Origin of the sequence: Cellulomonas humilata, assembly GCF_030814415.1 — a bacterium.
Taxonomy (GTDB): domain Bacteria; phylum Actinomycetota; class Actinomycetes; order Actinomycetales; family Cellulomonadaceae; genus Cellulomonas; species Cellulomonas humilata_A.
On the sequence record NZ_JAUSVB010000005.1, the window covers coordinates 282862 to 338381 of the forward strand.

59 protein-coding genes (2 of these 59 only partly in view) are annotated in these 55520 nt (G+C 71.8%); 41 read left to right on the plus strand and 18 right to left on the minus strand.

Annotated features, from left to right (window positions below; all coding sequences use genetic code 11):
* Positions 1-2158, minus strand: partial view of a glycosyl hydrolase gene (locus J2X26_RS17615; RefSeq protein ID WP_307494006.1) — the 5' portion only. Its footprint begins 788 nt before the window's first position; only the first 2158 of its 2946 coding nucleotides appear in the window; the start codon lies at positions 2156-2158; its stop codon lies beyond the left edge, outside the window.
* Positions 2159-2452: 294 nt separating this feature from the next.
* On the opposite strand from J2X26_RS17615, the gene J2X26_RS17620 reads away from it, so the two are divergent.
* The 7 genes from J2X26_RS17620 to J2X26_RS17650 all read left to right on the plus strand — a co-directional run bounded on the left by J2X26_RS17620 (position 2453) and on the right by J2X26_RS17650 (position 10297).
* A complete protein-coding gene (locus J2X26_RS17620) occupies positions 2453-3607 on the plus strand; it encodes an efflux RND transporter periplasmic adaptor subunit (RefSeq protein ID WP_307494007.1) in 1155 nt (384 codons plus the stop codon).
* Positions 3600-4319: an ABC transporter ATP-binding protein gene (locus J2X26_RS17625; RefSeq protein ID WP_307494008.1), complete on the plus strand. Its 720-nt coding sequence runs from the start codon at positions 3600-3602 to the stop codon at positions 4317-4319. Before J2X26_RS17620 ends, J2X26_RS17625 begins: the two co-directional genes overlap by 8 nt.
* Positions 4316-5548, plus strand: coding sequence for an ABC transporter permease (locus tag J2X26_RS17630; RefSeq protein ID WP_307494009.1), 1233 nt, complete (start codon positions 4316-4318; stop codon positions 5546-5548). Before J2X26_RS17625 ends, J2X26_RS17630 begins: the two co-directional genes overlap by 4 nt.
* Before the next feature lie 25 nt (positions 5549-5573).
* Positions 5574-6482 carry a hypothetical protein gene (locus J2X26_RS17635; protein ID WP_307494010.1) on the plus strand — a complete coding sequence of 303 codons (909 nt, stop codon included), beginning with the start codon at positions 5574-5576 and terminating at the stop codon, positions 6480-6482.
* Positions 6475-8355 carry an HlyD family efflux transporter periplasmic adaptor subunit gene (locus J2X26_RS17640; RefSeq protein ID WP_307494011.1) on the plus strand — a complete coding sequence of 627 codons (1881 nt, stop codon included), beginning with the start codon at positions 6475-6477 and terminating at the stop codon, positions 8353-8355. The genes J2X26_RS17635 and J2X26_RS17640 overlap by 8 nt, the downstream gene beginning before the upstream one ends.
* 104 nt (positions 8356-8459) lie before the next feature.
* Complete coding sequence (gene proC / locus J2X26_RS17645) at positions 8460-9290, plus strand: pyrroline-5-carboxylate reductase (RefSeq protein WP_307494012.1); 831 nt, start codon at positions 8460-8462, stop codon at positions 9288-9290.
* 26 nt (positions 9291-9316) lie between these two features.
* Complete coding sequence (locus tag J2X26_RS17650; protein WP_307494013.1) at positions 9317-10297, plus strand: LacI family DNA-binding transcriptional regulator; 981 nt, start codon at positions 9317-9319, stop codon at positions 10295-10297.
* On the opposite strand, the gene J2X26_RS17655 is transcribed toward J2X26_RS17650, so the two are convergent.
* Positions 10294-10878, minus strand: coding sequence for a DUF2867 domain-containing protein (locus J2X26_RS17655; protein ID WP_307494014.1), 585 nt, complete (start codon positions 10876-10878; stop codon positions 10294-10296). The genes J2X26_RS17650 and J2X26_RS17655 overlap by 4 nt on opposite strands.
* 174 nt (positions 10879-11052) lie before the next feature.
* On the opposite strand from J2X26_RS17655, the gene J2X26_RS17660 reads away from it, so the two are divergent.
* The 9 genes from J2X26_RS17660 (at position 11053) to J2X26_RS17700 (ending at position 18576) form a co-directional block, all read left to right on the plus strand.
* Positions 11053-11472 carry a hypothetical protein gene (locus tag J2X26_RS17660; protein WP_307494015.1) on the plus strand — a complete coding sequence of 140 codons (420 nt, stop codon included), beginning with the start codon at positions 11053-11055 and terminating at the stop codon, positions 11470-11472.
* On the plus strand, positions 11469-12290 hold the full coding sequence (locus J2X26_RS17665; protein WP_307494016.1) for a helix-turn-helix transcriptional regulator: 822 nt from the start codon (positions 11469-11471) through the stop codon (positions 12288-12290). The genes J2X26_RS17660 and J2X26_RS17665 overlap by 4 nt, the downstream gene beginning before the upstream one ends.
* A gap of 34 nt (positions 12291-12324) precedes the next feature.
* Complete coding sequence (locus J2X26_RS17670) at positions 12325-12663, plus strand: cupin (RefSeq protein WP_307494017.1); 339 nt, start codon at positions 12325-12327, stop codon at positions 12661-12663.
* A gap of 120 nt (positions 12664-12783) precedes the next feature.
* Positions 12784-14364: a xylulokinase gene (locus J2X26_RS17675; protein ID WP_307494018.1), complete on the plus strand. Its 1581-nt coding sequence runs from the start codon at positions 12784-12786 to the stop codon at positions 14362-14364.
* Positions 14361-15086 (plus strand): L-ribulose-5-phosphate 4-epimerase, encoded by a 726-nt coding sequence (locus J2X26_RS17680; RefSeq protein ID WP_307494019.1) that lies wholly within the window; start codon positions 14361-14363, stop codon positions 15084-15086. The genes J2X26_RS17675 and J2X26_RS17680 overlap by 4 nt, the downstream gene beginning before the upstream one ends.
* Complete coding sequence (araA, locus tag J2X26_RS17685; RefSeq protein WP_307494020.1) at positions 15083-16585, plus strand: L-arabinose isomerase; 1503 nt, start codon at positions 15083-15085, stop codon at positions 16583-16585. The genes J2X26_RS17680 and araA overlap by 4 nt, the downstream gene beginning before the upstream one ends.
* 88 nt (positions 16586-16673) lie before the next feature.
* Positions 16674-17618, plus strand: a complete 945-nt coding sequence (locus J2X26_RS17690; protein WP_307494021.1) for a hypothetical protein — start codon at positions 16674-16676, stop codon at positions 17616-17618.
* Positions 17619-17693: 75 nt separating this feature from the next.
* Positions 17694-17915, plus strand: coding sequence for a hypothetical protein (locus J2X26_RS17695; protein ID WP_307494022.1), 222 nt, complete (start codon positions 17694-17696; stop codon positions 17913-17915).
* A gap of 22 nt (positions 17916-17937) precedes the next feature.
* Entirely contained in the window at positions 17938-18576 is a 639-nt protein-coding gene (locus J2X26_RS17700; protein WP_307494023.1) for a TetR/AcrR family transcriptional regulator, read from the plus strand.
* A gap of 13 nt (positions 18577-18589) precedes the next feature.
* Here J2X26_RS17700 and J2X26_RS17705 read toward each other — a convergent pair whose 3' ends face one another.
* The gene (locus tag J2X26_RS17705; protein ID WP_307494024.1) at positions 18590-18979 is read right to left on the minus strand and encodes a DoxX family protein; all 390 of its coding nucleotides are present in this window, start codon (positions 18977-18979) and stop codon (positions 18590-18592) included.
* 87 nt (positions 18980-19066) lie between these two features.
* On the opposite strand from J2X26_RS17705, the gene J2X26_RS17710 reads away from it, so the two are divergent.
* The 7 genes from J2X26_RS17710 to yjfF all read left to right on the plus strand — a co-directional run bounded on the left by J2X26_RS17710 (position 19067) and on the right by yjfF (position 26461).
* Complete coding sequence (locus J2X26_RS17710; protein WP_307494025.1) at positions 19067-19861, plus strand: maleylpyruvate isomerase family mycothiol-dependent enzyme; 795 nt, start codon at positions 19067-19069, stop codon at positions 19859-19861.
* 50 nt (positions 19862-19911) lie between these two features.
* Positions 19912-20670: an ABC transporter ATP-binding protein gene (locus tag J2X26_RS17715; RefSeq protein ID WP_307494026.1), complete on the plus strand. Its 759-nt coding sequence runs from the start codon at positions 19912-19914 to the stop codon at positions 20668-20670.
* 47 nt (positions 20671-20717) lie between these two features.
* Positions 20718-21449: an ABC transporter permease gene (locus J2X26_RS17720; RefSeq protein ID WP_307494159.1), complete on the plus strand. Its 732-nt coding sequence runs from the start codon at positions 20718-20720 to the stop codon at positions 21447-21449.
* A 258-nt stretch (positions 21450-21707) separates the two neighbouring features.
* Positions 21708-22712, plus strand: coding sequence for an ABC transporter substrate-binding protein (locus J2X26_RS17725; RefSeq protein WP_307494027.1), 1005 nt, complete (start codon positions 21708-21710; stop codon positions 22710-22712).
* A gap of 118 nt (positions 22713-22830) precedes the next feature.
* A complete protein-coding gene (locus J2X26_RS17730; RefSeq protein ID WP_307494028.1) occupies positions 22831-24378 on the plus strand; it encodes a sugar ABC transporter ATP-binding protein in 1548 nt (515 codons plus the stop codon).
* Complete coding sequence (locus J2X26_RS17735) at positions 24375-25433, plus strand: ABC transporter permease (protein WP_307494029.1); 1059 nt, start codon at positions 24375-24377, stop codon at positions 25431-25433. Before J2X26_RS17730 ends, J2X26_RS17735 begins: the two co-directional genes overlap by 4 nt.
* The gene (gene yjfF, locus J2X26_RS17740; RefSeq protein ID WP_307494030.1) at positions 25433-26461 is read left to right on the plus strand and encodes a galactofuranose ABC transporter, permease protein YjfF; all 1029 of its coding nucleotides are present in this window, start codon (positions 25433-25435) and stop codon (positions 26459-26461) included. The genes J2X26_RS17735 and yjfF overlap by 1 nt, the downstream gene beginning before the upstream one ends.
* Positions 26462-26541: 80 nt before the next feature.
* Here yjfF and J2X26_RS17745 read toward each other — a convergent pair whose 3' ends face one another.
* Positions 26542-27177, minus strand: coding sequence for a potassium channel family protein (locus J2X26_RS17745; RefSeq protein ID WP_307494031.1), 636 nt, complete (start codon positions 27175-27177; stop codon positions 26542-26544).
* A gap of 64 nt (positions 27178-27241) precedes the next feature.
* Positions 27242-28618, minus strand: a complete 1377-nt coding sequence (locus J2X26_RS17750) for a TrkH family potassium uptake protein (RefSeq protein ID WP_307494032.1) — start codon at positions 28616-28618, stop codon at positions 27242-27244.
* A gap of 140 nt (positions 28619-28758) precedes the next feature.
* On the opposite strand from J2X26_RS17750, the gene J2X26_RS17755 reads away from it, so the two are divergent.
* From J2X26_RS17755 to J2X26_RS17770, 4 genes are all read left to right on the plus strand, one after another.
* The gene (locus J2X26_RS17755; protein WP_307494033.1) at positions 28759-29946 is read left to right on the plus strand and encodes an acetoin utilization protein AcuC; all 1188 of its coding nucleotides are present in this window, start codon (positions 28759-28761) and stop codon (positions 29944-29946) included.
* Positions 29947-30156: 210 nt separating this feature from the next.
* Positions 30157-30387 carry a helix-turn-helix domain-containing protein gene (locus J2X26_RS17760; protein ID WP_307494034.1) on the plus strand — a complete coding sequence of 77 codons (231 nt, stop codon included), beginning with the start codon at positions 30157-30159 and terminating at the stop codon, positions 30385-30387.
* Between the two features lie 160 nt (positions 30388-30547).
* A complete protein-coding gene (locus tag J2X26_RS17765) occupies positions 30548-30646 on the plus strand; it encodes a 30S ribosomal protein bS22 (RefSeq protein WP_003792170.1) in 99 nt (32 codons plus the stop codon).
* A 152-nt stretch (positions 30647-30798) separates the two neighbouring features.
* Positions 30799-31875, plus strand: a complete 1077-nt coding sequence (locus J2X26_RS17770) for a LacI family DNA-binding transcriptional regulator (protein WP_307494035.1) — start codon at positions 30799-30801, stop codon at positions 31873-31875.
* 13 nt (positions 31876-31888) lie between these two features.
* Here J2X26_RS17770 and J2X26_RS17775 read toward each other — a convergent pair whose 3' ends face one another.
* The 5 genes from J2X26_RS17775 to J2X26_RS17795 form a co-directional block, all read right to left on the minus strand.
* The gene (locus tag J2X26_RS17775) at positions 31889-32524 is read right to left on the minus strand and encodes a DUF624 domain-containing protein (RefSeq protein ID WP_307494036.1); all 636 of its coding nucleotides are present in this window, start codon (positions 32522-32524) and stop codon (positions 31889-31891) included.
* Positions 32521-33774: an arabinan endo-1,5-alpha-L-arabinosidase gene (locus J2X26_RS17780; RefSeq protein ID WP_307494037.1), complete on the minus strand. Its 1254-nt coding sequence runs from the start codon at positions 33772-33774 to the stop codon at positions 32521-32523. The genes J2X26_RS17775 and J2X26_RS17780 overlap by 4 nt, the downstream gene beginning before the upstream one ends.
* Before the next feature lie 2 nt (positions 33775-33776).
* Positions 33777-34673, minus strand: a complete 897-nt coding sequence (locus tag J2X26_RS17785) for a carbohydrate ABC transporter permease (protein ID WP_307494038.1) — start codon at positions 34671-34673, stop codon at positions 33777-33779.
* Positions 34674-34694: 21 nt separating this feature from the next.
* Entirely contained in the window at positions 34695-35639 is a 945-nt protein-coding gene (locus J2X26_RS17790; protein WP_307494039.1) for a carbohydrate ABC transporter permease, read from the minus strand.
* Positions 35640-35711: 72 nt separating this feature from the next.
* A complete protein-coding gene (locus J2X26_RS17795) occupies positions 35712-37067 on the minus strand; it encodes an ABC transporter substrate-binding protein (RefSeq protein ID WP_307494040.1) in 1356 nt (451 codons plus the stop codon).
* Positions 37068-37359: 292 nt separating this feature from the next.
* Between J2X26_RS17795 and J2X26_RS17800 the strand changes: the two genes are divergently transcribed.
* Genes J2X26_RS17800 through J2X26_RS17810 form a run of 3 tightly spaced genes read left to right on the plus strand, consistent with a single transcriptional unit; the run spans position 37360 to position 41194 of the window.
* Positions 37360-38658, plus strand: a complete 1299-nt coding sequence (locus J2X26_RS17800; protein WP_307494041.1) for a glycoside hydrolase family 27 protein — start codon at positions 37360-37362, stop codon at positions 38656-38658.
* The gene (arfA, locus tag J2X26_RS17805; protein WP_307494042.1) at positions 38655-40163 is read left to right on the plus strand and encodes an arabinosylfuranosidase ArfA; all 1509 of its coding nucleotides are present in this window, start codon (positions 38655-38657) and stop codon (positions 40161-40163) included. Before J2X26_RS17800 ends, arfA begins: the two co-directional genes overlap by 4 nt.
* 5 nt (positions 40164-40168) lie before the next feature.
* The gene (locus tag J2X26_RS17810; RefSeq protein ID WP_307494043.1) at positions 40169-41194 is read left to right on the plus strand and encodes an arabinan endo-1,5-alpha-L-arabinosidase; all 1026 of its coding nucleotides are present in this window, start codon (positions 40169-40171) and stop codon (positions 41192-41194) included.
* Positions 41195-41250: 56 nt separating this feature from the next.
* Here the strand turns inward: J2X26_RS17810 and J2X26_RS17815 are convergent, their stop codons facing one another.
* The gene (locus J2X26_RS17815; RefSeq protein WP_307494044.1) at positions 41251-41565 is read right to left on the minus strand and encodes a hypothetical protein; all 315 of its coding nucleotides are present in this window, start codon (positions 41563-41565) and stop codon (positions 41251-41253) included.
* Positions 41566-41694: 129 nt separating this feature from the next.
* Between J2X26_RS17815 and J2X26_RS17820 the strand changes: the two genes are divergently transcribed.
* Positions 41695-42669 (plus strand): IS481 family transposase, encoded by a 975-nt coding sequence (locus J2X26_RS17820; protein ID WP_307494045.1) that lies wholly within the window; start codon positions 41695-41697, stop codon positions 42667-42669.
* Here the strand turns inward: J2X26_RS17820 and J2X26_RS17825 are convergent.
* From J2X26_RS17825 to J2X26_RS17835, 3 genes are all read right to left on the minus strand, one after another.
* Positions 42666-43187, minus strand: coding sequence for a GNAT family N-acetyltransferase (locus J2X26_RS17825; RefSeq protein WP_307494046.1), 522 nt, complete (start codon positions 43185-43187; stop codon positions 42666-42668). The genes J2X26_RS17820 and J2X26_RS17825 overlap by 4 nt on opposite strands.
* Entirely contained in the window at positions 43184-44008 is an 825-nt protein-coding gene (locus tag J2X26_RS17830) for an HAD family hydrolase (protein ID WP_307494161.1), read from the minus strand. The genes J2X26_RS17825 and J2X26_RS17830 overlap by 4 nt, the downstream gene beginning before the upstream one ends.
* Before the next feature lie 124 nt (positions 44009-44132).
* A complete protein-coding gene (locus J2X26_RS17835; protein ID WP_307494047.1) occupies positions 44133-45503 on the minus strand; it encodes an RNA-guided endonuclease InsQ/TnpB family protein in 1371 nt (456 codons plus the stop codon).
* Positions 45504-45657: 154 nt separating this feature from the next.
* Here J2X26_RS17835 and J2X26_RS17840 point away from each other — a divergent pair, with 154 nt between their 5' ends.
* Positions 45658-45927, plus strand: coding sequence for a glutaredoxin family protein (locus tag J2X26_RS17840; protein WP_307494048.1), 270 nt, complete (start codon positions 45658-45660; stop codon positions 45925-45927).
* Between the two features lie 52 nt (positions 45928-45979).
* Positions 45980-46687 (plus strand): redox-sensing transcriptional repressor Rex, encoded by a 708-nt coding sequence (locus tag J2X26_RS17845; protein ID WP_307494049.1) that lies wholly within the window; start codon positions 45980-45982, stop codon positions 46685-46687.
* 56 nt (positions 46688-46743) lie between these two features.
* On the opposite strand, the gene J2X26_RS17850 is transcribed toward J2X26_RS17845, so the two are convergent.
* Entirely contained in the window at positions 46744-47301 is a 558-nt protein-coding gene (locus J2X26_RS17850) for a YceI family protein (protein WP_307494050.1), read from the minus strand.
* Between the two features lie 104 nt (positions 47302-47405).
* On the opposite strand from J2X26_RS17850, the gene J2X26_RS17855 reads away from it, so the two are divergent.
* From J2X26_RS17855 to ccsB, 6 genes are read left to right on the plus strand one after another with little or no spacing between them, the layout of a single operon-like run.
* Positions 47406-47894 (plus strand): MarR family winged helix-turn-helix transcriptional regulator, encoded by a 489-nt coding sequence (locus J2X26_RS17855; protein ID WP_307494051.1) that lies wholly within the window; start codon positions 47406-47408, stop codon positions 47892-47894.
* A 48-nt stretch (positions 47895-47942) separates the two neighbouring features.
* On the plus strand, positions 47943-48596 hold the full coding sequence (locus tag J2X26_RS17860; RefSeq protein WP_307494052.1) for a histidine phosphatase family protein: 654 nt from the start codon (positions 47943-47945) through the stop codon (positions 48594-48596).
* A gap of 34 nt (positions 48597-48630) precedes the next feature.
* Positions 48631-49185 (plus strand): TlpA family protein disulfide reductase, encoded by a 555-nt coding sequence (locus tag J2X26_RS17865; protein WP_307494053.1) that lies wholly within the window; start codon positions 48631-48633, stop codon positions 49183-49185.
* Positions 49185-49991 (plus strand): cytochrome c biogenesis CcdA family protein, encoded by an 807-nt coding sequence (locus tag J2X26_RS17870; RefSeq protein ID WP_307494054.1) that lies wholly within the window; start codon positions 49185-49187, stop codon positions 49989-49991. Before J2X26_RS17865 ends, J2X26_RS17870 begins: the two co-directional genes overlap by 1 nt.
* Positions 49988-51685: a cytochrome c biogenesis protein ResB gene (gene resB, locus J2X26_RS17875; RefSeq protein WP_307494055.1), complete on the plus strand. Its 1698-nt coding sequence runs from the start codon at positions 49988-49990 to the stop codon at positions 51683-51685. The genes J2X26_RS17870 and resB overlap by 4 nt, the downstream gene beginning before the upstream one ends.
* Entirely contained in the window at positions 51682-52704 is a 1023-nt protein-coding gene (ccsB, locus tag J2X26_RS17880; protein WP_307494056.1) for a c-type cytochrome biogenesis protein CcsB, read from the plus strand. Before resB ends, ccsB begins: the two co-directional genes overlap by 4 nt.
* 22 nt (positions 52705-52726) lie before the next feature.
* Here ccsB and J2X26_RS17885 read toward each other — a convergent pair whose 3' ends face one another.
* On the minus strand, positions 52727-53047 hold the full coding sequence (locus J2X26_RS17885) for a PLD nuclease N-terminal domain-containing protein (protein WP_307494057.1): 321 nt from the start codon (positions 53045-53047) through the stop codon (positions 52727-52729).
* 57 nt (positions 53048-53104) lie between these two features.
* On the opposite strand from J2X26_RS17885, the gene J2X26_RS17890 reads away from it, so the two are divergent.
* Positions 53105-53392 (plus strand): DUF4229 domain-containing protein, encoded by a 288-nt coding sequence (locus tag J2X26_RS17890; protein WP_307494058.1) that lies wholly within the window; start codon positions 53105-53107, stop codon positions 53390-53392.
* On the opposite strand, the gene J2X26_RS17895 is transcribed toward J2X26_RS17890, so the two are convergent.
* Positions 53389-54261 (minus strand): 1,4-dihydroxy-2-naphthoate polyprenyltransferase, encoded by an 873-nt coding sequence (locus tag J2X26_RS17895; RefSeq protein WP_307494059.1) that lies wholly within the window; start codon positions 54259-54261, stop codon positions 53389-53391. The genes J2X26_RS17890 and J2X26_RS17895 overlap by 4 nt on opposite strands.
* On the minus strand, positions 54258-55397 hold the full coding sequence (gene menE / locus J2X26_RS17900; RefSeq protein ID WP_307494060.1) for an o-succinylbenzoate--CoA ligase: 1140 nt from the start codon (positions 55395-55397) through the stop codon (positions 54258-54260). Before menE ends, J2X26_RS17895 begins: the two co-directional genes overlap by 4 nt.
* Positions 55398-55491: 94 nt before the next feature.
* Here menE and J2X26_RS17905 point away from each other — a divergent pair, with 94 nt between their 5' ends.
* Positions 55492-55520, plus strand: the beginning of a protein-coding gene (locus J2X26_RS17905; protein WP_307494061.1) for a DUF3048 domain-containing protein. It continues 1066 nt past the right edge of the window; only the first 29 of its 1095 coding nucleotides appear in the window; the start codon lies at positions 55492-55494; its stop codon lies off the right edge, out of view.

Here is a 55520-nt window from a genome sequence, read left to right on the forward strand (position 1 = left end):
TGGCCTCGGAGTAGCGGTAGAGGAGCGACGCCACGGCCTCGCGGGTCTCCGGCTTGGTCGGCCGGAACGTGCCGTCCTTGTAGCCGTCGTCGAGACCCTGGTCGTGCAGCCAGATGATGCTGTCGACGTTGGCGGAACCCGGGGGAACGTCTGAGAAGAGGGGCGGCGGCTCGACCCCCGGCAGGGCGGCGATGTCGTCGACCACGATGCTTCCCGACGGGTCGCCGGTGCCGCCGTCGGCCGCGTTGACGTAGATGTTGAACTGCGAGATCGCCTTCAGGTCCGCGTCGCTGATGCGCCGGTTGGCGTTGGCGGTGTCCCAGGGAGCCGGCCGCCAGTCGACGAACGGGAAGGTCACCACCCCGGCCTCGGTGCCCGCCAGCGACGGGTACGCCTCGTAGGAGACGCCGCCGGCCACGAGCTGGAGCACCATCTTGTTGCCCGAGCCGTCAGGCTTGACCCAGAGCGCTAGCTCGTTGAAGTCGGACCAGTCGCCGCTGATCTGCTTCCCGAAGCCGGTGTAGGTCTGCGTGGCGAAGTCGTAGTCCATCCGCAGCGCCTTCGACGACCCGCTCGTGTCGAGCGAGAGCGTGTTGGCGCCGTAGGAGACGTACTCGGCCCGTAGCGCGGTGTCGTCGCCGTAGCCCTCGTAGTCGTCGACGACGCCTGGTCCGAACGTCGGTCGCGGCCCGAGGACCACGGACGAGCTCTCGGTGAGCACCTCGACGCCGTCGACGTCCACGTGCACGGTGAGCGTCTGGGTGCTGTTGTCCAGCTGCGCCGCGGGGATGTCCCACGGAGCCGACCACCACAGGCCGTCACCGGGGGTGAGCTCGATCTCGGTGTCACCGACCGTGGCGTAGACGCGGTCGGCGTCGACGTTCTGGACGGTGGCGCGGATGGTCGTCGGCGACGTCGCGACGCGGGCGCTGTCCGCCGGGGAGGCGATGTGCAGGACCGGGCCGGCGGGCGTCGTGTCCACGTCACGGTCGAAGGCACCCGTGACCTCGCTCGCGAACAGCGTGTACGGATCGGCCGCGTAGTCCAGGAAGTCGGGCAGCAGAGCGTCACCGGTCACGGGCACGTAGTGCTGACCGGCGTCGAAGTTGGCCCACGTCTCCATGTACGCGTTGCGGCTGGCCTTCGGGTCAGCCTTGATGGCGGCCAGCACCTTGGTGAACCACGTCGAGGGGCTCGAGCCTGTGCTGCCGACGCCGTTGGTCACGCCGAACTCGGTGAACGCGGAGACCTTGCCCTTGGCGTCGGCGAGGTCGGCGATCATGCCGAGGTCCGTGACCAGGCCGTCGAGGAACGCGGCCGAGCCGGTGTTGTCGTACGCGTCGAGGCCGAAGACGTCGACGAACTCGTCGCCGGGGTAGGTGCGCAGGTACGTGTCGGAGTTCCCGCCGAACCCGCTGCCGGGACCGAACGCGTACAGGAAGTTGGAGACGCCCTTGACGTCGCGCAGGTACTCGACCGTGTAGCGGAACAGCTCCTTGTACTCGCCGGGGGAGCCGAACGCAGCCCCCCACCAGAACCAGGAGCCCGCGTTCTCGTGCCACGGCCGGAAGATGATCGGGATGAGCTCGCCCTCGGCGTCGCGGGCGCCGTCCGCCGCGGCGGCGATGTTGTCCAGGTACGCGTTGAGGTCGGCGTTCTTCGCGCCGCCGGGCAGGACCGCGCGCAGCGTGTCGCCCGTGGTGTCGTAGAAGCTGCCGCCGGTGACGAAGTTCTCCATGTGCGCGGACAGCGTGTTGATGCCGCCGAGACCGTGCGCCTTCTCGATGTAGTCGTCGAGGGCAGCGATGTTCTGCGCGGTCGTGTTGCTCGCCGAGCCCGGGGCCTCGTCGCCCTGCAGGATCAGCGTGTCCCAGCCGAAGACCGCCGGGAAGTCGCCGGTCATGTTCTTGACGTCGGACGTGGTGCCGTCCGCGCCGCTCACGGTCAGGCCGTACGACGTCGTGTGCTGGTGTCCGAACAGGATGCCCTCGCCGCGGATGCCGTCGAGGTAGGAGAACAGCGACCGGGTCGCCGGGCTGGCGTCCGGGTCGACGATGGTGACGGTCTCGGCCGCCTGGGCGGGCAGTGCCACGAGCCCGCTGAGCGCCGCTGCGGTGATCCCCGCAGTCAGGGCGCGCGCGAGATGACGGTTCTTCATTGAACCTCCTGGGTGGTCTCGAACCGCACAGACCGGGCGGTCGCGGACGAGGCGGAGCAGAGTTAGTCAAGTTACCAAAGAAAGGGTCGAACCGGACAGACCCGAAACGTTTGGGTGCTGAACCGCCGCTGCCGTCGGTCGAACAAGCCATGAGTGACGCCAACCGACCAGGTGACGGCACTCATGGCTCGTTCGTGACTCACAGGTCAGCCACAGGTCAGTGCTACGGGCAGCCCAGCGCGCCTCCCTACGTTCGGCCCAGGTCAATCGGCCGGGTCGACGTGAGGGATGGGTATGCAGCACGTATGGAGGCGGACGACGCCGCTGACGAGGACGGTCACCGCCGTCGTCCTCGTCGCGCTCGTGGCCGCGGGCATCTGGTGGTTCGGGATCAGGGACGCGTCGGCGGCGTCGGCCGAGTCGGTCACGCGGACGGTGGCGGCGAGCCTGACGACGATGCAGAAGTCGGTCAGCGGCAGCGGGACGCTGACGCCGTCGGTGCAGGAGGACGTCAGCTTCGAGGTCACCGGCACGGTCACCGCGGTCCCCGTGGCGGTCGGCCAGACGGTCACGGTCGGGCAGCCGCTCGCGACGGTCGACACCCTGCAGCTGACCGCGGACCTGCTCCAGGCGAAGGCCACGCTGGCCGACGCGCAGGCGAAGCTGGCCGACGCCTCCGGCACCGCGCAGGTCGCGGCCGCGCAGGCGCAGGTCGACGTCGCCCAGTCGGGGGTGGACACCGCCCAGTCCGCGATGGACGGCGCCACCCTGACGGCGCCCGTCGCCGGGCTGCTCACCGCGGTGAACGTCGAGGTCGGCGACGCCGTGGGGAGCAGCGCCGGACCGTCCGCGTCAGGCGAGACCGAGGCGCAGTTCACCATCGTCGGCACCGACGCCTGGGAGGTCGAGGTCACGGTCTCTGACGCGGACGTCGCGCTGATCGAGGTCGAGGACCAGGCGGAGGTCACGCTCGACGGCGGAGGCGAGCCCGTGTTCGGCACCATCAGCGCGATCGGCCTGCTGTCCACCAGCGACAGCGGCGTCGCGGCCTACCCCGTGACGGTCGCCGTCACGGGCGACCAGGAGGGCCTGCACGACGGGGTCGCCGCGGAGGTCGAGCTGGTCTACGAGCGCCGCACCGACGTGCTGACCGTGCCCAGCCTCGCGGTCGCCACCGCGGCCGACGGCACGACGACCGTGCAGCAGACGGACTCCGACGGCGAGCTCGTCGACGTCCCGGTGACGACCGGCGAGACCTCCGGGAACGTCACGGAGATCACGGAGGGGCTGGCCGAGGGCGACGAGGTGGTGCTCGCGGTCTTTACGCCCGGCACCGGCGGCACCGGCCGGCAGAACCAGGGCACGTTCCCCGAGGGCGGGTTCCAGGGCGGTCCCCCCGACGGCGGCGACGGTCCGGTCTTCCAGCAGGGCGGTCCGGCCAATGGTTGAGCTCGCGTCGCCGCGCGTCGAGCGGCGCACCGATGCCGTCATCGACCTCGTCGGTGTCACCAAGACCTACACGTCCGGCAGCATCGAGTTCGAGGCCCTGCGCGGCGTCGACCTGCGGATCGAGCCCGGTGAGTACGTCGCGGTGATGGGCCCGTCGGGCTCGGGCAAGTCGACGCTGATGAACATCCTCGGCTGCCTGGACACCCTCACCCGCGGCTCGTACCACCTGGCGGGCGAGGACGTGGGGGAGCTCGACGAGATCGACCTCGCCGACATCCGCAACCGGCGCATCGGCTTCGTGTTCCAGCAGTTCCACCTGCTGCCGTCGCTGTCGGCGTGGCGCAACGTCGAGCTCCCGCTGGTCTACGGCCGGGTGCCGACCGCGGTCCGCCGCGACCGTGCGGTGGCCGCGCTCGACCGGGTGGGCCTGGCCGACCGGCTCGACAACCGACCGGGCGAGCTCTCGGGCGGCCAGCAGCAGCGCGTCGCGGTGGCCCGCGCCCTCGTCGGCGAGCCTGCCCTGCTCCTCGCCGACGAGCCCACGGGCAACCTCGACTCGACGTCCACACAGGATGTCCTGTCGCTCTTCGACGAGCTGCACGCGCAGGGCCGCACGATCGTCCTGATCACGCACGAGGCCGACGTCGCCGCCCGCGCGGACCGGATCGTGCGGGTGCACGACGGACTGATCGTCTCGGACGGTGCCCGATGACCTGGACCGAGACCCTGCGCACGGGCTGGTCGGCCGTCACGTCGCACGCGATGCGGTCGATCCTCACGGTGCTCGGCATCCTCATCGGCATCGCCGCGGTGATCCTCACGGTCGGCCTCGGGCTCGGCACGCAGAAGGACGTGAGCGCGCAGATCAGCCAGCTGGGCAGCGACCTGCTCATCGTCCGGCCGGGCAGCAGCACCAGCACCGAGGGCGTCCGCGGCGGCTTCGGCTCGCGCACGACCCTCACGACGGCCGACGCCGAGGCGCTCGACTCGTCGGTCAACGCTCCCGACATCGGCAAGGTCGCCGCCGAGAAGACGTCGTCCGCGTCGCTCGAGGCCAACGACACCAACTGGACCACCAGCGTCGTCGGCACCAGCACGGACTGGCTCGACGTCCGCGGCCGCACGCTCGCGTCCGGCGAGTTCTTCACGGCCGACGACGAGGCGTCCCGGGCGGCGGTCGTCGTGCTCGGGCCGTCCACCGCCGAGGAGCTGTTCGGGTCCACCCGCGTGGTGGGCCAGACCGTGACCGTCGGCGACACCGACCTGCGGGTGGTCGGCGTCCTGGAGGCCGAGGGTGCGTCCGGCGAGAGCGACCTGGACGACCTCGCGGTCATCCCGATGTCGACCGCGGCGGACACGCTCGTCGGCGGCCAGGACCGCAACGCCGTCTCGACGATCTACGTGCAGGCTGCGTCGGCGAGCCAGCTCAACGCCGCCTACCAGGAGGCGCAGGCCCTGCTGCTCAACCTGCACGGGATCACCGACGCCGGCAGCGCCGACTTCACCATCAACAGCCAGGACGCCCTGGTCTCCACGGCGACCGCGGTCTACAAGACCCTCACGGTCCTGCTCACCGGCATCGCGGCCCTGTCCCTGCTGGTCGGCGGCATCGGGGTCATGAACATCATGCTCGTGTCGGTCACCGAGCGGACCCGCGAGATCGGTCTGCGCAAGGCGCTCGGCGCCCCGCCGTGGGCAATCCGCCGGCAGTTCCTGGTCGAGGCCGGCGTGCTCGGCCTGGCCGGCGGCGTGCTGGGTGCGGTCCTCGGGATCGTCGCCGCGCAGGTCCTGCCCGGGCTCCTCGACACCTCGGTCGTCGTCTCCGGCGCGGCCGTCGCCGGGTCCGTCGTCGTCGCGATGGGCATCGGCCTGGTGTTCGGCGTCTACCCCGCCACGCGCGCCGCGCGACTGGCCCCCATCGACGCGCTGCGCGCGGAGTAACCCACCCTCAGCAAGGAGTCACCCCATGTCCCTGACCACGCGACACCGCACCGCCCTGGTGCTCCCGGCGCTCGCCGCGGCCACGGTCCTCGTGCTCGCCGGCTGCACCGGAACTCCCTCGTCGGCCGCAGCACCCGACGACGACTCGACAGCCGCCATCCGGCAGGGCGACGGGCCGCAGCGCTCCGGCCCGGGCGGCGGAGGCGGGGCGTCCGGAGAGATCGCGTCCGTCACCGGCACCGTCATGCAGCTCCGGTCGACGGATGCGCAGACCGCGGTGACCTGGACCGACGCCACCACGTTCTCCGCGACGGTTGACGGCACGCTCGCCGATGTAACGGTCGGGTCGTGCGTCGTGGCGGTGTCCGCCAGCACGAGCGACACCGACACCGACTCCAGTGCTCCGATCGAGGCGACGAGCATCCAGATCACGCAGCCGACCGACGACGGCACCTGTGCCGGCGGCTTCGGTGGCGGGCCGGCCTTCGGTGGTGACCGGCCCGACGGGGCGCCGACCGACATGCCGACGATGCCCGAGGGGGAGCGGCCCGACGGCGCCCCCACCGACCTGCCGCCCGGCGGTGGCATGCGGTCGTTCAGCGGCGGCGCCATCGGCACGGTCACCGCGGTCGACGGCAGCACGCTGACGGTCGAGACCGCGGGTCCCGACGACGAGACGACGACCCGCACGGTCACCGTGACCGACGCGACCACGTACACGACGTCCGTCACCGCGGACGCCTCGGCGATCGTCGTCGGCCAGTGCGCCAGCGCGCGCGGCGAGGCCGACGACAGCGGCAAGGTGACGGCGACGAGCATCGCGGTGTCCGCGCCGACCGACGGGGAGTGCTCTGCCGGGATGGTCCAGCGCTTCGGTGGCGGTCCCGGCGGCGGCCCGCAGGGCTCCACGCAGGACGGTGGCACCGATGCCTGAGCTCGCAGCCCGCCCGTCCGTCGCGCGTCGGCAACGCGCCCGCCGCCGTCGCATCGTCGCGCTCGGCACCGCCGGTGCGGTGGTCCTCGTGGCCGCCGGCGGCGGGGTCGCCCTGGCCGTCGGCGGTTCCGACGACGGCCGCTACCGCACTGCCACCGCCGAGCGGGCCGGCGTCGAGCAGGTCATCGACACGGTGGGGACCATCGCGTCGGCCAGCCGCCGGGACGCGTCGTTCTCCGTCGACGGCACGGTGGCGACCGTGGCCGTCACCGTCGGTCAGGTGGTCGCCGCCGGTGACGTGCTGGCCACCCTCGACGCCGAGGCCCTCCAGGACGCGGTCGAGAAGGCCCAGGCCGACCTCGCCGACGCCCAGCAGCAGCTCAGCGACGACCTCGACACGCAGACGTCGGGCTCCACGGCGTCCAGCTCGACGTCGTCCAGCTCGACCCCGTCGTCCTCCACCACCCCGTCCGCGTCACCGTCGGCGTCCACGGAGTCGGAGGCCCCCGCGGCCGACGACTCCCGCGGCGGCTCCACGGACCCTGCGGTCGAGCGTGCGTCGGACGATGTGCGCTCGGCGCAGCAGGCGCTCCTCGACCAGTACCAGCTGACCGCCGACGCCCTGGCCGCCAGCAGCGAGAGCGTGACGGCCTCGCAGGCGACGTGCGCGGCGTTCCTCGCCGTGGTCGGCGGTGACGGCGAGACGCCTGACCCCGAGCCGACGGCCACGGAGCCGCCCGCCACCGACGCGACCGACACGGCCGTCGCCGATGAGCCGGTCGCTGAGGAGCCCGACCTGACCGCGGTCGAGCAGGCGCTCGCCGACTGCCAGGCCGCACTGACGGGTGCCCTCGACGCCCAGACCGCCACGGACACCGAGCAGCAGGCGCTCATGACGCTCGCCGCCGCGCTGGACCAGGCGGTGCAGGAGCTGCAGAAGGCCGTCGTGGAGTCGTCGACGAACACGCCTTCCACGAACACGCCATCGACGAGCACCCCGTCGACGAGCACGCCGTCGACGAGCACGCCGTCCACGAGTACACCGTCGAGCAGCACCCCGTCGAGCAGCACGCAGACACCCACCGGCGACACTACGACGGTCACCGCGGCGACGATCGTGGCCGATCAGGCAGCGATCGACCTGGCGGAGGCGAACGTCACGCTGGCACAGAGCCGGCTCCCGTTCGCGACCCTGACCAGCCCGATCGCCGGCACGGTCGCGGCGGTCGCGCTGGCGCCGGGCGACTCGGTCACCGCGTCGTCGACCACGGCGGTCGTCACGGTCCTCGGCCCGGACGGCTACACGGTCACCACCAGCGTCCCGCTGACGTCGATCGACATCGTGTCGGTCGGCCAGACCGCCCAGGTGACGACGCCGAGCACGGACGCGGCCCTCACCGGCACGGTCAGCAGCATCGGCGTCCTCGACACGTCGACCACCGCCGACCCCGCCTACACGGTCGAGCTCGCGGTCGACCCGACGGAGGAGAAGCTCTACGACGGCGCCTCGGCGCAGGTGCGGATCACGGTCGCGGGCGCCGACGAGGTGCTCACGGTCCCGACGTCGGCGGTCCACGTCGACGGCACGACCGCCACGGTCCAGGTGCTCCAGGACGGCACGCCGACCGAGGTCACCGTGACCCGCGGGGCGGTCGGCACGGAGCGCACGGAGATCACCGACGGTCTCGCGGTCGGCGACGAGGTGGTCCTGGCGGACCTCGACGAGCCGATCGAGTCCAGCACGTCGACCACCACGGGCCTCTCGGGCCTGGGCGGCGACCAGACCGAGATGATGGGGCCGCCGGAAGGGTTCGTGATGAACGGCGACATGGGCGGTCCACCGGCCGGGTTCACCCAGCGCAGCGGCGGCTGACGGCCGGCGTCGGGCGCGCCCGTGTGAGCGCTCACCCCGGTGCCCGCCTCACGTCGGTAGGCTCGCGGCGTCGCCTTCCGGCGGCACGGACCGGGAGGACCACGATGACCGACGAGCCCACCGGCGGCAGGCCGCAGGTCGCGGTGCTGGGCGGCGGTGTGATGGGAGAGACGCTGCTCAGCGCGCTGCTGACCGCGGGCTGGGCGCCGGAGCAGGTGGAGGTCACCGAGCGGTACGTCCCGCGGGCCGACGAGCTCGCCGGACGGTACGGCGTCCGGACCGGGGCCTCGAACGCCGAGGCGGCCGCCCGCGCCGACGTCGTGCTCCTGGCGGTCAAGCCGAACATCGTCGCGTCCGTGCTCGACGAGGTGTCGCAGGCCCTGCGCGGTGGCGAGCTCGTCGTCAGCGTCGCCGCCGGGCTGCCGATCTCCAGCTACGAGAAGCGCCTTCCCACCGGGCAGCCGGTCGTCCGCGTCATGCCGAACACGCCGGCCGTCGTCGGCAAGGGTGCCAGCGCGATCGCACCCGGCACCCACGCGACCGAGGGGCACCTGGTGCTCGTCGAGACCATGCTCGCCGCCACGGGGCTCGTGGTCCGGGTGGAGGAGAAGGACCTGGACGCGGTCACCGCGATCTCCGGGTCCGGGCCGGCTTACGCGTTCTACCTCATCGACGCGATGGCCGAGGCGGGCGTCCTGCTCGGTCTCAGCCGGGACCTCGCGACGAAGCTCGCCGTCGCCACCGTCGAGGGATCCGCAGCGCTCGCCGCCCAGTCGGGGGACCACCCAGCGGTCCTGCGCGAACGGGTGTCGTCCCCGGGCGGCACCACCGTCGCTGCGGTCCAGGTGCTCGACGCCCACGGCGTCCGCGCCGGGGTCGTCGCTGCCGCTGAGGCGGCCCGGAACCGCTCGCGCGAGCTCGGCCAGCAGTACTGATGAACAGTGCCGCGCGTCCCCCCGCCATGAGTGACGTCGCCGCGCTCGCGGGCGTCTCCCACCAGACCGTCTCCCGCGTGCTCAACGACCACCCGAGCGTCCGCCCCGAGACCCGCGAGCGCGTCGCCGAGGCCATCGCCCAGCTGGGCTACCGCCGCAACAGCGCGGCCCGCACCCTGGTCACCCGCCGGTCCGGCACCCTCGGCGTCGTCACCCCCGCGACCGCGCTGTACGGCCCGACGAGCACCCTGGTCGGGCTCGAGGAGGCGGCGCGCGTGGTCGGCTGGTTCGTGTCCGTGGCGACCATCCGGCAGTTCGACGGCGACAGCATGCACACCGCGCTCGAGCACTTCCTCGGTCAGGGCGTCGACGGCATCGCGATCATCGCGCCGACCACGGAGGTCGCCCAGGCCATCGCCGCCATCGCCTCACCGGTCCCGGTGGTGCTCATCTCGTCGGCGTCCGACGTGCCGCCCGTCCCGCACCTGCACGCCGTCGGCGTCGACCAGCGGCACGGCGCCCGGCTGGCCACCCAGCACCTGCTCGACCAGGGCTTCACCGAGGTGGTGCACGTCGCCGGACCGCAGGACTGGTTCGACGCCCAGGACCGGCTCGCCGGCTGGCGCGAGGTCTCCGGCCCCGGTGCCCCCGAGCACATCGAGGCGGGCTGGGACGCGGCCGACGGCTACGAGCTGGGGCTGCGCATGGTCCGCGAGGGCGTGCCGAAGGCGATCTTCGCGGCGAACGACCAGCTGGCGCTCGGCCTCCTGCACGCGTTCTGGGAGAAGGGTGTGCGGGTGCCGAACGACGTGGCGATCGTGGGGTTCGACGACGAGGTCGGCGCCGCCCACTACACGCCGCCGCTGACCACGGTCCGGCAGGACTTCGGGGCGCTCGGGCGGCTCGCAGTCGACTCCCTGCAGGCCGCGTTCGCCGGTGAGGACGTCGCGCGCCAGCAGATCCCGGCCGAGCTGGTGGTCCGCGCCAGCTCGGTGCGTCGCCCCTAGGCCCGCGCCGGCTCCTGCCAGCGGCGGCCGATCGCGCGGAGCATCCGCGGGTACACGATCGTCCGTCGCAGGGGCGCGATGAGGGCCATGTACAGGCGTCCGCCCCAGCCGTTCGGTCGGACCAGCGCCGACATCTGCGCCCGGTACACGCCGGCCTCGTCGGGCACCCACCCGATGTGCATGAGCGCGTGCACGGTCCCGTTGGCCAGCTCGGCGACCCACTCGTCGTGCGTCTGGAACACCGACGTGAACGGCAGGGAGGCCACGTCGGGTCCGCGCGGTCCGTCGGCGAGGTCGCTCGGCAGCCGCTCGCGCAACGAGTGCACGCGGTCGCCGACGCCCTTTCCGGGTGCGTCCCAGCCGAACAGCTCGCCGAGCTTCCAGCGCGCCGCGAAGAGGAAGCCGACGATCCCGCCGCGGACCGCCGACCCGTCCCCGCCGGCGAACGCGTGCACGAGGCGGTCGAGGTCGTCCGGGCCGCCGGGCGTCGGGAGCTCCCAGACGTCCTCGAGCGCGAAGTCCGGTGCGACGTCGTGGACCCGCCACGGCCGGGAGGTGAACTCCGTGTCTGCGAGCCTCATGGCGCTGCCCCTCGTCGTCGGTCCGGTGCTCTCGACCGTAGCCAGACACCCCTGAGAGCGCCCTGAGCCCTCAGCCTCCCCACAGCCGCGCATGACCTCGGAGGTCATCGACACGATGACCTGCCGGACGCGACGGTTCTGGTGCCACGACCGCCACCAGCTCGGAGGAGCACCATGACCACGTCCCCAGCCCTGACCGCCGCACCGACGAGCGAGCGGACCCTGCGCCGCGTCCTGGCCGCGGATGCGCTCGTCGGCCTCGTCGCCGCCATCGCGCTGCTCGCCGCGACCGAGCTCTACGCGCGGCTCACGGGCCTCCCCACCCCGGTGCTCCGCGGGGTCGGGCTGGCGCTCGTCGGCTACGTCGTCGCCCTGGCGTGGGCGAGCCGCGCGCGTCCGCTGCCCCGGCGAGCGGTCGGCGCGCTCGTCGTCGCCAACTGGGCCTGGGTGGCGGCCAGCGCCGTCCTGCTCGCGATGCTCCCGGCGACACCGTTCGGGGTGGTCTACGTGATCGGGCAGGCGGTGGTTGTCGCCGGGTTCGCCGTCGCGGAGGCACGCGGGCTCGCCCGGCTGCCAGACTCGTCGGCACCATGACACAGGGATCGGGTGCGCTGCTGCGGCAGTGGCGGGTGCGGCGGCGGCTGAGCCAGCTCGAGCTGTCGTCGCAGACGGGGGTCTCGACGCGGCACCTGAGCTTCGTCGAGACGGGTCGGTCCAGCCCGAGCCGCGACCTGGTGCTCCGGCTGAGCGCGCACCTCGACGTGCCGCTGCGGGAACGGAACCACCTGCTCATCGCCGCCGGGTTCGCGCCCGAGTACCGCGGCACCCCGCTGGACGACCCGTCGATGGCCGCCGTCCGTGCCGCCCTGCGCGTGGTGCTCGACGGGCACGGCCCCAACCCGGCGCTCGTCGTCGACCGCTCCTGGAACCTGGTGGAGGCCAACGCCGCGGTCGCCGTGCTGCTCGGCGACGTGGATCCGGCCCTGCTCGAACCGCCGGTGAACGTGCTGCGGGTCGCGATGCACCCCCGCGGCATGGCACCCCACATCGCGAACCTGGCCGAGTGGCGGGCGCACGCGCTCGACCGCGTCCGGAGGCAGGTCGCGGCGACGGGGGACCGCGGGCTCGCCCAGCTGCTCGAGGAGCTCAGCGCGTATCCCGGCGGCGAGGCCGTGTCCGGTGCCACCGACGGGGTGGCCATCCCGATGGGGCTCACGGTCGGCGGGGAGTCGCTCACCTTCCTCACGACGGTGGCGACGTTCGGCACGCCCCTCGACATCACCGTGGCCGAGCTCGTGATCGAGTCGTTCTACCCGGCGGACGCCGAGACCGCGCGAGCGCTCACCCGGCTCGCGGCGTCGGTGGACCCCACGCTGGTCGAGGCGGTGCTGAGCCGCACTCGCGAGTCCTAGGCTCGGGGCACTGCCGACGCCCTCTGGAGGTCCGATGATCGACATCGCCGAGCTCGCCGACCAGCACCTCGACGCTGCCCGGACGGACCCGCACGGCCGGTCGGCGGGGGTCGTGGCGCACGACGGCGAGCTGCGTCAGACGGTGATCGCCCTGACCGCCGGGTCGAGCCTCGGGGAGCACAACTCGCCGAACGCGGCGACGCTCCAGGTCTGGCGTGGTCGCGTGCGCGTCGAGTCGCCGGCCGGTGATGTCGAGGCCAGCGCGGGGCACCTGTGGGTGCTCACGCACGAGCGGCACTCGGTGCACGCGGTCGAGGACTCGGTCTTCCTGCTCACGACGCTCACCGGGGTGGGCCGGTCCTCGCACGGGTGATCGAGGCCCGGGCGGTACCGCCGCCCGCGAAGTGGACCGCGGACCCGATGTTAGCGCTAACATGTGTCTCGGCCGCCGGCGTCCGCCGCGGTCTGTGACGTACGGAGCGGAGTCCGCGTGATGACGGTCGATCCCCACGGTGCCGACCCCCGGGAGGCCATCGCCGCCGGTCGGACGGCGATCGGCATCGAGCTGGGCTCCACCCGGATCAAGGCCGTCCTGATCGGCCCGGACCACGCCCCGCTGGCCAGCGGCAGCCACGACTGGGAGAACCAGTTCGTGGACCGCGTCTGGACGTACTCGCTGGACGCCGTCTGGTCCGGCCTGCAGGAGGCCGTCGCCGCGCTGCTGGCCGACGCCGAGGCGCAGCACGGCGTGCGGCCGACCACTGTCGGTGCCATCGGGATCTCCGCGATGATGCACGGCTACCTCGCGTTCGACGACGCCGACGAGCTGCTCGTGCCGTTCCGTACCTGGCGCAACACCACCACCGGCGCGGCCGCGGCGGAGCTCACGGGGCTGTTCGGCCACAACATCCCGCTGCGCTGGTCGATCGCCCACCTGCGCCAGGCCGAGCTCGACGCGGAGCTGCACGTTCCCGACATCGCGTTCGTCACCACGCTCGCCGGGTACGTGCACTGGAAGCTGACCGGTCGCAAGGTGCTGGGCATCGGCGACGCGTCGGGCATGTTCCCGATCGACACCGCGGTGAACGCCTATGACGAGCGGATGCTCGCCGCGTATCCCGGTGCCGACGTGGCCACGCTGCTCCCCGAGATCCTGCTTGCCGGCCAGGACGCCGGCAGCCTGACCGAGGCCGGCGCAGCACTGCTCGACCCCACGGGCACGCTCCAGGCCGGGATCCCGCTCTGCCCGCCCGAAGGCGACGCCGGCACGGGGATGGTCGCGACGAACGCCGTCGCACCGCGCACGGGCAACGTCAGCGTCGGCACCAGCATCTTCGCGATGGTGGTGCTGGAGAAGGCACTGAGCAGCGTGCACCACGAGCTCGACCTCGTCACCACGCCGTCCGGCGACCTCGTCGCGATGGTGCACTGCAACAACGGCGCCAGCGAGCTCGGGGCGTGGGCCGAGGTCTTCGGCCAGTTCGCCGCGGCGCTCGGTGCCTCGGCCAGCGCCGACGACGTCTTCGGGGTGCTGCTGCGCGAGGCCCTGCGTGGGGACGCCGACGGCGGCGGCCTGCTGGCCTACAACTACCTGTCGGGCGAGCCGATCACGGGGCTCGACGAGGGACGCCCGCTCGTCGTGCGGACCCCGGACAGCCGGCTGACGCTCGCCAACTTCATGCGCACCCAGGTCTACAGCGCGTTCGGCACCCTGAGCCTCGGCATGCGGGTCCTGCGCGGCGAGGGCGTCGAGCTCGACGCGATGTTCGCGCACGGCGGCCTGTTCCGGACCGAGGGGGTGGCGCAGCGGCTGCTAGCGGCGGCCGTCGGTGCGCCCGTCACCGTGGGCAGCACCGCGGGCGAGGGTGGCGCCTGGGGCATCGCGGTGCTCGCCGCGTACCTCGGTGCGGCGCCGGAGCAGGACCTGGCCGGCTACCTGGAGGAGCGCGTGTTCGGCGGTGCCGTCGCGACGACGGTGGAACCGGACGCCGACGACGTCCGCGGCTTCGACGCCTACCTCGAGCGCTACAGCGCCGGGCTGGCGATCGAGAAGGCCGCGGTGGAGGCACTGTGAGCACCTACCCGCAGACCGTGCTCGACGAGATCGAGCGCACGCGCGCCGTCGTCGCGACCCTGCACGCCGAGCTCCCGCGCTGGGGCCTCGTCGTGTGGACCGCCGGCAACGTGTCGCAGCGCATCGTTGTCGGATCGGAGCCCGGACCCGACGACCTGCTCGTCATCAAGCCCTCCGGCGTCACCTACGACGAGCTCACGCCCGAGGCGATGGTCGTCTGCGACCTCGACGGCACCCTCGTCGAGGGCACCCGTGCACCGTCGAGCGACACCGCCGCGCACGCGTACGTCTACAAGAACCTGCCGCACATCGGCGGCGTCGTGCACACGCACTCGACCTACGCGACGGCCTGGGCTGCACGCGGCGAGCCGGTGCCGTGCGTGCTGACGATGATGGCCGACGAGTTCGGCGGCGACGTGCCCATCGGCCCGTTCGCGCTCATCGGTGACGACTCGATCGGCCGCGGCATCGTCGAGACCCTGCGGGACTCCCGTAGTCCTGCGGTCCTCATGCGCAACCACGGCCCGTTCACCATCGGCAAGGACGCCAAGGCCGCCGTGAAGGCCGCCGTCATGGTCGAGGAGGTCGCGCGCACGGTGCACATCGCCCGTCAGCTGGGCGACACCGTCCCCATCGCGCAGTCCGACATCGACTCCCTGTACGCCCGCTACCAGCACGTCTACGGCCAGCAGCCCACGAACACCCCGGAGAGCGACTCATGACCAAGCCCTACGCCGACCGCGAGATCTGGTTCCTCACCGGGAGCCAGGGTCTGTACGGCGAGGAGACCCTGCGGCAGGTCGCGACGCAGTCGCAGGAGATCGCCGCCGTGCTGCAGGACGTCCTGCCGGCGAAGGTCGTCTGGAAGCCCGTGCTGACCGACTCCGACGCGATCCGCCGCGCTGCGCTGGAGGCCAACGCGGACGACTCGGTCATCGGCGTGATCGCGTGGATGCACACGTTCTCCCCGGCCAAGATGTGGATCGCCGGCCTCGACGCGCTGCGCACCCCGCTGCTGCACCTGCACACGCAGGCGAACGTCGAGCTGCCGTGGGACTCCATCGACTTCGACTTCATGAACCTCAACCAGGCCGCGCACGGCGACCGCGAGTTCGGGTACATCGCGACGCGGTTGGGTGCCGCGCGCAAGACGGTCGCGGGGCACGTGTCGAACCCTGCCGTGACCGCGTCGATCGACGTCTGGGTGCGCGCGTGCGCCGGCTGGGCCGCGACGCACGAGCTCAAGCTCGCCCGGTTCGGCGACAACATGCGCAACGTCGCGGTGACCGAGGGCGACAAGACGGAGGCCGAGCTGCGGTTCGGCGTCTCGGTGAACACGTGGGGCGTGAACGACCTCGTGGCTGCGGTCGACGCTGTCGCTTCAGCAGACGTCGACGCGCTGGTCGCGGAGTACGAGGAGCTGTACGACGTCGTCCCCGAGCTGCGCAAGGACGGGGACCGGCACGACTCCCTGCGCTACGGCGCCCGCCAGGAGATCGCACTGCGCACCCTGCTCGAGTCGCTGGGCGCCAAGGCCTTCACGACGAACTTCGAGGACCTCGGTGACCTGCGCCAGCTGCCCGGGCTCGCCGTCCAGCGGCTCATGGCCGACGGCTACGGGTTCGGCGCCGAGGGCGACTGGAAGACCGCCATCCTCGTCCGCGCCGCCAAGGTGATGGGCGCGGGGCTGCCCGGTGGCGCGTCGCTGATGGAGGACTACACCTACGACCTGACGCCCGGCTCGGAGCGGATCCTCGGCGCCCACATGCTCGAGATCTGCCCGACCCTGACCACGTCGAAGCCGACCCTGGAGATCCACCCGCTGGGCATCGGCGGCAAGGAGGACCCGGTCCGCCTGGTGTTCAGCGCCGACCCCGGTGTCGGTGTCGTCGTCTCGCTGGCCGACATGCGCGACCGGTTCCGCCTCACCGCCAACGTGGTCGACGTCGTCCCGCCCACCGCGGACCTGCCGCACCTGCCCGTCGCCCGCGCGGTGTGGGAGCCCCGCCCGGACTTCCGCACGTCGGCCGAGGCGTGGCTCACCGCCGGGGGAGCACACCACACGGTCCTCACGACGGCCGTCGGGGTCGAGGCGTTCGAGGACTTCGCCGAGATCGCCCGCACCGAGCTGCTCGTGATCGACGAGGCCACCACGCGCCGCGGCTTCCGTGACCAGGTGCGCTGGAACCAGGTCTACTTCCGGCTCGCCCAGGGATTCTGACGCGTTCCCGGACGGGTGGGGCGCAGATGATTGCCTCACCCGTGCGTGTATGCATACGGTCAAGAGCACGACTACGGAGGGCGAGTCGATGACGGAGCAGGGGGTGGTCGGGACCCGGTGGCTGCTCCGGGCCCTGCTCGTCGTCTGCGCCGGGCTGCTGCTCACCGTTCTCGGGTTCTCGACCTCCGCGCACGCGGCCGACGATGCGCCGGGGCAGGGCGACGCCGCGACGACGGAGCCGAGCACACCGGTCGACGATCCTGTGCCGGCCGCCGACGACCCGGACGCCCCTGTGGTAGCGACGACCATGCTCGCCACCGTCCCGGTCGTGGACGAGACCGAGCCGGTCGGATCGGTCCCGGAGGTGCTCGAACCGGCCGAGTCGCTGCCCGAGGTGCTCTCGGCTCCGGAGGTCCCGTCGGACCTGCCGCCCGAGGTGGACGCGCCCGCGACACCTCTCCCGGTCGTCGTGGACGTCCGCGCCGCGGAAGTCGTCGGCACCCTGACGCCCTCGTCGGCCCCCGCGCTCGACGCGCTGAGGCCACCGGCCCCGCTGCTGTCCACCTCACCCCGAGCGCGCGCCGTGGAGCACCGCCCGATGACGCCGGCCGCCGCTGACACGTCGGCCCCGGCCGTCCCCGTCCCCGCCGCCGTCGTCGCGCAGACCCCGTGCCCGATCGTCGCTGCGCCGGTCGTCGCGACCGCGCGCCCGACCTCGCCGTGGAGCCGCGGGGTCGACGGCGGCAACCGGCCCCAGCCCGACGACCTGCCGCCGGTCGTCGTCGCGCCGCCCAGCGTCGAGCACGTCCGCAGCGGTCCGAGCCGAGGGGACGACCCCGTTCCCGCTGATGGCCCGGCCGCCCTTCTGCCACCCGCGGGCAGCGCCGGGTCGTCCCACGGACGCGCCGGTGCCGACGGGGACCTCCCGGCCGAGGTCGATCCGCCGCAGCTGCGCGTGCTGAGCTCGCGGGCCGGACCCTGTCCGACGACGGCGCCCGCCCCCCAGGACGAGATCCTCGACTCCCCTGCGTGACCGGGCGCCTCGCGCACCAGCGCGACCCGCCCCGCGCCCGTCCAGGGCGTCCCCACGTCGTCCAGGGAGTCCGCCGTGCACCCGTTCCTTCGCCGATCTGTGCAGACCGTCATCATCACCGGCGGCCTGGCCGCCATCGCCCTCGAGCTGGCGGGGGCCGCCGCCGCGCTCGCGATGGCGGTCGTCGCCGTCGCGGCCGCCCCGGTCGCGACGCGGCCGTTGCGCTGGCCCGCCAGCAGAGGCCCGTCCTTGCTCCTCGAGGTACCGACGCAGCGCACCGCCACCCCGGAGTCCTGAGCCCGCTCCGTACGCTGTGCCCATGTCCCTCGACGCCGGCACCGACGACGACACCGGCGTCGGCCCTGCCGCTACGGCCCGGCGGCGAGGTCGTCGGCCCGCCGGGGAGGACACGCGCGGCGCCATCCTGGCGGCCGCCCGCGACGAGTTCGCCGAGCGGGGCTTCGACGGGGCGAGCATCCGGTCGGTGGCGCGTCGTGCGGACGTGGACCCCGGTCTGGTCCGGCACTACTTCCGGAACAAGTCCGACCTCTTCGCCGCCGGGATCGTGCCGAGCGGCGTCGACCCGGCGGTCCTCGTGGCACGGATCGCGGCCGGCGGCGTCGACGGGCTCGGGGAGCGGCTGCTGACCGCGGTGCTGGGGATCTGGGGGCAGGACGGCGGGGTCGCGCTCCGCGTGGCGTTCGCGGGGATGACGTCCGGGGAGATGCAGGCCGAGGCGCTCGCGGGGTACGTGGGCCGGCAGGTCTTCTCGAGGGTCGCGCAGCTGCTGCCGCCGCCGGACCAGCAGCTGCGGGTGTCGCTCGTCGCGTCGCAGGTCGCCGGGGTCCTGATGGCCCGGCACGTCCTGCGGCTCGAGCCGCTGGCGTCGATGCCCGTCGAGGACGTCGTCGCCCTCGTCGGCCCCACGCTCGACCGCTACCTCACCGGTCCGCTCTAGCGCTCCGCCACGCTCACCCCGCTCGTCGGGCGACCGCCACCGCCCAGGCGACGAGCGGGATCTGCAGAGGCAGCCGCCCCCACGCGACGACGGGCTTCCCGGCCCACCCGCGCGCATCTGGTCGGGACCGCACGGCCATCGTCACGTTCCCCGGGAACACCCCGACCAGCAGGGCGGCCGACGCCCACCCGCCGAGCCGGCGCGTCGGGGGCACGACGAGGGCCGCGGCGCACGCGAGCTCCGCGACGCCGCTGCCCAGCACCCACGGGTCGGGATCGCCCAGGGTGCGCGGGATGAGCGGCCGGAAGATGCCAGGCCGGCGCAGGTGCAGCACGCCCGACGTGCCGAGCAGGGCGGCGAGCGCGAGGGCCGGGCCGTGCCGGCGGAGGGTCTCGGTGAGCACCCGTCACCGTAGGCGTCGGAGCCGGGGCGGGGCACGTCGGGAGGTCGGTGTCGGCCCGTGTGGGTCCAGGTCGGTAGCGTGCGGCGCATGGACTACGCAGGCGTGATCGCCCTGGAGTCGGCGCGGATGGCCGACGCCCTCGCGGAGGCTCCGCCCACGGCGCAGGTGCCGTCGTGCCCGGACTGGAGCACGGCCGACCTGGCCTACCACCTGGGTGAGGTGCAGGACTTCTGGTCGCAGATCGTCGGGAACGCCCCCGCGGGTCCCGACGACGCGCAGGACACGGAGCGCCTGCCGGACGACGAGCTGGTCCCGTTCCTGCGCACGCGCACGCAGGCGCTGCTGACCGCGCTCGCCGCGCACGACCCGGCCGACCCGTGCTGGTCCTGGTCGCCGGTGGGCGGCACCGTCGGCTGGGTGCTGCGCCGCCAGGCGCACGAGGCGCTGGTGCACCGGGTCGACGCCGAGCAGACCGCGGGGCTGCCGGTCACCGACCCGGGGACCGCGCTGGCGGCCGACGGGGTCGACGAGATGCTCGGGGTCATGGTCAGCGGGCTGCCGTCGTGGGCCACGTTCACGCCCGACGGCCGGCGGGTCCGCCTGCTCGCCACGGACGCCGGACGCGAGTGGGTCATGGCCTTCGGCCGGTTCCACGGCACGTCCCCGACCACGGGCAAGGAGTACGACGACGAGTGCGCGGAGCTCGTCGGCGGTGCGCCCTGGGAGGGGGAGGACGAGGACGTCACCGCGACGGTCGCCGGTCCGGCCTGGGACCTGGAGCTGTGGCTCTGGGGGCGCGGGAGCGCGGACGGGCTCACGGTCGACGGGGACGAGGCGGCCGTCGACCGGTTGCGCGCGGTGATCGTCGAGTCCACCCAGTAGCCCGGTCCGGATGCTTGCGTCGCGACCCCGTCGGGAGCACAATTCCTCGCATGGGGAATAATGCGATCGAGATCGCGGGGCTGCGGGTCGTGCGCGGTGGCATCCCCGTCATCCCGTCGCTCGACCTGGCCGTGCCGGTCGGGCAGGTCGTCGGGCTCCTGGGCCCGAGCGGCAGCGGCAAGACCACGCTCATGCGGGCCATCGTGGGAGCGCAGATCGTCGAGGGTGGCACGGTCACGGTCCTCGGCCTGCCCGCGGGCTCGGCGGCGCTGCGGCGGCGGATCGGCTACGTCACCCAGTCGCCCAGCGTCTACTCGGACCTGACGGTCACGGAGAACCTGCGGTACGCGGCCGCGATCCTCGGGGTCGACGCGGCGGCGATCCGCCAGGCGCTCACGGACGTCGACCTGATCGGGCACGCCGGCCAGTCCATCGGGACCCTGTCCGGCGGGGAGCGCGCGCGGGTGTCGCTGGCGATCGCCCTGCTGGGAGCGCCGGACCTGCTGGTGCTCGACGAGCCGACCGTCGGCCTCGACCCGGTGCTGCGCCGCGACCTGTGGGAGCTGTTCCACCGTCTGAGCCGGTCCGGCGTCAGCCTCCTGGTGTCCAGCCACGTGATGGACGAGGCCGCGCGGTGCGACCGCCTGATCCTGCTCCGCGGGGGAGGCGTGCTGGCCGACGGCACGCTGGCCGACCTGCTCGACCGCACCGGCACGACCGACGCGGAGGCCGCGTTCCTGGCCCTCGTCGACGAGGCCGCCGCCCACGACGCCGATCGGGACCCTGCGGCGAGAGGAGCAACGCCGTGAGTGCCACGCTGACCGCGACCGCCGTGCGGGACGTCCCGTCGCGCACGATGACGGCCACCCTCACGGCGGCGACCGCCCGCCGCGTCCTCACGCAGCTCCGGCACGACAAGCGCACGATCGCGCTGGTCGTCCTGCTGCCGTGCGTGCTGATCGGCCTGATCGCGTGGATGTTCAACGGCACCCCGGTGCTCGACCAGTTCGGTCCGCTGCTGGTCGGGCTGTTCCCGATGATGGTGATGTTCCTGGTCACCAGCGTCGCCACGCTGCGGGAGCGCACGTCGGGGACGCTCGAGCGGCTGATGACGCTGCCGATCGGCCGCGGCGACGTCGTCGTCGGCTACGCCCTCGCGTTCGCCGTCCTGGCCACTGTCCAGGCGCTCGTCATCGTCGGGTTCGCCGTGTGGGTGTGCGGCATGGACGTCGCCGGTCCGATCGGGCTGGTGGTCCTCGTCGCGGTGCTGGACGCCGTGCTCGGCTGCGCGCTGGGCCTCGGCGCGTCGGCCCTCGCGAAGACCGAGTTCCAGGCCGTGCAGCTCATGCCCCTCGTCCTGTTCCCCCAGCTCATCACCTGCGGCCTGCTCATGCCGCGCGACGAGATGCCGACCGTCCTCGAGTGGATCTCCCGCGTGCTGCCGCTGACCTACGCCCTGGACGCCATGCAGCTCCTCGCCGCGGGTGGCACGTGGACCGACGTCCGCGGCGACGTGGCGGTGATCGCCGGCTTCATCATCGGCGCCCTCGTGGTCGGCGCCGCCACCCTCCGCCGCCGCACCCCCTGACCCCCTGTGGCGGGCGACATCGTGCCCGCGCGGGGGGTGACGGTGCTGAGCGAGAGCCGCGACCGAATCGAAGCGTGACCGGAATGCAACCTGAGAACGCTGCCACGGGTCCGAATGTGAGCGCTAACATGCAGGCGAACCACCTGCTGGACCCCGGTCCAGCGGGACGCGTGCTCCCGGTGCCCCGGGTGCGCGACGCGGCCCGACCGGCGTGGGTCGGGCCCGCGAGTGAGTGCGTTTCTCGAGGAGGAGAAGCAGATGGTCAGCAAGATGTTCAGGTCCCGGACGATCGCCGCAGGTATCGCGGTGCTCGCACTCGGGCTCGCAGCGTGCAGCAGCGGCGACTCCGGCGACGCGGAGACCGCCGGTGGTGACAGCGGCGACGGCGGCGCGATCACGGTCGGCTTCAGCCAGGTCGGCTCGGAGAGCGGCTGGCGTGCCGCCAACACCAAGTCGATCCAGGACGCCCTCACGGCGGAGGCCGGGTTCGACCTCAGCTTCTCGGACGCCCAGCAGAAGCAGGAGAACCAGATCCAGGCGATCCGGTCCTACATCGCCCAGGGCGTGCAGTACATCGCGTTCTCCCCGGTCGTCGAGTCCGGCTGGGACAGCGTGCTCGAGGAGGCCAAGGACGCCGGCATCCCGGTCATCCTGACCGACCGCGCGGTCGACTCCGAGGACACGTCGCTCTACGTGACGTTCATCGGGTCGGACTTCGTCGAGGAGGGCAAGCGCATCGGTGACTGGGTCTCCGAGAACCTCGGCACCGAGCCCATCAACGTCGTCGAGCTGCAGGGCACCACGGGCTCCGCACCGGCGATCGACCGCAAGACCGGGTTCGAGGACGCCATCGCCGGGAACGACAACATCTCGGTGATCGCCTCCGAGACCGGCAACTTCACGCGCGCCGAGGGCAAGACGGTCATGGAGGGCTTCCTCCAGGCGTACCCCGACATCGACGTCGTGTACGCGCACAACGACGACATGGGCCTGGGCGCCATCGAGGCGATCAAGGCGGCCGGCAAGGTGCCCGGCAAGGACATCAAGGTCGTCACGATCGACGGCGTCAAGGACGGCATGACCGCCCTCGCCGCCGGCGAGATCAACTACATCGTCGAGTGCAACCCGCTGCTCGGCCCGGACCTCGCGGAGATCATCAAGACCCTCGAGTCCGGCGGCACCGTCGAGCCCCGCATCGTCACCCAGGACGAGGCATTCGACCAGGCCGGCGCGCAGGCAGTTCTGGCCGACCGGGAGTACTGACCGGGCAGCACGACCCGACCCGACTGGTTCGCCACAGGCTGCCCGGGGGGACCCCACGTCCCCCCGGGCAGCACCGCCCTGCCGGTACCGTGAGACCGGCGCGGACGAAAGGTCGACGATGACCGACACAGCAGTCAGCACGCAGGACCCGGCACCCATCGTCGCGATGACCGGGATCTCCATCACGTTCCCCGGGGTCAAGGCGCTGGACGGCGTCGACTTCCGGCTGTTCCCCGGCGAGGTGCACGCCCTGATGGGCGAGAACGGTGCCGGGAAGTCCACCCTCATCAAGGCCCTCACCGGCGTGTACACGGTCGACTCCGGGTCGATCGTCGTCGACGGCGAGGAGCGCACGTTCGCCGGTCCCGCGCAGGCGCAGGCCGCGGGGATCAGCACCGTCTACCAAGAGGTCAACCTCTGCGACAACCTGTCGGTCGCGGAGAACATCATGCTCGGCCACGAGGTGCGCCGGGCCGGGGTCGTCGACTGGCGGCGCACCCGCAGCGCGGCCCGCGAGCACCTGCGGACCATGAACCTCGACATCGACCCGAAGTCGTCGCTGTCGTCCCACTCGTTGGCCGTGCAGCAGCTGGTCGCGATCTCGCGCGCGATGGTCGTCGACGCCCGGGTGCTCATCCTCGACGAGCCGACGTCCAGCCTCGACGCCGACGAGGTCGCCCGCCTGTTCGACGTCGTGCGCGCCCTGCGCGACCGCGGCGTCGCCATCCTGTTCGTGTCCCACTTCCTCGACCAGGTGTACGCGATCAGCGACCGTATGACGGTCCTGCGCAACGGCGCGCTGGTGGGGGAGTACCGCACGGCAGACCTGGACCGGGTCGAGCTGGTGCAGAAGATGATCGGCCGCGCGCTCGCCGTGCTCGAGGAGCTGGAGGAGGCACCCAAGCGGTCGGTCGCCGAGCGAGCCGACACGCAGCCGTTCGTGCAGGCCATCGGCCTCGGGCGCAAGGGCACGATCGAGCCGTTCGACCTCGACGTGTACGCCGGCGAGGTCGTCGGGCTCGCGGGTCTGCTCGGCTCCGGCCGCACGGAGCTCGCGCGGCTGCTGTACGGCGCGGACCACGCGGACTCGGGCGAGATCCGGGTCGAGGGGGTCCACACGAAGATGCGGACCCCGCGCAACGCCCTGGCGCGCGGCATCGTGTACTCCTCGGAGAGCCGCAAGACCGAGGGCATCGTCGGGGACCTGACGGTGCGCGAGAACATCGTGCTCGGCCTCCAGGCCGACCGCGGCTGGCTGCGTCGCATCTCGCGGCGGAAGTCCGACGACGTCGTCAACCGCTACATCGAGGCGCTCGGCATCCGCCCGGCCAACCCCGAGGCGATCGCCGGCAACCTGTCCGGCGGCAACCAGCAGAAGGTGCTTCTCGCACGGTGGCTCGCCACCGCCCCGAAGCTCCTGCTGCTCGACGAGCCCACGCGCGGGATCGACGTCGGCGCCAAGGCCGAGATCCAGAAGCTCGTCGCCGACCTGGCCGCGCAGGGCATGGCCGTCGTGTTCATCTCCGCCGAGCTCGACGAGGTCCTGCGTCTGTCGCACCGCATCGCGGTGCTGCGCGACCGTCGCAAGGTCGCCGAGATCACCAACTCCGACGCCGTCACCACCGACGACGTCGTCCACCTCATCGCGAGCGGAGGGCAGTCATGAGCTCCGTCATGAGCTCGGCCGGCACCGTCGCCCGGCACCGGTTGTTCTGGCCCGTCGTCGCGCTGGCCGTGCTGCTGCTGGCCTGCGTGCTCAAGTCGAACACGTTCCTCAACATCACCGTCCTGGAGGGCCACCTCTACGGCGGGCCGATCGACATCGTGCGGCGCTCCAGCGTGCTGCTGCTCGTGGCCCTGGGCATGACGCTCGTCATCGCGACGCGCGGCATCGACCTGTCCGTCGGCGCCGTCATGGCGATCGCCGGGGCGGTCGCCCTGTCCCAGATCGCGGCCTCGGACAACCCGGAGTCGCTCACCGTCGTGCTGTCCGCCATCGGCAGCGCCGTCCTGGTCTGCCTCATGATCGGGGTGTTCAACGGGTTCCTCGTCGCGGTGGTCGGGATCCAACCGATCATCGCGACCCTCGTGATCATGACCGCCGGCCGAGGCATCGCGATGCTCATCACCGGTGGCCAGATCACCACCGTGACCAGCGCCCCGTACAAGACGATCGCCACCGGCTACTGGCTGGGGCTGCCCGTCGCGGCGCTCATCGCCGGGTTCTTCTTCGTCGCCATGGCGCTCATCACGCGTCGCACGGCGCTCGGGGTGCTCATCGAGTCGGTCGGCATCAACCCCGTCGCCTCGCGGCTGGCGGGCGTGCGCGCCCGGACGATCATCTGGACCGTCTACATCCTGTGCGCGTTCTTCGCGTGCGTCGCCGGGTTCATCCGCAGCTCCGACATCATGGCGGCCGACGCCAACAACGCCGGGCTGTTCATCGAGCTGGACGCCATCCTCGCGGTGGTCATCGGCGGCACCTCGCTGGCCGGCGGCAAGTTCTCGCTGGTCGGGACCCTGGTCGGGGTGCTCGTGATCACCACGCTGACGTTCTCGGTGACCATCCTGGGCATCCCCGCGAACGCGGTCTCCCTGTTCAAGGCTCTCGTCGTCATCCTCGTCTGCCTGCTCCAGTCGCCGGTCGTCCGGCAGAAAATGCGGAAACGACGAGCAGCGCCGGTCGGAACAGCCCCTGCTCCCGTGGAGGTCCCGGCCTGATGGCGACCGACCAGCTCACCCCTTCGAAGGCGCCCACCGACGCGCGGCCGTCCTTCGGCTCCCGCGTCCGCAGGTTCCGCATCGACGAGCGCTACGTGCCCGTGCTGGGCACGGTGGTCGTCCTGATCGCCATGCTGGCCATCGGTGGCTCCCGGTACGAGAACTTCCTCACGGGCCGCGTCATCGCCAACGTGCTCATCAACAACTCGTTCCTCGTGGTGATCGCCGTCGGCATGACGTTCGTGATCCTCACCGGGGGCATCGACCTCTCCGTCGGCGCCGTCGTCGCGCTGTCGGGCTGCGTCGCGGCGTGGATGTTCACGCACGGCTACGGCGCCGCGGTCGCGATCCCCGCGGTCATCCTCGTCGGCACGGTCATCGGCCTGGTCGTCGGGGTGATGGTGCACGTGTTCGAGATACAACCCTTCATCGCCACCCTGGCGGCGATGTTCCTGGCGCGCGGCCTCTGCTACATCGTGGCGCCGGAGTCCATCCCGATCACCGACCCGACGATCGTCGCGCTCGCCCGCACGCGCTGGGGCACCGACGACGGCCTGGTCATCACGCCGAGCGGCGTCATCGCGCTCGCCGTCGTGGCCATCGCGTTCGTGACCCTGCACTACACGCGCTTCGGCCGCACGGTCTACGCGATCGGCGGCAGCGAGCAGTCCGCCAAGCTCATGGGCCTGCCCGTGGCGCGCACCAAGGTGCTCGTCTATGTCATCAGCGGCACCTGCGCAGGGCTCGGCGGCCTGCTGTTCGCGATCTTCTCGCGGTCCGGCTACGCGCTGACGGGTGTCGGCATGGAGCTCGACGCCATCGCCGCGGTCGTCATCGGTGGCACGCTGCTGACCGGTGGCAGCGGCTTCGTCCTGGGCTCGGTGCTGGGCGTGCTGGTGCTGGGCCTGATCCAGACGATCATCACGTTCGAGGGCACCCTGAGCTCGTGGTGGACCAAGATCTTCATCGGCGCCCTGCTGCTGATCTTCGTGGTCCTGCAGCGACTCCTGGCGATCCGCCGCCGCTAGACCGACCGCGAGCTCGGTGCTCCGCGTCCAGCTCGGCGGCTCCAGCCACCGAGGTCGACGCGGACCACCGAGCTCGCGGGTCAGGGGCGGGCTGCGAAGCGCTCCAGCAGGTCCGCGTGGCCCGAGACGATGATCAGGTCGTTGGCCGACAGGCGCGTGTCCGGCGTGGCGTAGACGAAGTCGATGCCCGGGCTCTTCACGCCGATCACGGTCACGCCGTAGCGCTCGCGCACCTTCGACTGCGCGAGCGTGAACCCCTGCGTCTCCTTGGGCGGGCGCATCTTGACGATGGTGAACCCGTCCTCCACCTCGATGTAGTCGAGGAGCTTGCCGGACACCAGGTGGGCCACGCGCGCGCCGGCGTCGGCCTCGGGGAGCACCACGTGGTGCGCGCCGATGCGCTGCAGGATGCGCGCGTGCTCGTTGCTGATGGCCTTGGACCAGATCTGCGGGATGCCGATGTCCACCAGGTTCCCGGTGATCAGCACGGACGCCTCGAGGTAGGACCCGACGCCGACGACGGCCACGGGGAACTCGCGCGCGCCCAGCTGCTCGAGCGCCTCCGGGTTGGCGGCGTCGGCCTCGACCAGCGCGATGCGGCCGGCCCACTGGGCGACCAGCTCGGGGTTGCGCTCGACAGCGAGCACGTCCTGCCCGAGGCGGTCCAGGGTCGCGGCGATGGCGGACCCGAACCGGCCGAGCCCGATGACGAGCACACCCGAGTCCTTCCTGGGCGTGCGTGGTGCGTTCTGCGTCCCTCTGAGGGAGTCGCCAAACCTGTCAGCCAATGATCGGCCTCTCTTCTGGTAGCCGGATCACCCGACGACGGTTGCGCAGCGCGAGCGCGGCCGCAAGAGTCATCGTGCCGGTCCGGCCGATGAACATGAGCACGGTGAGCACGTACTTGGCGCCGTCGGGCAGCCCGGGAGTGATCCCCGTGGACAGGCCGCAGGTGGCGAACGCCGAGATGACCTCGAACAGCACCCGGTCCAGGGTGAGCCCCGTCATGGCCAGGAGCAGCAGCGACGAGACGAGCACGAGCGTCGCCGAGACGAGCGAGACGGCGATCGCGACCTGGAGCGCCTCGCGCGGGATCCGTCGTCCATAGGCCTCGACGTCCTTGTCGCCGCGGCCCTCGGCGATGATCGCGAGCAGCATGACGGCGAGGGTCGTCACCTTGATGCCGCCCGCGGTCGATGCGGAGCCGCCACCGACGAACATCAACGCGTCCATGAGCAGCCAGGTGCCCTCGTGCATCTCGCCGATGTCCACCGTCGAGAAGCCGCCGGAGCGGGGCATGACACCCGCGAACAGGGACGCCAGGATCGTGGCGCTGGGACCGAGCGGCTTGAACGTCTCCGGGTTGGTCCACTCGAACGCGGCCACGAGGACCGACCCCGCGACGACGAGCGCGAGGCTGGTGGTCACCGTGAGCTTGGAGTGCAGGCTCCACCGCCGCGCCTCGCGCAGGTGCCGGGCCACGTTGAGGATCACGGGGAAGCCGAGCGAGCCGATGAAGACGCCGATGATGATGGGCATCAGCACCCACCAGTCGGACACGAACGGCGCGAGGCCGTACGACGTGGGCACGAAGCCGGCGTTGTTGAACGAGGAGATCGCATAGAAGATCGAGTGCCAGGCCGCCGCGCCGAGGTCCTCGTCGAACATGAGGAACCGCGGGAAGAGGACGAGCGCGATGATCAGCTCGAGCGCGACGGACGTGATGATCACGGTCCGGATCAGCGACCCGACCTCGCCCAGCCGCGTCTCCTTGGTCTCCGACGACACCAGCAGCCGCTGCGTCAGGCCGATGCGGCGGGAGACGGCCATGCCGAGCAGCGACGCCAGCGTCATCACGCCGAGGCCACCGATCTGGATGGCGACGAGGATGACGACGAGCCCCCAGGCAGACCAGTACTCGCCCGTGGGGACCACGACCAGACCGGTGACGGTGCTGGCGGAGGCGGCGGTGAACAGCGCGTCGACGAACGGGGCGCGCTCTCCGGTCGCCGTCGCCCACGGGGCGGACAGGCCGAGCGTGACCGTGCCGATCACCAGGCCGAACACGCCGAGCGCGAGCCGGGCGGGCGACTGCCGTGCGGAACGGTCGACGTACTCGCGCAACCGCAACGCCACGCCCGGGCGACCCCGCGCCATCACACCTCCCGCAACCGGCCGGCGCTCGCCGGTCGGGGCAACTGTGGCATGCCGCGGGCGTCCGGATCGACCCGACAGGCTCGCGAGAGGCGCAGTCCGGTCGGATCGACATCGACGGCCTCGGGTGCGACGGTGAGCGCATGACGTCGTCGGCACCCGTGCGCGTGGTCTGGTCGCGCGAGATGCTCGCGTACGACTTCGGTCACGGGCACCCCATGACGTCCGAGCGGCTGGACCTCACCATCCGGCTGGCCGAGGCGCTCGGGCTGCTGGTCGGTGACGACGTCGAGCTGGTCGGCGCCGAGATGGCCTCCGACGCCCTCCTGCAGACCGTCCACACGCCCGCGTACGTGGCCGCCGTGCACGCCGCGTCCACGGACGGCACCCCGGACCCCGTGTTCGGCCTGGGCACGTCCGACGACCCGGTGTTCCCCGACATGCACGAGGCGTCGGCCCGGGTGGTGCAGGGGTCGGTCGACTCGGCGCTCGCCGTGTGGGAGGGGCGCGCGCTGCACGCCGTCAACGTCACAGGTGGGCTGCACCACGCGATGCCGGCGTCGGCGTCGGGGTTCTGCGTCTACAACGACGCTGCCGTGGCCATCCGCGCTCTCCTGGAGGCAGGTGTCCAGCGGGTGGCCTACGTCGACATCGACGCCCACCACGGCGACGGCGTCCAGACCGTCTTCTGGGACGACCCGCGCGTGCTGACCGTCTCGGTGCACGAGACCGGGCAGGCCCTGTTCCCGGGGACCGGCCACGCCCGGGAGACCGGGGGACCGGGCGCCGAGGGCACGGCGGTCAACGTCGCGCTCCCGTCGGGCACCGGCGACGCCGGCTGGCTGCGGGCCCTGGATGCCGTCGTGCCGGCCGTGGTGCGCGCCTTCGACCCGGACGTGCTGGTCACGCAGCACGGCTGCGACACGCACCTGCTGGACCCCCTGACGCACCTGCGGGTGAGCGTCGACGGGCAGGTGCTCGCGGCGCACCTGCTGCACGACCTGGCGCACGAGGTCGCGGACGGTCGGTGGGTGGCGCTCGGTGGCGGCGGGTACGCCGTGGTCGACGTGGTCCCGCGGTCGTGGACGCACCTGCTCGGGATCGCGACGCACCACCCCGTGGATCCGGGCACGCAGATCCCCGACGAGTGGCGCTCCCTGGTGCGTGAGCGGTACGGACGGCTGGGTCCGGACCTGATGACCGACGGTCGCGACGCCCGGTTCAGCCCGTGGTCCTCGGGCTACGACCCGGGCAACGACGTCGACAGGTCCATCCGCGCCACCCGAGCCGCGGTCTTCCCGTCCCTGGGCCTGGACCCGGACCACGACTGATCCCGTCGAACCCCGTCGAACCCGACCTGGGTGACGGCATGGCCGCCGGAACGTCACCCAGGTCGGGTTCGGGGCCAGGGGACTGGGCCGGATGAGCGACGTCCCAGGCGTCCCCTCTATCCCACGCGTCCCACGCGCCACTACGCTGGTCCGGCACCCGCAGGGTGGGTGCGCGGGCCCGCCGCGCGCCGGGCGGAACGGAAGCAAATCATGAGCGACCAGCCAGGCCGCACACGTTTCTTGACCGTGCTCGAGGTCGCCGACGTCATGCGCGTCTCCAAGATGACGGTCTACCGGCTGCTGCACTCGGGCGAGCTGCCCGGGGTCCGCGTCGGCCGCTCGTTCCGCGTGCCGCAGGACGCGCTCGACCACTACCTGGCCACGTCGCCGGCCGTGGAGACGCGCGAGCAGCCTCACGGCGAGGACCGCAAGTCCTCCTGAACGCCTGCGCGTCGCTCAGGGCCCTCGTGATCGCGTAAGGTAGAGCTTCGGACTTTGTTCGTGCGTGGTCGACTCGGTAGCACTCGATCTCTTCTACGCGTCGATCGACCACCAGAACGGCCCGTCGCCGGGCCTCCATCGGAAGCGAAGTGAGGACCCCATGGGCTCCGTCATCAAGAAGCGCCGCAAGCGGATGGCCAAGAAGAAGCACCGCAAGCTGCTGCGCAAGACGCGTCACCAGCGTCGCAACAAGAAGTGAGCCACGGCGGCCATCGGTCGCCTAGCTCCGACGATCGGGCCCGGCTCCTGCCGGGCCCGTCGTGTTTCCGGCACGAGCGTTCTACAACGATGTAGAGTTGCTCTGGTCTGGGACTCTGTCCCTTGGCAGGGGCGCGCACCAGGGAGACAGCGATGAGCACGGCCAAGCGGGGTTCCGCGGTGACGATGCACGAGGTCGCCGCGCGGGCAGGGGTGTCGATCAAGACCGTCTCCAACGTGGTCAACGGGTACCAGTACATCCGGCCCGCCACCAAGGAACGGGTCGAGGCGGCCATCGCCGACCTCGGGTACCAGGTGAACATCTCGGCGCGGAACCTGCGCCGCGGTCGGACCGGGATCATCGGGCTCGCCGTGCCGGAGCTGTCCCTCCCGTACTTCGCGGAGCTCGCCGACTCGGTCATCCGCGCGGCCGAGGCCCGGGGCCTGACCGTCCTCATCGAACAGACCGGGTCCGTGCGCGAGCGCGAGCTCGACGTGCTCTCCGGGCAGCGTCGGCACCTCACGGACGGGCTGATCTTCTCGCCGCTCGAGCTCGGGCCGCAGGACGCCGAGGCGCTGCACGTCGACTTCCCGATGGTGCTGCTCGGTGAGCGCATCTTCGGTGGACCCGCGGACCACGTCACCATGAACAACGTCGAGGCCGCCCGCGCCGCCACGCAGCACCTGCTCGACCTGGGGCGCCGGCGCATCGCCGTGATCGGAGCGCACGAGGGCGAGACCGTGGGCTCGGCCGCGCTGCGCGTGCAGGGCTACCGGCAGGCGCTCGAGGAGGCCGGCCTGACCGTGGACCCGGCGCTGATCGGCGAGGCCGGGCTGTGGCACCGCGCGACGGGCGCCGAGACGATGGAGCGGCTGCTGGACTCGGGCGTCGAGATCGATGCCGTGTTCGGCCTGAACGACGCCCTCGCCCTGGGCGCGCTGCACGCGCTGCACGCGCGGCGGATCGACGTCCCGGGGCAGATCGCAGTGATCGGCTTCGACGACATCGAGGAGACCGCCTACTCGTCCCCGACGCTGACCACCGTGGCGCCCGGGCGTGAGCAGATCGCGACGACGGCGGTCGACCTGCTGCTCGCGCGCATCGAGGAGATCGAGCCGGGCAGGCCCTTCGTGCAGGTCATCACCGACTTCGAGATCATCGGCCGGGAGTCGACGCTGGGCGAGCAGGCGGCCGCGGCGGCCGTGCCGAGCGCGTCGCAGAGCGCCTGAGGGGCTCGACCGATCAGGCCGTGCGGGCGTCGAGCGTGGTCAGCCGCTGGTCGACCAGCCAGCCGGACGCCAGCAGCGGCAGGCTGAGCCCGACCAGGGGCAGCAGCACCGTGACATAGGTGAACGTGACCGCCAGGACGGCGAGCACGGCCAGGACGGCCAGGCTGGTGACGGGGGAGAGCAGGGGCGCGACGGCGACGAACCGCCATGTGCGCGTCGCGGGGACGTCGTCGTACCGCCGGGCCACGGGCACCAGCGTGACGAGCGCGAGGACCAGGTAGGTGGTCAGCACGACGACGCCGACGGTGAGCACGGCCTTCGTCGGCCCCGGCGACGCGGCGGCGAGCACGGACGCGTCGAGCATCAGGAGCGCGAACCCGGCCGTGAGCGGTGCGCCGAGAAGGTTGAGCCGACGGAACCCCGCCCGGTACGCGGACCAGAACTCGCGCCACAGGTGCTCGGACGGGGAGCCGCCCACGAGCCGAGCGAGCAGGCCGCCGCCCGCTGCGAGCGCGGGGTAGGCGCCCAGCACCACGGCGCCGAGGAGCGTGCCGAGCACCACGAGCACGTTCACGGCGACCAGCTGGGTGCCGACGCGCAGGAACACCATCACGCGCCCGGCCCAGCCGTCCACCACGAGGTCGCTCACGATCCCACCCGGGTGCCCAGCGTCGCGTTGCCCTCCGCGTCGAGCCCGGCGAAGGACAACGTGCGGACGCCACGCACGGCGTCGACGGACGGGAACACCACGAGCTCGAAGCCCGGCCAGCCGAACTGGCCACCACCGTGCGAGGTGACGGTCGCCAGGAGCTCGTCGCCGATCGTCATGGTCCGCGACGTCGTGACGGACCCGGCCGTGGCCCGGTCGAACGTCACCAGCTCCCATGTCCCGGCGAGGTCGACCGGGTCGGTGGGCGGCGGGTCGTCGGGCTCGGCGTCGCCCGCCCACGGCTGCGGCGACACGGCCGGCCAGCCGTCGGCGGTCCAGACGAGCCGGCGGACCTGGACCTCGTGCTGCGTGGGGTCGCTGGCGTCACGGACGTGGTGGACCAGCAGCTGCCGGTCGCCGTCGGTCAGCACGGAGGCGTGCCCGGGGGCCAGCCACGAGCGACCGCCGTCGAGCGTGTGGCCCGCGAGCATGAGGGTGCCGACGAGGGCGGGGTCGCCGTCGAGGTCGGTGAGGTCGCGCCCCGCCCGGTCCGCGTACGGGCCGGTCAGCTGCGCGGAGACGCCGACGCGCACGTGGTAGGTCGAGAAGAGCGAGTCGTACGAGAGCACCAGGGCGTAGCCGCCGTCCGGGCGGGGGAGCACGAACGCGCCCTCGACAGCCCCCTCGACGCTGTGGGGGCGTCGGGCGAGCAGGACGCCGGGCGCCTCGCCGACGGCCAGGCCGGTGGTGGGGTCCAGCTCGAGCGCGTGGATGCCGCCGAAGAAGGAGCCGTAGACCATCCAGTGCCGCCCGTCGGCGTCGACCACGGCGTTCGCGTCGATCGCGTTCGGGCCGTCGACGTCGTGCCGGCTGGTCACCACGAGCCCGCGGTCCTCCCAGGGACCGGTCGGGTGTGGCGCCACCGCGAGGCCGATCGCGGAGGTGCGGGAGCCGAACGTCGACGCCGACCAGTACATGCGCCACTCGTCGCCCACCCGCACCACGTCGGGGGCCCACAGGCCGACCGCACCGGACCACGCGGCGCCGTCCGTCGGCACGCCGTCGAGCGCCCAGCCGTGGAACTCCCACGTGACCAGGTCCTTCGATCGGCGGATCTGGACGCCGGCGCGCACGGGACCGTCGGACCACGCGTCGGTGGAGAACAGCCAGTACGTGCCGTCGTCGTCGCGGACAGCGGTCGGGTCGTGCGCGTGCCGGCCGCCCCACAAGGCTGTGTCAGGGAGGAGCACGATCAGCCCTTCGACCCGGTGAGCGCGACGGACTCGATGATCTGCCGCTGGAAGATGAGGAACACGACCAGGATCGGCAGCAGCGCGACGAACGACGCGGCCATGATCAGCGGGTAGTCGCGTTGCGTCGCGAACTCGACGTTGAGGTTGGCGATGACCACCTGGAGCGTCTGCTTCTCCGGCGTGTTCAGGTAGAGGATCGGCGCCAGGTAGTCGTTCCAGATGAACATGAACCAGAGGATGAACTGGGCGGCGATCGCCGGCCGGATCATCGGCAGGATCATCACGCGGAAGATCTGCAGGTAGGACGCCCCGTCGATCTTGGCGGCCTCGATCATCGAGTCCGGCACCGTCGACAGGTACTGCCGCAGGAAGAAGATCATGATGATGTTCCCGAACAGCAGGGGGACGATCAGCGGCAGCAGGGTGTCCACCCAGTGCAGCCGGGAGAACATCACGAACTGCGGGATCATGATCGTCGGGTACGGCACCATCAGGCCCGACAGCAGGACGAGGAAGATCGCGTTCTTGTAGGGCAGCCGCAGCTTGGCCAGCGCGAACGCGGCGAGCGCGGACGTGAACGTCCCGATGATCGTCACGCTGAGCGCGACGATGAGGCTGTTCTTGAAGCCCGACAGGATCGGGGCCTCGGTCCACATGCGGATGAACGTGTCCCACTGCGGGGGGTTCGGGATCCAGACCGGGGGCAGGGCGAACACCTGCACCTTGGTCTTCAGCGCGGTCGTGAACATCCAGAGCAGCGGCGCGAGCATCGCGAGCGAGCCGACGGCGAGCAGGATGAACAGGGCGACGTTGCCGAGGCGGTTCTCCCGCTGGGCGCCCGTGCGGGGCTTGTCCTTCAACGCCGGGGTGGGCGGCTTCATCAAGGTCGTGGCCATGACAGCGTCTCCGTGTCTTCCTCAGTCGATGCTGAAGCTGTTGCGCCGGTTGAGGCGGAACTGGATGAAGGTGATGACGAAGACGAGCACGCCGAGGACGATCGACATCGCCGTCGCGTAGCCCATCTGCTGGTACTTGAACGCCTTGCGCACGATGTACCAGACGATCGAGGCGGAGCTGAACTCCGGTCCGCCGGCGGGCGTCATGATGTTGATCTCGGTGAAGATCTGGGACCCGGCGATGATGTTGGTGACCACCAGGAAGAAGGTCACCGGGCGCACCATCGGCAAGGTGATGTTCCGCAGCCGCTGGAACGCGTTGGCGCCGTCGAGCGCGGCGGCCTCGTGCAAGGAGGCGGGGACGCCCTGGATGGCCGCCAGGTACAGGAGCATCGAGTACCCGAGGCCCTTCCAGATGGCCATGATGATGATCGCGGGCTTGACGGTGGCGGTGTTCTGCAGCCAGTCGGGGCCCTCGATCCCGAACCAGGCGAGCACCTGGTTGATCAGGCCGAAGTCGCCGTTGTAGGCGAACTGCCACACGATCGCGATGGCGGCCAGCGACGAGATGACCGGCACGTAGTAGATGGTGCGGAACGCCGTGCGGCCGGGGATCTTCCGGTTCAGCGCCAGGGCCAGCAGGAGCGAGAGCGCCAGGCCGATCGGGATGCCGATCATGTAGAAGAACGTGTTGTACAGCGAGATGCGGAAGTACTCGTCGCCGAACAGGGTCACGTAGTTGTCGAGCCCGACGAACGTCATCGGACCCAGCCCGTTCCAGCTGGTCAGCGACGCGTACACCGCGAAGCAGATCGGGTACAGCGTGAAGAGCAGGAACCCGAGGATCGGGGCCGCGACGAACGCCAGCGCCCACCGGTGCTCCGTGCGGTGCAGGCGTCGGTTCGCCCGCTTCGCTCGTTGCTCGGACGTCAGACCGGTGGACGGCGACTCGACGGTCGTAGTCATCTCGGGTCCTTTCCAGGGGTCCCCGCCGCCCGGGGGCGTGCCCGGGCGGCGGGGACAGGGAGGAGGTGGTGGCTAGTTGCCGGCCGCGGCCTGCTCGGCGGTGGCGTTCGACTCGTCGAGGAGCGACTGCATCTTCGGCTGCTCCTCGGCCAGGTAGTCGGCGGCGGTCTGCTTGCCGTCGAGGACGGGCTGGATGTTGGTCCAGAGCTCGTCGTACCACTCGGCGCCGTACGTGAAGGCCGCCGGCATCGCCCGGCCGTAGTCCTGCGCGATGTCCAGGAACTCCTGGCGGTTGGCGGGCTCGGCGCCCTCCTCGGCCGCCCACGCCTCGGCCATGTCGATGAGGTTCGGGATCTGGATGTTGGCGTCGACGAGCGTCTGCTGCGCGTCGGCGTCGGTGCTCAGGTACGTGACCAGCTTGACCGCGTCGTCCTGGTGCTTCGACGTCGCGGAGACGCCGATGCCGAGCGAGCCGAGCCAGGTGGCCGTGCCACCGTCACCGACGGTCGGCCACGGGATCAGGTCGTACTCGAAGTCGAGGTCGTTGTAGACCGAGACGTCCCACGGCCCGACGGGGAAGAAGCCGATCTCGCCGGCCATCCAGCGCTGGTACGTGTCGAGCGTCGCGGCGTCGGACGCGGACGGCGTGACCTTGTCGACGTTGGTGAGGTCCGCGAACTTCTGCAGGGCGTCGGCGAACTCGGGGGTGTCCACGGTGACCTCGGTGCGGTCCTCGTTGGTCCAGTCGCCGCCGTTGCTCCAGACCAGCGACTGCAGGTTCCACTGGACGTTGAGCCCGGTGCCCCACTGGTCGACGGCGCCGTCACCGTCGGTGTCGACAGTGAGCTGCTTGCTGATGTCGACGAACTCGTCCCAGGTGAGCGGGACGTCCTTGTCGGGCAGCGGGATGCCCGCCGCCTCGAGCATCGTCTTGTTGTAGCCGAACGAGAACGGGCCGACGTCCTTGGGCAGCCCGTAGAGCTTGCCGTCCGGGGTGCCCTGGAGCGTGCCGTCGAACCGGTACGAGTCGACGCCGTACGGCCAGATGTTGTCCAGGTCGATGCCGCTCGCGTCGACCTGCTCGGTGATGTCGGCCAGGACGCCCGAGCTCACGTACGACTGCAGGCTCGCCTGCTCGATGTAGAACACGTCGGGCACGTTGTTGCCGGCGACGGCCGCCTGGAGCTTGGTGGCGTACTGGTCGGCGTCGGTCACGATGACCTTCACCTTCACGCCGGTGTCCTCGGTGTACTTCTTGATGGCGGCCTCGTACGCCGCCTTCTCGTCCGGTCCACCGCGGAACATGAACGTGATCTCCTTGTCGCCGCCGTCGCTTGCGCCGTCGCCGCCGTCGCTGCACGCCGTGAGCGTGAGCGTCCCGGCGACCGCGGCGCACACGGCGCCGGCGATGAGCCTGTTCCTCTTCATCGTCCTGCCTCCCATATCCCAAGGATGTGCGAGGTCACGGTCGCGTCGGGACCCGATGTGGGGCTGGTCCGTCAGGGTCGTCGTTGACCTCATTCGTTTGATCGACGCTGCATCTACAACGTTGATCTACAACGATGTAGAACATGACACGGCAACCGCCGCCGGGTCAAGCCACGAACGCATAACGGTCAGTTGACGGCATCCGAGCGGCCATGCATGATGCGTCTACAACGATGTAGAAGCCGACGGGCAAGGGGGCCTCCAGATGTCGCGCCACGCGCAGACACCACCCATGGGGTGGAACAGCTGGGACAGCTACGGGACGACGGTCACGCAGGACGAGGTCCTGGCCAACGCGGCCGTGCTGGCCGAGCGCTTGCTGCCGCACGGGTGGGACACCGTCGTCGTGGACATCGACTGGTACGACCCCGCGGCCCGCGCGCACGGCTACAACGACGGCTCGTCGCTCGTCCTCGACGCCTTCGGGCGCCAGCTCCCCGCCGAGAACAGGTTCCCGTCGGCCGCCGGCGGCCGCGGCTTCGGACCGCTCGCCGACGCGGTGCACACGCTCGGCCTCCGGTTCGGCGTGCACCTGATGCGGGGCATCCCGCGGATCGCCGTCGAGCAGGACCTCCCCGTGGAGGGCACCGCCTGGACCGCCCGCGACGCCGCCGACACCACCTCGGTCTGCCCGTGGAACGAGGACAACTACGGGCTCGACCACGACCACCCCGCCGCGCAGGCGTACCTCGACGGCCTCGTCGCACAGCTGGCGGGCTGGGGCGTCGACTTCCTCAAGGTCGACGACATGCTCGCGCCCTACCACCCGGACGCGGTCGAGGCGTGGGCGCGGGCGATCGAGCGCTCGGGCCGGGACATCGTCCTGTCGCTGTCGCCGGGCACCCACCTGTCCACCGCGCACGTCGACCACCTGCGCGAGCACGCCCAGATGTGGCGCATCTCCGACGACCTCTGGGACCGTTGGGAGGACGTGCACGCGCAGTTCGCGCGGCTCGCCCGGTGGGCTCCGTTCCAGCGCCCCGGCGGCTGGGCCGACGCCGACATGCTGCCGCTCGGCCGGATCGGCCTGCGCGCCGAACGCGGTGACGACCGGCAGAGCCGGCTCACCCCCGACGAGCAGCGCACGATCCTCACGCTCTGGGTGATGGCGCGCTCGCCGCTGATGGTCGGGGGAGACCTGCCGACCAGCGACCCCGCGACGCTCGACCTGCTGGCCAACCCTGCCGTCGGCCGCGTCCTGAGGAATGCCACCGACGGGCGTGAGGTCGTCCGCGAGCCGCTCGACGACGGCGAGCTGATCGTGTGGACCGCGGTCGACGGGGCCACGACGTACGTCGCCGCCTTCTGGACCGGGCCTTCCTCGCGGACGGTCTCGATCCCGCTCGCGTCGCTGGTCGGCCACGTCGCCGCCGGCGACACCTGGACCACCCGGGACCTGTGGGACCCCGGGACCACCCCCGACCTCCACCCGACCGCGTGGGAACCCGAGGGGGCACTCGTCCTCGAGGTCCCGTCCCACGGGGTGCGCTGGACCGCTCTCGACAATCGACCGAACCAGGAGACCTCATGATCCCCGTCCGACTCACCCTCGACCCGGCCTTCCGGGTCGGTCCGGTCCGCCGGCGCACGTTCGGCTCGTTCGTCGAGCACCTGGGCCGCTGCGTCTACACGGGCATCCACGACCCCGCGCACCCGACGGCCGACGCCGACGGGTTCCGCAAGGACGTGCTCGAGCTGACCCGTGAGCTGGGCGTCAGCACCGTGCGCTACCCCGGCGGCAACTTCGTCTCGGGCTACCGGTGGGAGGACGGTGTCGGCCCGCGCGACCAGCGCCCGGCCCGCCTCGACCTCGCGTGGCACTCGACCGACCCCAACACGGTCGGCGTCGAGGAGTTCATGCGCTGGGCGAGGCTGGCCGAGGTCGAGCCGATGATGGCCGTGAACCTGGGCACGCGCGGCGTGCAGGAGGCCGTCGACCTGCTCGAGTACTGCAACGTCCGCGGCGGCACGCGCCTGTCCGACCAGCGCCGCGCGAACGGTGCGGAGGACCCGTACGACGTGCGCATGTGGTGCCTGGGCAACGAGATGGACGGCCCGTGGCAGATCGGCCACAAGACGGCCTACGAGTACGGCCGGCTGGCCGCCGAGACCGGCCGGGCGATGCGCATGGTCGACCCGGACCTCGAGCTCGTCGCCTGCGGGTCCTCCGGCGTCGCCATCCCGACGTTCGGCGAGTGGGAGCGGATCGTGCTCACCGAGGCCTACGAGCAGGTCGACCTCATCTCCGCCCACGCGTACTACTGGGAGGAGGACGGCGACCTCGGCTCGTTCCTGGCCTCGGCCGTGGACATGGACCACTTCGTCGAGTCCGTGAGCGCGACCGCGGACGCCGTGCGCGCGCACAAGAAGCTGGACAAGCGGATCCACATCTCGTTCGACGAGTGGAACGTCTGGTACCAGCACCGCGCCGAGTCCAAGCCGCCGACCGGGCACGACTGGCCCGTCGCACCCGTGCTGCTGGAGGACAGGTACAACGTCGCGGACGCCGTCGTGGTCGGCAACCTGCTGATCTCGCTGCTGCGGCACACCGACCGCGTGCACTCCGCGTCGCTCGCGCAGCTGGTCAACGTGATCGCGCCGATCATGACCGAGCCGGGCGGCCGGTCCTGGAAGCAGACGATCTTCCACCCGTTCGCACAGGCGTCCCGGTACGCCCGCGGCGACGTGCTCCAGGTCGCCGTCGAGGCGCCCACCTACGAGACGGCGAAGTACGGCGACGCCGCCCTGGTCGACGCCGTGGCCACCCGCGACGCCGAGACGGGCGACGTCGCACTGTTCGCGGTCAACCGCTCGCTGACCGAGACGGTCACGATCGAGGTCGACGCGCGCTCGCTGCCCGGCCTGCGCGTCGTCGAGGCGACCACGCTGGCCAACCCGGACCACACCTGGTCCGCCACGGCCGACGACGACAGCTCGGTGGCGCCGCGGATCAACACGAGTGCGACCGTCCGGGACGGCCGCGTGTCGGTGCAGGTGCCGCCGGTGTCCTGGAACGTCGTCCGGCTGGGGGTCTGACCGCCGTGCGTCGCGCCGTCGTGGCGGGTCTCGCGCTCGCGCTCATGGTCAGCACGGCTGCCTGTACGCGTCCGGAGGCCGACCCCGCCGCGACGGCGCTGCCCCTCACCGGGGACATCCACACCCACGACCCCGCCCTCGTGGTGGGCGGCGAGGGGGAACCCTGGTACGTGTTCTCCACGGGTGACGTCCGGGAGGGCCTCGGCTCTCCGCAGATCCGACGGTCCACCGACGACGGCCTCACGTGGGAGCTCGTCGGCACCGTCTGGGGCGCCAAGACCCGCCCGGAGTGGGCCTACGAGGCCGTCCCGGGGGTGTCCAACTTCTGGGCGCCCGAGGTGATCGAGCACGACGGCACGTTCTACCTCTACTACTCGGCGTCGACGTTCGGCTCGAACGCGTCGGCGATCGGGCTGACCACGAACACGACGCTCGACCCCGACGACCCCGAGTACGCCTGGGTGGACCAGGGCGAGGTCCTCCGGTCGGTGCCGGGGGAGACCGACTACAACGCGATCGACCCCGGCGTGATCACGGACGCGGACGGCACGCCGTGGATGGCGTTCGGCTCGTTCTGGGGCGGCATCCAGCTGGTCGAGCTGTCCTGGCCGTCGGGCAAGCCGGTGGCGGGTGCGGAACCGACGACGATCGCGAGCCGCACCTCGCCGCCGAACGCGATCGAGGCGCCCTACCTGGTGCTCCGCGACGGCTGGTTCTACCTGTTCGTGTCGCGCGACTCCTGCTGCCGGGGCACCGACTCGACCTACAACATCGCCGTCGGGCGCTCGCGGAACGTCACCGGTCCGTACGTCGACCGGTCCGGCAAGGAGATGACCATGGACGGCGGCGAGCAGCTGCTGACCTCGACCGGCGACATGGTCGGGCCGGGCGGGCAGTCCGTCTCCCAGGGCTATCTCGCGTTCCACTACTACGACGCTGCCGCCGGGGGCGACTTCCGGCTGGAGATCCGCGAGCTGGCGTGGGACGAGGACGGCTGGCCCGTCGCGACGACGCGCGAGGAGCAGGACTAGGTCGACATCGCGATCCGTCGGGACGGGCGTCGACATCGGACACGGCGCGGACGTGGTTACAGGTCGAGAGTCGGTTCCACCGAGCTGATGACCTTCCGCTTCTCCCGCGCGTACGCGATCTCGCGCCGTGTCGACTCTCCGACGTAGCCGCCTTCGCTCACCACGCGGACCTCGTCCGCCAGGTCGATCCGCCTCAGGTGCAGCTCGCCCAGAGCCTCGCGCGTGGAGGGCGTCAGCTCGTCGCTCGTCGCCTCGGGACCCAGCACGATCACGCCTCGGGAGGTCAGCCGCCGTCGCTCCAGCTCGAACAGGTCCTGGAAGCGCAGCGAGCCGCAGAGGCACACCACCGTGGGTCGTTCGACGGCGTCCACCGACGCATCTCCTCGCAGTCGCCGAAGCGGTCTAGATGTACTGACCAGGACCGTTGTTGACGTGACGAGAGACCTCCGGGTCGAGTGGGAACTGCTGAAGGAACCCACTAGGACCAACGGAGGTCTCTCGTGTCTCACGCTAATGCCCCGATGAACCCGCCCGGGCGGCTGTTGATGGTCCAGCGGATCGCGGCGGGTCGCCCGGTCGCGCACGTAGCCGCGGAGATGGGCGTCTCACGCACGACCGCATGGCGATGGTGGCGCCGGTACCAGGCCGAGGGAAGGGCCGGGCTGGTGGATCGGTCGAGCGTCGCCCACCGACACCCGCACCGCACACCGGCCTGTGTGGAGACACGGGTACGGATCGCGCGGATGCTCTCGCGACGCGGACCGGTCTGGATCGGGCATCACCTCGGACTGCCGGCCTCGACCGTGGGCCGGATCCTGGCCCGCCACCAGGTCCCCAGGTTGGCCGACTGCGACCCGCTGACCGGGCAGCTGATCCGCGCCACCCGCCGCTCGGCGAACCGCTACGAGCACCCCTATCCGGGTTCGCTGGTGCACATCGATGTCAAGAAGCTCGGCCGGATCCCCGACGGTGGCGGGTGGAAGGCACACGGCCGCGGCGAACGCCCCAACCGCCTACGCGGGTCGGGTTATGACTACGTGCACACCGCGATCGACGACCACTCCCGGCTGGCCTACGCCGAGATCCACGACGACGAGAAGGGCGCCACCGCTGCCCAGTTCCTGACCCGAGCGGTCGCGTTCTACGCGGACCACAGCATCCACGTCGAGCGTGTGATCAGCGACAACGCATTCTGCTACCGGCGCTCGGTCGCGTTCCGTGCGGCTATCGCCGAGCTCGGCATCGACCAGAAGTTCATCCGCCCGCACTGCCCGTGGACCAACGGGAAGGTCGAGCGCCTCAACCGCACCCTGGCCAGCGAGTGGGCCTACTCCCAGGTCTTCGCCACCAACACCGACCGCGCAGCACTCTTGCCCGCCTGGCTCGAGCACTACAACCTGGAACGACCCCACCTCGGCATCGGCGGCCAACGCCCCATCGACCGCGTCAACAACGCTGCGGGTCAGTACATCTAGAGCGGGCGTTCGAGCACGTAGTCGTCCTCGACCCGGGTGCCGACGGTGAAGTGCTTGGTGCCGACGACCGCGAACCCCGACCGCACGTAGAACGCCTGCGCCCGCGCGTTCTGCTGGTTCACGCCCAGCCACATCCCGTGCGCGCCGCGCTCGCGGGCGACCTCCAGCGACGCGGTCATCAGCGCGTTGGCGATCCCGGCGCCGTGGTGGTCGGGGTGCACGTAGCACTTGGACAGCTCGATGGTCGGGCGCAGGTGGAGCGCCGCCTGCACGTCCTCGTCCGCGGGCTCCCCGGCGACCAGCATGGTGTAGCCGACGAGCTCGTCATCCCCGGCGACCAGCACGTCCCGGGAAGGGTCGTCGAGGTACTCCGCGAACCGCTGAGGCGAGAGCACCGCCTCGATGAACGCCTGCTGGTCCTGCGCGGTGGAGCCGGGCGGACAGGCGAGCGGGAACGTCAGTGCCGCGAGCCGCGCGAGCGCGTCGAGCTCACCGTGCTCAGCGGGCCGGACCGTCACAGGACGTCCTCGGGACCGCCGGTACCGCGCCACGAGCGCACGATGGCACGGGCGATGAGCCCGCCGGCCCAGGCCAGCCCGGCCAGGCTCGCGACCGTCGTGCCCCGTCGCGCGTTGCGCCGTCGGTTGCGGAACTCGCGCACCGGCCAGCCGACGGTGGCCGCGTAGCGGCGCAGGCGGCGGTCGGGGTTGATCGCGCAGGGGAAGCCGACCTCGGACAGGATCGCGACGTCGTTGGTGGAGTCGCCGTACGCGTACGACGTCGACAGGTCGATGCCTTCGCGCTCGGCGATCGCGCGCACGGCGTCGGCCTTGGCCTGACCGTGCAGCATGTCGCCCACCAGCCGGCCGGTGTAGAAGCCGTCCGCGTGCTCGGCGATGGTGCCCAGCGACCCCGTCGCACCGAGGCGCCGGGCGATCAGCGACCCGATCTCCACGGGCGTCGCCGTGACCAGCCAGACGGAGTGCCCCGCGGCGATGTGCTGGTCGAGGAGCCGCTGCGTCCCCGGGTAGATCCGCAGACACAGCACCTCGTCGTAGACGTCCTCCGCGATGGCGGTGACCTCGGCCACCGAGTGGCCCTTCATGATCGACAGCGCCCGGCTGCGGACCTCGTCGATCTGGTGCTTGTTCTCGCCGAACGTTAGGTACCGGAACTGGTGGAACCCGAACTCGATCAGGTCCCGCCGCCGGAAGAAGCCGCGGCGGTACAGGCCCACGCCCAGGTGGAACGCGCTGGCGCCGCGGATGATCGTGTTGTCGACGTCGAAGAACGCGCCGGTGCCGGGACCGTCCGGGCCGGACCCCGGGTCCCGCAGCACGGGAGCGGGGGCGCTGGAGTTCCCGGACGCCTGACGCACCTGGTCACTGTAAGGGCCTGTGGACGGTTTTCGTCCGTTCGACCACCTCGGTGGTCTCGGAGCCGACCCGGCCCCGATGCATCGGTCAGGTTGAGGGAGCAACTGTGGTCTTGCGCCTGGTGCGCGGCGATTTCTTGCGGGTCAACGGTGGCGCACCCGCTGCCACCCACGCGTCCTCGCACCGCCGCCCGAGAGCGGCAATGTTGATGGCTGCGTTCACGTCCGCGTGGGCACCGTGCCCACAGGCGGTGCAGTGGAACGTGGCCTGATCGACCCGGTTGTCTGGGTCGATGTGATTGCACACGGAGCAGGTGCGGGACGTGTCGCGGGGGTTGACCGCCCAGATCCGACGCCCGGCACTCTCAGCCTTGACGCAGATCCTGACACCCAACAACCCCAGCGCCGCGTCCTGCAGCTCCCGGTTCAAGCCCTTCTTCGCGGACACGTTCGTGCCGGGGTTCTCCATCGTTCCCTTCGCGGACTTCGTCATCGCCACGAGGCGGAGGTCCTCCAACGCGACGACGTGGGTCTTCTCGACGATCGCCTTTGCGGTGTGCCATGCCCAGTTGTCGACTCGGTTCGCAGCGGCGCGCCGCTCCCGTGCGATGCGGGTGCCCAGCTGCTTCCAGGCACGTGACCGCTTCCTCTTGCGTGCCTGCGCGCGCTCGAGGTCCGCGATGTCCGTGCGCAGCGCCCTGCGGTACTTCGGCATCCGATGCAGGTCACCAGCGGACGTCGCGGCGGCGACGACAACGCCCCGGTCGACACCGGTGATCGAGCTCACCGCAGGGGTAGCGTCGACCGCAACACCTGTGAACCCGACGGTGGCGCGCCACGCCCAGCCCGTTCCAGCCTGACGGCGGGTCACCGTCAGGGTCTTGGGGACGCCGCCACGTTCGAGCATCCGGCCGAGCTGATGTGCGGCGGACTTCGGGAGACCGATGACGCCGATGCCCTGGAGCCGCAGGCTGCGCGTTTCGGCGTTGACGGCCCAGGACGTGGGTTCGTCCCAGAATGCCGTGTTGTAGCGGCGGCGCGATCGGAACCGGGGGTAGCCGGGCGTCTGGCCGGCTTTGACCCGGCGGAAGAACGCGGACATCGCCTCGTCGCACCGCTTGATCGCCCCGCGCACTGGCTGGATGCCGAATGCGAGTGCGTCGTCGCGGACACCGCGCAGGTCTTTGACCTCGTTGAACTGGTCCTGCCACGACAGCGTCTTGCTGGCCATCCGATACGCGTCCCTGCGTTCCTGGAGAGCTGCGTTGTAAACCTCGCACGAGATCGACAGAAGCTCCTGCAGCTGAGCCTCCTGCTTGCGGGAGGGCCTGAACGCGAACTGCGCCTTGCGAGCCACGGTGACGTCAGTACCGTCGACGACGAGAGAGCCGGGGCCGTACCGCTTCGACTGCTCCCGTGACGCGATCACGATCCAGATACTGCCGTCGACCACCCACATCGCACTCAGCCGTCGTGGGTCGGGTACGCCACGGCCATCCGACCGTCCAGTCACCAGCTAACCTGAGCGAGAGCTGTCCACGGGCCCAAGAGATGGTCGTGCGTGGACGTGGTGCCCGTCCACCCGTACGGGCGCGTCATGAGACGGTGAGGCCATGACGCGTGTGGTGCTCTACGGCCGAGTCGGCTGCCATCTGTGCGACGACGCACGGGAGGTGGTGCGGACGGTGTGCGCGGAGACCGGCACCGGGTGGACCGAGGTCGATATCGACACGGCCGAGACGCCCGGCCGGGACCTCGCCTCCGAGCTGGGCGAGCTGGTCCCGGTGGTCGAGGTCGACGGTGTGCAGCAGGGCTACTGGCGGATCGACGCGAACCGGCTGCGCCGAACCCTTACCCCGGCTGGTCCCCGCCCCCTAGCCTGACCAGCAGGGCTCGGGCGACCGGGTCCCACAAGGGGCGTTCGCGGGAGTCGATGTGGACACGCAGCGGAGGGGACCCCGGGCGCACACCAGGGCAGCGGAGCCGGGTGCGGTCGGGCGGTCGGGCGCGCGAGACGTGCCCACGGCCACGGTCGCCCGGCTGCCCGGCTACCTGCGGGTCCTGCACGGCCTGACGGCCGACGGGGTGGTCACCACGTCGTCGGAGGAGCTGGCCGCCGGTGCGGGGGTCACCCCGGCGCAGCTGCGCAAGGACCTGTCGTTCCTGGGCTCCTACGGCCGGCGCGGGGTGGGGTACGACGTCCTGCACCTCTCGGAGCAGATCTCGGTTGTGCTGGGCCTGACGACGCAGCGGCGGGTCGTCATCGTGGGCATCGGCAACCTCGGGCACGCGCTGGCCAGCTACTCGGTGTTCGCCGAGCGCGGGTTCGCGGTGGTCGGTCTCGTCGACGCGGACCCCGCGGTGGTGGGGACGACGGTCGGAGGGCTGGTCGTGCAGCCGCCGGCCGCGTTGCACGACGTGGTCAGCGGGTCGGACGCCACCATCGGCATCATCGCCACGCCCGCGGCCGTCGCGCAGGACGTGTGCGACGAGCTGGTCGCGGCCGGTGTCGTCGGCATCCTCACGTTCGCCCCGCGGGCGCTCCGGGTGCCGCCGCACGTGGACCTGCGGGCGGTGGACGTCGCCTCCGAGCTGCAGATCCTCGCGTTCCACGACCGCCGGCGCACCGGGACGGGCGCCTGAGCATGCGAACGGCCGGGTCCGTGAGGGACCCGGCCGTCGTCGTGCAGGGGGCGGTGTCAGCCCTTGATGGTCGAGACGTCGAGCGCGATGACGACCTTGTCGGACACCAGGACGCCACCGGCCTCGAGGGCCGCGTTCCAGGTGAGGCCGAAGTCCTTGCGGGAGATCGTCACGCTGGCCTCGAAGCCGGCGCGCGTGTTGCCGAACGGGTCGACCGCGGTGCCGTTGAACTCGGTCTCGAGCTCGACGGGCCGCGTGACGCCGTGAATGGTCAGGTCGCCGGCGATGACGTAGTTCGTGCCAGCGCCACGGACCTCGGTGGAGACGAACGTCCACTGGCCGAACTTCTCGACGTCGAAGAAGTCGCCGCTCTTGAGGTGGCCGTCGCGGTTGGCGTCGCCGGTGCTGACGGTCGACGGGTCGAGCGTGACGGAGACCGCGGTGGTCGCCAGGTCGTCGCCGACCGTGACCGTGCCGTCGGTGACCGCGACGGTGCCGCGGACCTTGGAGATGCCGGCGTGCCGGACGGTGAACGCCGCCTCGGTGTGCGAGGCGTCGATGGCCCAGGTGCCCGTCGTGAGGCCGGCGGGAAGGGTGGTGGTCGCGGTGCTCATGGAATCCTCCGTGGTTGTTGAACTGTCAACCAAACTGTTAGTTCAAAGTTGTACTACACTCGCTCCAGGGCCGCAACCCCACGACCGAGGACGGAGGCGCTCTTGTGACCAGTGACACATCCACCGAGGTGCAGTGGCTGACTGCCGAGCAGCAGACCCAGTGGCGCTCGTTCCGCGGCGGCGCCGCCCGGCTGTTCGCCGCGCTCGAGCACGAGCTCGAGCAGCAGACCGGCCTGTCCACGCACGAGTACGAGGTGCTCGTCCGGCTCTCCGAGACGCCCGACCGCACGCTGCGGATGGCGCAGCTCGCCGACAACCTCGCGCACTCGCGCAGCCGGCTCACGCACACCATCCGGCGCATGGAGGAGCAGGGGCTGGTCTCACGGCTGCCCTGCGTCGAGGACGCCCGCGGGGTGAACTGCACGATGACCGAGAAGGGCTGGCAGGTCCTCGTCGCCGCCGCCCCGAGCCACGTGCAGTCCGTGCGCGACCACCTGGTCGACGTGCTCACGCCCGAGCAGTTCGCCGCGCTCGGCGACGCGATGGAGACGGTCCGCCTGCACCTGAGGGGTGGCGCGTGTCACGTCGAGTGACCCGGTCCCGTGTCCGTCGCGCACAGGAGTGTTTGCGAGACTGAGCCCATGGTCGCGACCACGATCCACCTGATGCGGCACGGCGAGGTGCACAACCCCGACGGCGTGCTCTACGGACGGCTGCCCGGCTACCGCTTGTCGGAGCGCGGTCTGGCGATGGCGGACATGGTTGCCGCACACCTGGCCGGGCCGGGTCCCGCTCGCCGGGACGTCGTCGCCGTCATCGCCTCCCCGCTGCAGCGCGCGCAGGAGACCGCCCGGCCCTTCGCGGCGGCGTTCGACGTCGAGATCCGCACGGACGAGCGGATCATCGAGGCCGGCAACCACTTCGAGGGCATGACCTTCGGCGTGGGTGACGGCTCGCTGCGCCACCCCGAGCACTGGCCGTACCTGCGCAACCCGTTCCGGCCGTCGTGGGGCGAGCCCTACAAGGAGCAGGTGGACCGCATGCTGGCGGCCGTCGAGGACGCGCGCGAGCTCGCCCGCGGGCACGAGGCCGTGCTGGTCAGCCACCAGCTGCCCGTCTGGGTCACGCGGCTCGCGCTCGAGCACCGGCACCTGTGGCACGACCCCCGCAAGCGGCAGTGCTCGGTCGCGTCCCTGACCAGCCTGCGCTACGACGGCGACACCCTCGTGGGCATCGGTTACAGCGAGCCCGCGGCGGTCCTGCTGCCCGGTGCGTCGACGGTCGCGGGGGCCTGACGTGCGGCGACGCGCCCTCCTCCTCGGTGTCGTGGTGGCTCTGCTCGCGACCGGGTGCACGCCCGACAGCGCGACGAGTACGCCCGACGACGTGGTCGACCAGGGCTACCAGTCCGGCGACGGCAGCACGACGACCTGGGCCGCGGGCGACCGCTCCGGCCCGCTCGAGCTGTCCGGCACCGACTTCGCGGGCACCGCGCAGGACGTGGCCGACTGGCGCGGCGAGGTCGTGGTGCTCAACACCTGGTACGCCAACTGCCCGCCGTGCCGAGCTGAGGCCCCCGACCTCGCGGCCCTGTCCGCGGACTACGCCGCCGACGGCGTGCAGCTGCTGGGCATCAACCGGACCGACGACGCCGGCACCGCACAGGCCTTCGAGCGCCAGTTCGAGGTCCCGTACCCGAGCCTCGCCGACTCCGACGGCGCCGCGATCGCCGCGCTGCAGGGCACGGTCCCGGTGAACGCGGTGCCGACGACCATCGTGCTCGACCGCGAGGGCAAGGTCGCCGGCCGCATCCTCGGTCTGGCCGACCCGTCGACCTTGCGCTCCATGGTCGACGAGCTGCTGGCCGAGGCACCAACACCGTGATGCTCGCCGACGCCGGGGACGCCTTCGGCCAGACCGTCATCTCCGGCTCGCTGCTGCTGGCCGTCCCGGTGGCGTTGATCGCCGGGCTCGTGTCGTTCGCGTCCCCGTGCGTGCTCCCGCTGGTCCCCGCGTACGTCGGGTACCTCGGCGGGATGACGGGCACGTCCGACCGCCTCGGCATCCAGCCCGCCGGGACGACCCTCGTGCGGACCGCTCCGGCGCGATCTCGCGTGCTGCTCGGCGTCGCGCTGTTCGTCGCCGGCTTCACCGCCGTGTTCGTCGCGCTGGCCGTGCTGGCCGGGTCGCTCGGTGGCCTGCTGGTGGAGTACCAGGACCCGATCACGCGCGTGCTCGGTGTCGTCGTCATCGTGCTGGGCCTCGGGTTCCTGGGGCTGATCCCGTTCCTGCAGAACGAGAAGCGCGTGCACCTCGCGCCGCGCGCCGGACTGTGGGGCGCGCCGCTGCTCGGCGTGACGTTCGGTCTCGGCTGGGTCCCGTGCATCGGCCCGACGCTGGCCGCGATCCTCACGCTCTCCCTCGACGGCGGGTCGGCCGGCCGCGGCGCGCTGCTCGCGGTCGCGTTCTGCCTCGGGCTCGGGCTGCCGTTCCTGCTGGTCGCGCTCTTCGTCGACCGCAGCGCCGGCGCGCTCGGCTTCCTGCGCCGGCACCGTCTGGCGATCATGCGGTTCGGCGGCGCGATGCTCGTGATCCTCGGGATCGCCCTGGTCACGGGCGTGTGGGGGACCTGGTCCTCCTGGTTGCAGGGTGTCCTCGTCGGCGGCGACCCGTTCGTGCCGGTCGTATGAGTGTGCACCGGCCCGAGGGCCTCTCCGACGTCTTCATGGAGCCGACCGAGGCCCCGCCGGCGCCACCCACCCTGCCCACGCTCGGCTTCGTCGGCTGGTGCCGGTGGGCCTGGCGACAGCTCACCAGCATGCGGGTCGCCCTCCTGCTGCTCATGCTGCTGGCAGTGGCCGCCGTGCCGGGCACGGTCTGGCCGCAGCGCGCGCAGGACACGGCCAAGGTCGCGACGTACATCACCGACCACCCCACGACCGGACCGTGGCTGGACCGGCTCGGGTTCTTCGACGTGTACTCGTCGGTCTGGTTCTCGGCGATCTACATCCTGCTGTTCGCCTCGCTCGTCGGCTGCATCCTGCCGCGCACCAAGGTGCACCTCGCGGGTGTCCGCGGTCGCCCGCCCCGCGCACCCCGTCGGTTCGCGCGGTTCCCCGCGCAGGGGACCGGTCGGGTGGACGCCGAGCCGTCGCAGGTCGCCGACGACGCCGCGGCCGTGCTGCGCGGCGGCTGGCGCTGGCTCCCGTTCGTCCCCACCTACCGCGTCGACACCCGCGACGAGGGCGACGGCACGGTCTCGGTGTCCGCGGAGCGCGGCTACCTGCGCGAGACGGGCAACCTCGTCTTCCACCTCGCCCTCGTCGGCCTGCTCATCTCCGTGGCCACCGGGCAGGTGCTGCACTACCGCGGGCAGGCGATCGTCGTGCAGGGCCGCGGGTTCGCGAACGCGCAGGTCGACTACGACACCTTCGAGCAGGGCACCGCGTTCACGCCGTCCAGCCTCGTCCCGTTCACGCTGCGTCTCGACGAGTTCGAGTCCCGGTTCGACCCCGACACGCTGCAGTCGCGCGACTTCACCGCGCACGTCACCCTGACCAACCCGGGCGAGGAACCCGTCGAGAAGACCATCAAGGTCAACCACCCCCTCGACGCGGGCGGTGCCAAGGTCTACCTCCAGGGCAACGGGTACGCGCCCGACATCACCGTGCGCGACGCCTCCGGACAGGTCGCGTTCTCCGGCCCCACGCCGTTCCTGCCGCAGGACGAGGTCTACACGTCGCGCGGCGTGGTCAAGGTGCCCGACGTGTCCGGCGACCAGGAGCAGATCGGACTCGTCGGCTACCTGCTGCCCACCGTCGACGTACGCGAGACCGACTTCGGGCCCGCCTACGCCTCGGTCAACCCGCAGCCCGACGACCCCGCGCTCGTCCTCGCCGTCTGGGAGGGCAACCTCGGCCTCGACACCGGAGTCCCGCAGAACGTCTACGAGCTCGACGAGGCGCGGATGACGCAGCTCATGGACGACGACGACAAGCCGGTGACCCTCGTCGTGCGGCCCGGTGAGACGGTCGACCTGCCCGACGGGATGGGCACCCTGACGTTCAACGGGCTGCCGCGGTACGTCGCGCTCGATCTGCGCCACGACCCCGCGCTCCCGTTCGTGCTCGTGTTCGCGCTCCTGGCGTTCGCCGGGCTCGCCACCTCGCTGTTCGCGCCGCGGCGCCGCCTCTGGCTGCGTCTCAGCCCGGGCGCCGGCGAGGACGCCGGTCGTACAGTGGTCACCGCGGCCGGGCTGGCGCGCGGCGACGACGTCGGCCTCCAGCCCGAGCTCGACAGGGTGCTCGCGGACACGCTCGCCCGCACCGCTGACAGACCACCGGTCGCTCCCCGCGGCCCGACCTCAGGAGAGGCCACGCCATGAACACCGGTGACCTGAGCACGTTGCTCGTCTGGGGTGCCGCGACCGCGTTCACCGTCGCCCTGATCGCGTACAGCGTCGACCTCGCGCGCATCGCGGACCGGGCGCAGAAGCGCGTCCCCGAGGCTGCCCTCGCCGGCGCACCGGGCGGGCGTCCCGCCACCGCGGTCGCCGGTTCGGAGGCGCAGAGCGCACCCGGAAGGTCGGTCCGCGCCGAGGGGATCGCCCGGTCGACCACCCTGCTCGGGCTCGTGCTGCTCTTCGCTGGCATCGTGCTGCGCGGCATCGCCGCCGGCCGGTGGCCGACCGCCAACATGTACGAGTTCACGATCGTCGGCGTGTTCGTCGCGGTCCTGGTGCTGACGATCGTGCAGCGCCGCCGCGTCATCGCCTTCGTCGGCGTCGTCGTGATGGGCATCTCCGTGCTGGCGCTCGTCCTCGCGCTCAATGCGTTCTACATCCAAGCCGACCAGGTGCAGCCCGCCCTGCAGAGCTACTGGCTGATCCTGCACGTCGGGGTCGCGATCACCGCCACCGGCATCTTCACCGTCGCGTTCGCCGCCGCCATCCTCCAGGTCCTGCGCAGCTTCCGCGAGGAGGCCCTCGCTGCCGTGGACGCGCCCGCCGTCACCGTCGGCGCACCCCGTCGTTCCGACCGCTTCCGGGCCTGGGTCGGCGGCCCGAGGTTCGGCTGGCTGGAGCAGGTGCCCGGTTCCCGTGAGCTCGAGGCGCTGTCCTTCCGCCTCAACGCGGTCGCGTTCGTGCTCTGGACCTTCACGCTGATCGGCGGCGCCATCTGGGCCGAGCACGCGTGGGGCCGGTACTGGGGCTGGGACCCCAAGGAGGTCGGCACGTTCGTCGCGTGGGTCGTCTACGCGGCCTACCTGCACGCGCGCACCACGCGCGGCTGGAGCGGCCGCCGGGCGTCCTACTTCGTGTTCGTCGGCTACGCCGTCGTGCTCGCGAACTTCACGGTCGTGAACCTCGTCGTCACGGGGAAGCACTCGTACTCGGGCGTGTGACCCGTCGCTGAGCCCCGCGCCCTCAGGTCGCGGACGGCGGTGCGTCGTCGGACGCGCCCGGGTCGGCGCGCCGTCGGTCGTCGTCCAGCCTCGACAGGAAGTCCGGGTCGTCGTCCGGTCCCGTGGCGCGGCGGTTCCGCGACGAGGTGTCGGGGCCGCCGGCGGTGCGGCGCGACCACCGCACGGCGAGCCAGACGAGCGCGCCGATGAGCGGCACGACGAGGATCAGCGCGACCCAGAAGATCGGGTGCACCCCGAGGCGCTCGTCATCGGTGCTGCGGATGACATCGATCACGCAGTAGACGATCAGTCCGATGACCACCAGGACGGCGAGGTTCCTCACCTAGTCAGACTAGACGCCTGGGACGGGTAGGGAGGTCCCAGCGCCTACCCTGGGACCGTGCCTTTCGTCGTCTACTCGGTCCTGCGCCTCGCGCTCTTCGGCGCCTGCCTCGGTCTGCTCTGGTGGGCGGGCCTCCGCTCGTGGCTGGTGGTCATCGTCGCGGCGTTCCTCGCGTGGGGGGTGTCCTACGTCCTGCTCGCCGGTCCGCGGGATGCGGCGGCACGGCAGCTGGCCGAGCGGGCGGAGCGCCGCCGTGCAGCGGGGGACCGGACGGTGCTGGGCAAGCGCGCGCAGGAGGACGCCGACGTCGAGGACGCGGCCGACGAGGCCGCGCGCGACGCCTAGAGCGCCAGTCCGAGCCCGAGCAGCACCCCGAACGCGAGCTCGAGCAGACCGGTCCCGGCCAGGACCGGGACCAGGGCCTTGCCGCGCGCGCCGAGCAGCACGGTGCCGGCCAGGACGACCGACGGCGCCAGGAGCAGCAGCACGATCAGCGTCCACGGCGACGCGAACGCGCAGCCGATGCCACCGAGCAGCACGGGACCGACGACGAGCACCGCGTAGGCGCGTCGCGACCACCGCTCGCCCATGCGCACGGCGAGGGTCCGCTTGCCGACGAGCGCGTCCGTCGGCACGTCCCGCAGGTTGTTGGCCATGAGCAGGGCGCACGCGAGCATGCCGACGCACACGGCGCCGACCCACGCGGGCCAGGAGAGCTCGTCGGCCTGCGTGTAGGTGGTGCCGAGAACGGCGACGAGACCGAAGAACACGAAGACGCCGACCTCGCCCAGCCCGCGGTAGCCGTAGGGCCGCCGACCGCCGGTGTAACCCCAGGCCGCGACGATCGCGACGGCGCCGACGGCGAGCAACCACCACTGGCCGGTCATCGCGACCAGGACGAGGCCGAGCACGGCGGCGAGGCCGAACGCCGCGAACGCCGCGGCCTTGACGGTCCCGGGGCTGGCCGTCCCGGAGGCGGTCAGCCGCAGCGGACCGACCCGGTCCACGTCGGTGCCGCGGATGCCGTCGGAGTAGTCGTTCGCGTAGTTGACCCCGACCTGCAGGGCCAGCGCGACACCGAGCGCGAGCGCGGCGCGGCCGAGGTGGACCTCTCCCAGCTGGGCGGCCGCGCCGGTGCCGACGAGCACAGGGGCGGCAGCAGCCGGCAGCGTCCGCGGGCGTGCACCCTGCACCCAGTCGCTGGCAGTCGTCACGTGGGGTTCCTCTCGAGCTGGCGGACGGCGAGCTGCGTGGCGGCCCGACGGTCGATCTTGCCCGGCCCGCGCACGGGGAGCGAGTCCGTGACCACGAGTCGGCGCGGGGCGTGCGGGGCACCGAGGCGGTCGGCGACGGCGGTGCGGACCTGCTCCAGCGTGGGCGGCCCGTCAGGGCGGGCGACGACGACCGCGACGACGGCCTGTCCCCACTCGGCGTCGGGCACGCCGACGACGCACACCTCGCTGACCCCCGGCAGGCTCGCGACGACCGCCTCGACCGGTCCGGGCGGGATCTTGACGCCCCCGCTGACCAGGACGTCGTCGGCGCGGCCGAGCACCGCGAGCACGCCGTCGGACCACGTCCCGAGGTCCGACGTGCGCAGGTGTCGAACCCCGTCCACCTGCGCGAACGCGTCGGCGTCGAGGTCGGGGCGGTCCCGGTAGCCGTCGGCGAGGACCGAGCCGGCCAGCAGGATCCGCCCGTCGTCGTCGAGCCGGACGGCGACTCCGGCGAGCGGGCGCCCGTCGTACACGCAGCCACCGCACGTCTCGGTCATGCCGTACGTCGTGACGACCGCGACGCCGGCCGCGCGGGCGCGCGTCAGCAGGTCCGGCGACGACGCGGCGCCACCCAGCAGCACCCCGTCGAAGGAGCGGAGCGCGTCGGTCGCGGCGGCGTCGTCGAGGAGCCGCACCAGCTGCGTGGGCACGAGCGAGGTGTACCGCGGCCCGGTGGGGCCCATCGCGCCGACCGCCGCGGCGAAGGCCACCGCCCGGAACGGGCCGGCGGCCAGCACGGTCGGCGAAGTGCCCGCCAGCACCGAGCGCACGAGCACCTGGAGGCCGGCCACGTGGTCGGTGGGGAGCGCGAGCAGCCAGTGCCCCGGGCCGGCGAGCCGGTCGTGCGTCGCGCCCGCCGACGCGCGCAGGGCGGTGGCCGACAGCAGCACGCCGCGGGGCTCACCGGTGGAGCCCGAGGTCCGGACGACGACCGCGACGTCCTCGCCCACACCGCCGGTCGTCCCCCCGGCCGACCCCGGTGCGACCGCCGGTCCGGAGCCCGCCAGAGCCGCCTCGAGCGCCGGGAGGAGCAGGTCCGGCCGCGCGGGGACGTCACGCAGGGGTCGGATCACCCGCTCAGCGTAGGTCCGACCCGGCGCGTGCCCGGCCGGGCCGCACACGGTCACGCCGTAGAGTGTCGCGCGGTTCACACCCTGAAGGAGCACCGTGCCGTCTGTCCTCACCGCCCCGTCCGC

Coding starts and splice junctions, on each gene's coding strand:
- J2X26_RS17760 (WP_307494034.1), top strand. CDS start 30,157: ATGAGCGACCAGCCAGGCCGCACACGTTTCTTGACCGTGCTCGAGGTC.
- J2X26_RS17785 (WP_307494038.1), bottom strand. CDS start 34,673: ATGGCCACGACCTTGATGAAGCCGCCCACCCCGGCGTTGAAGGACAAG.
- J2X26_RS17800 (WP_307494041.1), top strand. CDS start 37,360: ATGGGGTGGAACAGCTGGGACAGCTACGGGACGACGGTCACGCAGGAC.
- J2X26_RS17735 (WP_307494029.1), top strand. CDS start 24,375: ATGAGCTCCGTCATGAGCTCGGCCGGCACCGTCGCCCGGCACCGGTTG.
- yjfF (WP_307494030.1), top strand. CDS start 25,433: ATGGCGACCGACCAGCTCACCCCTTCGAAGGCGCCCACCGACGCGCGG.
- J2X26_RS17650 (WP_307494013.1), top strand. CDS start 9,317: ATGAGTGACGTCGCCGCGCTCGCGGGCGTCTCCCACCAGACCGTCTCC.
- J2X26_RS17715 (WP_307494026.1), top strand. CDS start 19,912: ATGGGGAATAATGCGATCGAGATCGCGGGGCTGCGGGTCGTGCGCGGT.
- J2X26_RS17795 (WP_307494040.1), bottom strand. CDS start 37,067: ATGAAGAGGAACAGGCTCATCGCCGGCGCCGTGTGCGCCGCGGTCGCC.
- ccsB (WP_307494056.1), top strand. CDS start 51,682: ATGAACACCGGTGACCTGAGCACGTTGCTCGTCTGGGGTGCCGCGACC.
- J2X26_RS17620 (WP_307494007.1), top strand. CDS start 2,453: ATGCAGCACGTATGGAGGCGGACGACGCCGCTGACGAGGACGGTCACC.
- J2X26_RS17700 (WP_307494023.1), top strand. CDS start 17,938: ATGTCCCTCGACGCCGGCACCGACGACGACACCGGCGTCGGCCCTGCC.
- J2X26_RS17725 (WP_307494027.1), top strand. CDS start 21,708: ATGGTCAGCAAGATGTTCAGGTCCCGGACGATCGCCGCAGGTATCGCG.
- J2X26_RS17860 (WP_307494052.1), top strand. CDS start 47,943: ATGGTCGCGACCACGATCCACCTGATGCGGCACGGCGAGGTGCACAAC.
- J2X26_RS17765 (WP_003792170.1), top strand. CDS start 30,548: ATGGGCTCCGTCATCAAGAAGCGCCGCAAGCGGATGGCCAAGAAGAAG.
- J2X26_RS17625 (WP_307494008.1), top strand. CDS start 3,600: ATGGTTGAGCTCGCGTCGCCGCGCGTCGAGCGGCGCACCGATGCCGTC.
- J2X26_RS17770 (WP_307494035.1), top strand. CDS start 30,799: ATGAGCACGGCCAAGCGGGGTTCCGCGGTGACGATGCACGAGGTCGCC.
- J2X26_RS17730 (WP_307494028.1), top strand. CDS start 22,831: ATGACCGACACAGCAGTCAGCACGCAGGACCCGGCACCCATCGTCGCG.
- J2X26_RS17710 (WP_307494025.1), top strand. CDS start 19,067: ATGGACTACGCAGGCGTGATCGCCCTGGAGTCGGCGCGGATGGCCGAC.
- J2X26_RS17840 (WP_307494048.1), top strand. CDS start 45,658: ATGACGCGTGTGGTGCTCTACGGCCGAGTCGGCTGCCATCTGTGCGAC.
- araA (WP_307494020.1), top strand. CDS start 15,083: ATGACCAAGCCCTACGCCGACCGCGAGATCTGGTTCCTCACCGGGAGC.
- J2X26_RS17835 (WP_307494047.1), bottom strand. CDS start 45,503: ATGTGGGTGGTCGACGGCAGTATCTGGATCGTGATCGCGTCACGGGAG.
- proC (WP_307494012.1), top strand. CDS start 8,460: ATGACCGACGAGCCCACCGGCGGCAGGCCGCAGGTCGCGGTGCTGGGC.
- J2X26_RS17755 (WP_307494033.1), top strand. CDS start 28,759: ATGACGTCGTCGGCACCCGTGCGCGTGGTCTGGTCGCGCGAGATGCTC.
- J2X26_RS17640 (WP_307494011.1), top strand. CDS start 6,475: ATGCCTGAGCTCGCAGCCCGCCCGTCCGTCGCGCGTCGGCAACGCGCC.
- J2X26_RS17690 (WP_307494021.1), top strand. CDS start 16,674: ATGACGGAGCAGGGGGTGGTCGGGACCCGGTGGCTGCTCCGGGCCCTG.
- J2X26_RS17670 (WP_307494017.1), top strand. CDS start 12,325: ATGATCGACATCGCCGAGCTCGCCGACCAGCACCTCGACGCTGCCCGG.
- J2X26_RS17660 (WP_307494015.1), top strand. CDS start 11,053: ATGACCACGTCCCCAGCCCTGACCGCCGCACCGACGAGCGAGCGGACC.
- arfA (WP_307494042.1), top strand. CDS start 38,655: ATGATCCCCGTCCGACTCACCCTCGACCCGGCCTTCCGGGTCGGTCCG.
- resB (WP_307494055.1), top strand. CDS start 49,988: ATGAGTGTGCACCGGCCCGAGGGCCTCTCCGACGTCTTCATGGAGCCG.
- J2X26_RS17665 (WP_307494016.1), top strand. CDS start 11,469: ATGACACAGGGATCGGGTGCGCTGCTGCGGCAGTGGCGGGTGCGGCGG.
- J2X26_RS17630 (WP_307494009.1), top strand. CDS start 4,316: ATGACCTGGACCGAGACCCTGCGCACGGGCTGGTCGGCCGTCACGTCG.
- J2X26_RS17870 (WP_307494054.1), top strand. CDS start 49,185: ATGCTCGCCGACGCCGGGGACGCCTTCGGCCAGACCGTCATCTCCGGC.
- J2X26_RS17675 (WP_307494018.1), top strand. CDS start 12,784: ATGACGGTCGATCCCCACGGTGCCGACCCCCGGGAGGCCATCGCCGCC.
- J2X26_RS17655 (WP_307494014.1), bottom strand. CDS start 10,878: ATGAGGCTCGCAGACACGGAGTTCACCTCCCGGCCGTGGCGGGTCCAC.
- J2X26_RS17635 (WP_307494010.1), top strand. CDS start 5,574: ATGTCCCTGACCACGCGACACCGCACCGCCCTGGTGCTCCCGGCGCTC.
- J2X26_RS17850 (WP_307494050.1), bottom strand. CDS start 47,301: ATGAGCACCGCGACCACCACCCTTCCCGCCGGCCTCACGACGGGCACC.
- J2X26_RS17720 (WP_307494159.1), top strand. CDS start 20,718: ATGACGGCCACCCTCACGGCGGCGACCGCCCGCCGCGTCCTCACGCAG.
- J2X26_RS17750 (WP_307494032.1), bottom strand. CDS start 28,618: ATGGCGCGGGGTCGCCCGGGCGTGGCGTTGCGGTTGCGCGAGTACGTC.
- J2X26_RS17790 (WP_307494039.1), bottom strand. CDS start 35,639: ATGACTACGACCGTCGAGTCGCCGTCCACCGGTCTGACGTCCGAGCAA.